The following is a 44,780-nucleotide window of genomic DNA, read 5'->3' as shown; positions in this document are numbered from 1 at the left end:
TTTCGGCTCCGAGTTAACAATTTTTCTTAATTTTACATCATCTTGCATTTGTCTCACATTTATTTGAAATTACTATACAATGATTAAGCAGCTATGCTCAAGCATAGTCAAGTTTTTTGTAGTCAATTAGATAATAGACTTGGGCTAAGTGAATCGCTCTCGCCATCCTCAAAAAGCGAGCTTTCTTTGTTGATAAAAATAGATTAAGTCCCAGCAGCCTCTCCACAAAAAAGAGCGATCGTCTTCCCCTAGAAAAACAATCGCCCATTCACCTATAATTTCAATTAACATCAAGTCTCCCCCTTAAGAAACTATGCTGTACCCACAATTCCAGAGCGCCCCCTAGCGTCTTTTTCAGGAGGATGCCAGGGGGAGCGAAAGGCTCTGACGTTAGTTTTTCAAGTTGTGTGTACAGCGTAGCCCTTAAGAAAGGCGTGCCGGGGAATAAGCGGCCCTAATCGTCAAACAGTAGACGGGTACTACATCAGATTTTAAGTTGACACGACTCCTACTCGGCGACTTCAGCTTCCGCTTCCGCTTCAGGTGCATCTGGCACATCTTGCTTGATTGTCAAATAGCGAATCACTTCTTCGCTCAGACGCATCGCGCGCTCTAGGGTAAAAATTGCAGCGCCCGGAGCTGTATAGTTCATTTGAACGTATACTCCATCCCGGTGCTTGCCGATTTCGTAAGCCAAACGGCGCTTGCCGCGGTGCTGAGTTTCGATGTTTTCAGCACCTTGATCGCGCAAAATAGTTTGATATTTAGCGATCGCCTGGTCTGTCATTTCTTCACCCAAATCAGGGCGCAGAATGTACATAGTTTCGTAAATAAACGGTTTCATGGCAATAATCCCCTTATGGACAACAAGGCTTCTCACGAAGCAAGGACTTATCATCATATCCCAACAATGAACAATCTCAAAACTAAAAAACCAAATTCCCCAAACAACACTCCCTCGCCGTGGAGAACCCTGTGGACGTACAGCATCATGAGCGCGATCGCACTTTTAATGCTGTTTCCCTTGCTGTGGCTGCTCAGTACCTCCCTCAAATCCCCCAACGAAAACATCTTTCAATTTCCCCCGCAACTGTGGCCACAACAGCCAACCCTCGAAAACTTCATCAAAGTTTGGCAAACCAACCCCTTCGGCCGCTACCTGTTCAACAGCACCCTAATTGCCGGCCTCACAGTTAGCATCAACGTCCTCTTTTGTGCCCTCGCCGCTTACCCCTTAGCCCGACTCAAATTTCGCGGCCGCGAAGCCATCTTAATCACGATCGTTTCCACAATCATGATTCCCTTCCAAATAGTCATGATTCCCCTATACATATTGACAGTACAACTCGGACTCAAAAATAGTTATTTAGGCGTAATCTTTCCCGGACTAGCCTCAGCCTTCGGCATATTTTTATTGCGACAAGCATTCCTAGCAGTTCCCAAAGAACTAGAAGAAGCCGCCCGCATCGACGGCTGCAGCGAATTAGGCATTTGGTGGCACGTCATGATTCCGGCAATTAAGCCAGCTTTAGTTACCCTAGGAATTTTCGTATTTATCGGTTCTTGGAGCGACTTTCTGTGGCCACTGCTAGTTTTAGACAGGCCGGAATATTACACTTTACCTTTAGGGGTAGCTAATTTAGCCGGGACATTTTCTTTAGATTGGCGTTTAGTTGCGGCGGGTTCTATTATTTCTATTGTTCCAGTTTTAGGACTATTTTTGCTCTTGCAAAAATACATTGTCCCAACAGAAACTGCTGCGGGAGTCAAAGGATAGAATCAAGATAAAAAATCCGCGTTAATCCGCGTTCATCTGCGGTTAAAAATTAAAATCTTTTGAACTCACAAGTCACCAAATTTATGTGTGATGTAGGAACGGCAAGAAATCCGCTGGATTGTTGACTGCGCTGGGGTTGTAGATACTACAGCGTATTCCAGGTTTGTGAAGTGTAGGGACACGGCACTGCGGTCTTCCTACGAGGAGCTAACTAGAGGCGGGTGTACTTCATAAATATGGAATCTGCTGTATCATCGCTTTTGCAAATGCGATCGATGCCCAAGACTGGCAAAAATTGCGATCGCACCTAACCGGCGAAAGAGATATCGACTCTTCGGAATTTTGAGGAATCAAAAAACCTGTCTTAATTGTCAGCGACAATTCTGAAGTGCATGACTATTTGCGCGGCAAATCTCAATGCAATCTCATTCACAACTAAAATGCCAACTGATTTTTAATAACTAAAAATTTCCTCCTACCTGGGAGTGAAAACTGCACTAGGGTAAGCAATCCGCTTGTGATTGAACTGTTCCCAAACTCGCACAAAAATCTCCGCAATTAGAGACATATCCTCCCGCGTCAAATCCGAATCAATCAACTGATTATCCTGCCAGCGAGCCCTCAAAATCCGATTAACCATATTCAAAGCCTCTTCATGAGTAGCATCCTTGAGCGATCGCAAAGCAGCCTCGCAAGAATCCGCCAGCATCAAAATCCCGGTTTCCCGCGACTGCGGAATCGGCCCATCGTAGCGAAAATCTTCCTCCCTCACTTGGCGACTTGCGATTGTTAACTTTGAATTATCCGCATCTGGCAAAGCAATCTTTAAATCTTCTATTTCTTGTGCAGCAATTTGCTGCGCTTGGTGGTAGAAGTAAGCAATTAACATTGTACCTTGGTGCTCAGGAATAAACGCCTGAATCGCCTTTGGCAATCGATGCTTCCGCGCCATCACCAAACCCTCGGTAACGTGCTTTTTAATAATCTCCGCGCTTGCCCAAGGGTCATTAATTTCATCGTGTTTGTTGCCCCCACCCATTTGATTTTCACAGAATCCGAGCGGGTCGTGCATTTTTCCAATATCGTGGTATAATGTTCCAGCTCTGACCAGCTCAACATTGCAGCCGAGTTCCCGGGCCGCAGCCTCCGCCAAACTCGCCACAAACAGCGTGTGCTGAAAAGTCCCCGGAACCTCGGCAGCCAATTTCTTCAACAGCGGGCGGTTGGGATTGGCAAGTTCCGCCAGCCGGATCGGCGTAATCAAGTCAAAAACGTGTTCCAAATAAGGGCTGACGCCGATCGCCACAACGCTCCAAGCCAAACCGGCCAAACTTTGCGCGCCCACCGTACCGAGCACGACGTACCAAATCGCACCGGCAGCCGCGCTGGCAATCAAAGTCCCCACCAGATAAACCGTACCCTGAGTCAACCCAACAGCCAAGCCCAAAAGAGCCAATTCCTCGCGCGATCGCAGCCGCCCGGCCATAAAAGCGCCCAGCAATCCCCCCGCCCCGCTAGCCACCAAATGAATCAAGTCCACATTTAAGCCAACGGGCAGCAGCGCCGACAGCAACCCCACCACAGTCACTCCCACTGCCGAACCGTAGAAGCCGCCCGCTAAAATCCCGATCGCCGGCAAACTCGTCCAAGGCAGGCCCAAACTCACTAGCACCGGCGCGCTCAAAGTCAGCAGCAGCAATAGCAAATGATCTCTGCGGCGCAAGCGGTAGTGCCTTTCCACCAGCAGTACGATCGCAATTGCCCCCGCGACTAAACAAACAAAACCCGTCAGCCCCAGCCAATTCACCCCCCGCCGACTTAAACCAAAATAGTCCAGCAACACGAAATCTTGCTGCGAGATCTCTTGTCCTTGGGCAACAATTATCTCGCCCTGATCTACTGCGATCATCACCGGTTTCACCTTTTGCGCCGCTAATTCAGCTAGCTGTTTGGTTTCCTCGCGATCTCTCACCAGATTTGGCTGCAAAATCGCTGTTAAACCCTCCACCGCCAAAGCTTGGGACTCTAACGGCACTTCATCAGCCACTTGCAGCTTCACGGCTTCTTGCAAAATCTCTTTGGGCAACCCCTGCGGGATACCTTGAGCCACCATTCTTTTTGCCGCCCGACTCATACCGGTTTGGGTTTTCTGCCAAGCTTCATCGGACAAATCAAACAGCGAAGTATCGTAAATCTGTGGCAGACCCAAAACCGACGGTTTTCCCAGCGCCTCCACAGCATTGAGATAGCGCTGGCGAGCAGAGGAAATACTGTCTGTCAGGCTTTGAAAATCTGCTGCCCGGACCGATCGGCTGTAAGCTTGCAGTTGAGCGATAGCATCTTGCTGAGACTTGTTATCTGTTGCCCCAGCAATTGCCGGGGAATCCAAACTCAATCGCTCGGAAGTTGCCCTTTTGTCACCCGCTTGCGCCAAAATCGAGCGCCACTCCCACTCGGGACAGCCCCGCAAGTAAACCTGGACCGCAAGTGAGAGCGCCGAGGTACTCGCAAACGGAAACGGGCCTACCGCCTCCCGTAGCTCGCTTCCCTGCTGCAAAAATTGTTGCAATTCTTGATAAATTTGTCGATCGACCGCCGAATCCAGCATTAATATCGCTACAGCCCCTGTCCGCGCTGCTTTCCGCTGTTCTTCAGTAGTTTTGTAATCGGGGACGCTAGCAGTAGCAGGAGCCTTAATCGTCTGAGGAGCTTTCGTCCCCACATCCAGTTTCGGCTGGTTGTAGAAGCGGTGGCCCAGAGTGCTGCTTAGGGAAACTACCGCTACCAGCGCCAACATAGGGGAACGAGCTTGATTTTTGAGACTTGATTTGGAGGTTTTACTTGTAAATCTAGTAGTAAAAGTCTCGGGAAGAATCCATTTCGGGCGCGACAAACGGCTCAGGAGAGGCCCGCCAGCGCGATCTGTATCTGCTTTGCTACAGCCATTTTGCACTTTAGCAATGTGTTGGCGCAGTGAGCGCGCAGCCCCTAGCTGCTCAATCTGCCGCATCAATGAGGAGAGCGTATTCATTTGTGTCGAAGATATATCACTGTTATCCAGCAGCTTTGTCAGAATTTCTGACTAGGCATCTTGATTGATTTTATCTGAACTACCGTGGCTGAATATTCAGCCCTCCAGGCCACTTTGTCTGACTATCGCCAGCAGTTGGCTTTCCTGACGGTGGCCCACAACGCAAGCAGCTTCTTTGCTTCCCTTATCCATCTTGAACAGAACTCGCGCGCGAGGGCTAAAAACCCCGTTTCTCCGTAGATTCTTCGTTTCCCAACCCCCTATTCTCGTTTAAACCTGGCTTGTTGGGGCAGGGGCGTCGGATTTAATTTTTCACATTTAATTTCTCACTTTTTAATCTTTAATTGTTGCTCTCCTTCCCCTTTCGCTTTTGAGTTGTTAATGGCTAATTGCTAATTTCTGGTGTCCCCTTACCGTTAAAAGCTCCAAACTTTATATTTTACGAGGTCTAATGACATAAGGTGCAGCCACCGATCGGGCTAGCGCTGCGGAATCCAGTGCGGCATCTGGGCTGTAAACTCCTGCCCAAACAGCAAACAGGTTATTTGCTAACTCTACAATTTTTGCCTCGCTGCCCGTTCCCCAGAGCGAGGGTTCTCGGCCCTCGGCTAGCTGCTGCGAATTAACCTCAGCCGAAGATACCTGTCGCCATTCTACAGGAATCCCAGCAACGCCGTTATAGGCTCCAGACAAAGCTCCTGTCAAAGCGCAGGTTATTTGTCCGGCTATACCACAGCGGGCAGCCCGCACCACTGACAAGCGCAAGTCTTCTGGGGTGTTCAAAAAGCAGTAGAAAGCTAAGGCAATGGGAATGAAATTTCCTGGGTTGACAATTGACTGGGTTTGTAATTTTTTTTCACCTTCGCCCTGTCTTTCTCGCAAAGCTGTGGCGCTTTTGCACAGATGAGTGGCGGCTGTTTCTAAATCGGCTCCCTTTTCTAGTAGTATTTGCACTTGCAGCAGCAGCTCTGTTATGGCATTATCGGTTTTCAGGTAGGCAAGTGTTTGCTCGATCGCTGTCGCGGGGTCAAGTCTTTCTTTGAGAGAGCGGGCGATCGTATATGCTACTGCTAAAATTGCTGTTTCCCATTCTGGCTGGTTTTCGTGGTGCCAAACCTCTATCGCCAGCATGATTTTTTCTCGCAGCTTGGCTTTATTTTCGTGAAAAAACATCGCGGATGGCAGCGCAGCAACAGCAGCTTCACCAGGGTTAAGCAGGGTTTGAAACTCACTGTTGCGGGGATGGTAGATTTCCGACTTGGCAAATGCTTCCCAAGTATCGCGCCAATCTTTTAAATCTAAACCCCTACACCGAATTAAACTTTGAACACACGCTACCGCAAGTCTCCCGGATGCGGATGAGTCTCTGCGAGTTGGGATTTTACTGTTGACAGAATTCAACGCCAATGTTGCGCCACTTACGGTCAATTGTTGGTGTTTCGTCAGTTGTAAAATCGGCTGCAAGTCTTCTGTTTGGGGGGGAATACCCACGAGTTGCCTCTGGTATTGCAGGCCTATAGAGTCTCCTAAAACTGCCCCTAGGATGGTTCCTTGAAACTTGCTCAACAGGGAATGCCGCATTTGAATTTAACTCAAGTTGTTAGTAATTGGTAATTGGTAATTGGTAATTTAGAATTCTTCCTGGTTTCCTTCTTTGCGTAACTTTTGTGATTAATTTGAATTCAACCCAAACATATAAGGGCTGGTTTTCCATCTAAAACCTGCCCTTATCCGATCGCTACAATCGGTAAATTTCTAATTTTTAATCAGGTAACTAACTAGAGCTTGCAGCCCCAGCCGATAACTTTCTGAGCCAAAACCGCTGATTTGCCCGATCGCCACCGCTGCGATAAACGAGTGATGCCGAAAAGCTTCCCGCCGATAAATATTGCTCAGATGAACTTCTACCGCAGGGATATTCACTGCGGCGATCGCGTCTCTAATTGCCACACTCGTATGAGTATAAGCTCCAGCATTAATCAATAAGCCTTGGTGCTGCCCTAACATCGAGTGAATTGCATCCACCAACACCCCTTCATGATTCGACTGCTGAATTGAGACTTGCACCTGGAGGGCTTGCGCTTCTCGTTCTAGCAACTTGTTGATATCATTTAAAGTCGCAGAACCATAAACTCCAGGTTCTCGCTGACCCAATAGATTCAGATTAGGGCCGTGAAGTACCAGGATATTTAACAATTTTAAAATTTCCAGCGCAACAAAAATTATGAGAGTTTTGACATGGGATTTAGAACCACCCTGCCACCTCAAACGTCAAACCTTAAACCTTAAGCTTCTAATTCAGTCCCGACTACCTGCGATTCCTTGGTTGGTTGACAGGAATACGAATCGGTTCAAGTTCCGGTTCAGGATCGGGACTCAGCAGTCCTTCTATCAGCTTGCGAACCCATTCTTTAATTTCTTCCAGCACCTTTTCAATGTCTTCCATTGAACGGATAGCTCCTTTTTTTATAGTCTAGATTGCTAAACCGACGGCTAAATATCTGAAAATAAGCAGGCACGACTTTGAAACCAAAGGTCAAACTTGCTTTCTCGCTTGCTGGTTATTTTGAGCAATGGAGAGATTCAGTATATTGGCCAATCAGTCCTATCTTATTATCATAACGAATCTTTACAGATAATCAAGAGGCAAAAGGAAAATTGCCGAATTATATCAGAGTATAGAGTCTTAAATAAAGCTTAAGCTTACGATTGACTGTTGACAATTGACCAATCGTAGGATTTTTTCTACGCTTTTGCCAGCAATAATTTACGCCGGAGCCGATCGAGCGCCGTACAGCTACTCAGATTCCGAATCCAATCGCGGCCTCTGGCATCGCCAAAACGGTATTCAAAACTTTCTGCGTCCCCGTGGGGCCCCGCTAAACCGACATAAACCAGTCCGACAGGCTTAGCATCTGTGCCGCCTCCGGGCCCGGCGATGCCTGTAATGCTCAATCCCCAATCGGTATTGAGGCTGGCGCGAACTCCCGCAGCCATTTGTTTTGCCACTTGGTGGCTGACTGCGCCAAATTCGGCTAAATCTTGGGGATTAACACCTAATAATCCTTCCTTAACCCGATTGTCGTAAGAAATTATCCCACCTAAAAAGTAGCTCGAACTGCCGGGAACACCAGTCAGCATCGCCCCCAATCCTCCTCCGGTGCAGGATTCAGCAACGCTAAGAGTTTGTCCCGCATCCAGCAACAGTTGGCCGACAGTGGAAGCGAGGGTATCGCTATCAGCACCGTAACAGTCTAAGCCGGCAATTTGCCGCAATTGTTGTTCGATCGGCTCAATCACGTTTTTCGCAGCCACGGAGGACTCCGCGCGGGCCGAAATCCGCAGTTTGACTTCGCCGTGATTGGCGTAGGGAGCCACAGTAGGATTAGTTAAATTCAGAAAACTATCTACTTTTTCCGCCAATGCCGACTCAGCAATCCCCCAAAATTTTAATGTGCGGCTGTAAATAGTGGCGCTACACCAGCCGCCATTTTTCAGGTAAGGAACGGCGGTTTCTCGCCACATCAAGTGCATTTCCGCCGGTACGCCGGGAAATGTCATTACTGTCACGTCAGAAACCGGCTGCCAAATAATGCCCGGTGCAGAACCGCTGCGGTTTGGCAGAATGTCCGCACTTTCTGGAATTAAAGCTTGTTTGCGATTGCTGGGGCTCATGGTGCGTCCCCGCTGGGCATATTTGTATTCGATATCTGCGATAATTTCCGGCTTTTCGATGAGAGGAACCCCAAAAAAATCGGCGATCGTTTCGACTGTGAGGTCGTCTGGTGTGGGGCCCAGGCCTCCGGTGAAGAGCAAAAGCTGCGATCGACTGACGGCAATTTCTAACACTTGTTTGATGCGTTCTGGATTGTCCCCCACCACTGTTTGATAGTAGTGAGGGATTCCCAGACTCGCTAATTCTTTGGCTAAAAACTGGGCATTGCTATTAAGAATATCGCCTAACAGCAATTCAGTGCCAACACAAATAATTTCAGCAACCATTCAATTTTAGATTTTAGATTTTGGATTTTAGATTGGGGAATTGGGCATTGGTAATTGGGAATTGGCCAAACAGGGCATTGGCCAAACAGGGCACTGGACTCTGGGCATGGGGCATGGGGCATTGGGCATTGGCCAAACAGGGCATTGGGCATGGGGCATTAGTTATTAGAACAAATAACAAACAACTAACCATTGACTAATGACTAATGACTAAGGACTAATGACTAAGGACTAATGACTATCGAGCGTGTCTCCAAACTTTCCAGCTAGCATATCCCAGCAAACTGGTTGCACCCATAGCGTAAATTACGCCACTGGGAACGGAAAAAGCTAGGGCTAAACTTCCAACCCACAGTGTCAGCGAGTAAATAAATAAAACCGCAAATCGATGGGATAGTCCGGCTTGTAGAAGTCGGTGGTGAAGGTGGCGCTTGTCAGCAATAAACGGTGACTTGCCGTTGCGAAGTCGATCGAGAATCACCGCCGACATATCTAAAATCGGTACAGCTAAAATTAAATATGGCAGCAACACAGAAGTAACAGCCGTAGTTTTAACTAACCCAATTACTCCCACTCCAGCGAGAGTAAACCCGATAAAATAAGCCCCGCCATCTCCCATAAAGATTTGAGCCGGATTGAAGTTGTAGCGCAGAAATCCCAAGGCCCCGCCAGCTAAAGCCGCTGCAATCAGGGCCGCCGCCGGTTGGTGCATCGCCAGACTGACAATCAGCATTACAACTGCTGCAATCCCTGAAACTCCGGCAGCTAAACCGTCCAAACCGTCAATCCAGTTGATGGCATTCGCCATGCCGACGAGCCAAATCACGGTAATTGGCAAGCTCAGCCAGCCAATATTAGTCAGTCCCAAGGAGGGAACTGTCAGAAACTCAATTTGTACGCCTGCCATCCAAACGATGCTGGATACGCCAACTTGCATGAGCAAGCGTTTTAAGGCCGAGAGTGAAAATAGGTCGTCTGCTAAACCGATGAGGAAGAATCCGATGCCGCCGAGGGTGACTCCCCAAATTTCGTATTCGTCTTTGGGATTGAGAACTTGTCCGTTAGCATCGATGAAGCCTCCTGAGAGCCAGACAAATAAGAGGGCAATGATAGTGCCGAGAAAGATGGAAACTCCTCCCAAGCGGACCATAGGGCGCTTGTGGACTTTTCGCTCGCCTGGCCGATCGACTCGCCCGCTTTTGAGACCAATTTTTTTGACTATTGGTGTACTCCAGAGGACGACGATCGCAGAAACCAGAAAAGCGAGTATGTGGTACAGATACTGGTACGGCATCTGAAATCAATTTTAAATAGTGCGGGGCAATTAGGCTGTCAGGCAGAGTCTACTACATTTCAGATGGCTTATAACAAGGAAACATCTTGAAGAGCGACTGGGGGTTTGGGAGTCGGAGATTTGCCGCAATGGCAGTTGCCCTGGGGCGAATTGTCAGGTTTTTCATTCATAACTCTCGAATTAACGATTTGAAATATCGACTTTTTCGCGAGCAAAAAAGTCGATATTTGGCGAGCGGGCCCAGTTGAGCGGTATCTTTCGCAACCGACAAATACCGTTAGTCAAACCAGCCCCGCCCGACAAATATCTTTACTAAAAACCGTATTGGCGATCGATATTTTTGGTGAAAACCGCTTGTCAATATCGCTACCGGCAACTCTCAATCTTTTCCTGCTCTTTTACCCTTTTACCCGTACACTTCCAACTACCAATTTCCCATTGCCGATCAGGAAAATTAAGCTAATGCCGGCACTTTCAAGTACAAGTGGGGATATAAGGGGAAGCGATCGCACAGTGCTGCTACTCGACGCAGGCAGTCGGCTGCGACGCTTTCATCATCTGGATTTAGCAGGCGATCGGCAATAATATTGCCAATCTCGGTAAATTCTGCTGTTCCCATTCCCCTGGTGGTCATCGCCGGCGAACCGAGTCTCAAACCGCTGGTTACAAAGGGCGATGCCGGATCGAAAGGCACGGTATTTTTATTAGCAGTAATATTCACACCGCTGACTAATTGGTCCGCTCGCTTGCCTGTCATATTTGCCGATCGCAAATCAACTAGCATTAAGTGATTGTCCGTGCCACCGGAAACGAGTTTTAAACCCCGCTGCTGCAACTGTGCCGCTAAAGCCCTTGCATTTTCAATTACTTGACCGGAATAAGTTTTAAATTCAGGCTTTAATGCTTCGCCGAAAGCTACTGCTTTGCCCGCAATGACGTGTTCTAAGGGCCCACCTTGAGTACCGGGGAAAACTGCTTTGTCAAACTTTTTACCTAATTCCGGGTCATTGGTCATAATCAAGCCACCACGGGGGCCGCGCAGGGTTTTGTGAGTGGTGGTGGTGACTGCGTGACAGTGGGGAAGGGGGTTGGGGTGATGCCCTGTGGCGACTAACCCGGCGATGTGGGCGATGTCGGCGAGCAGGTAGGCTCCGATTTCGTCGGCGATCGCTCTAAACTTCTCAAAGTCGATAATTCGCGAATATGCTGAATAGCCACAAATTAGCAATTTCGGTCGGTTTTCTTTGGCAAGTGCCAAAATTTCGTCGTAGTCGAGCTGTTCTGTTTCTTGGCTGACGCCGTAGTGAAAAGCTTTGAACCATTTGCCGGATACGTTGACCGGTGAACCGTGGGTCAAGTGGCCGCCGTGGGACAAATCCATGCCCATAATTCCGTCTCCGGGTTCCAGCAAGCTCAAAAACACTGCAAAGTTGGCTTGAGCGCCGGAGTGGGGCTGGACGTTGGCGTGAGCGGCTCCAAATAGCTGTTTGGCGCGATCGATCGCAATTTGCTCGATGCCGTCAATAAATTCGCAACCGCCGTAGTACCGTTTCGCTGGCAGTCCTTCGGCGTATTTATTGGTCAGCACTGAGCCTTGAGCGGCCATTACCGCTGCGGAGGTAAAGTTTTCGCTGGCGATGAGTTCTAGGTGGTCTCGCTGCCGCTGGAGCTCTTGCCCGATTAAATCGGCAATCAGCGGATCGGTTTTGGAAAGGAATTCTAAGTTAGTGTCCGTCACAATAATCAACCTCTTGACAGTTTTGGGATTGGGAATTGGGGATCTTATACCGTACTACGGATTTCGCACCATTGACATAAATATTACGTTGTGTTCAGGTTAAGCGGTTTGTCCCCAACTCCTGACATACAATGAAATTACTGGTGTGAAACCTGCCGGAGGTATCAAATGTTAGTCATTTTAATGGAAAATCAGATGCTTGCCCCTCAGTGTGTTTGCCAAAGTTGTTTGCTGGCAGATCGCACTGGGCAACCGCGCTGGAGTGGTGGAGAGCTTCGCTGTGGACATCCAGTTGCTAAACCTACGGAAAATTTGCCCGATCGGTACGAGTGTCAAATGGGCTTCGTCATTGCCAATATTAAATAAGAAAGCCTGCCCTTGGTAGTTGAGGCTGCTCCCCGCTGAGTAAAAAGCCAATTCCGGGCGAGTCGGAACACAAACCCTGCTGCTGCGTTATCCTGAGTTTAATGGAATTCATAGTTAATCGATCGACTCAGGAGAGTTCATTATGACTTGGCGCGGATCTACAACTGTTCCAGACCGGATTTTTGCTTCTTTGCCTTATTTGCTCCCGTTGGTTGACGGGCTTGCCTTTGGCAGGTTTCTGTTTACACAGTTTCCTGTCCTGCAACTGTTGTTGATACCGCTAGCTCCATTGATGCAAATTTATAGTTTGCCCTTTGCTAGCTTGATTATCTTCTTTGCTCTGTATTTAGGAGTAGTTAGAAACGAAAACATCAGTCACTTCATTCGTTTTAATGCGATGCAGGCGATTCTTTTAGACATTGTTTTGATGCTGTGTGGTCTGGTTTTGCCGATTTTTTCTAACGGCGTTCAAGTCGCATTTATTGCGGAAACTCTGTATAACATGGTGTTTTTGGGCGCTTTTGCTGCATTTGTCTATGCAGTCGTGCAGTCGCTTTTGGGACGCTATGCAGAGATTCCTCCGCTTTCGGATGCTGTTTATATGCAGGTTCGTTAGTTAGTTGACAGTTGACCGTTGACAGTTGACCGGTGACCGTTGTTGGTGATAATTACCAATTACCCATTACTAATAACTACTGTATTTTCAAGACTGCCGATGCCTTCAATTTCGATGCGGACTCGATCGCCTATTTGTAGTGGCCCTACTCCTTGCGGCGTTCCCGTCAGTATCACATCACCGGGAATTAGGGTCATAATTTGACTGATGTAGGAGACGAGAAAGTCTGGGGAAAATACCATGCGATCGATCGGGGATGACTGTACCGGTCGCTCGCTCTCATTGACAAAAGTCTGCAGTTGTGCAGCAGGACTCAGTTCGCGGACAATCCAAGGCCCCAAGGGACAAAAAGTATCGAACCCTTTGGCCCTCGCCCACTGGTTGTCCCGCTTTTGCAAATCTCTGGCTGTTACGTCGTTGGCGATGGTATAGCCCCAAATTTTGCTGTGTGCTTGTTCGGGAGTGCAGTTGGTACAATGTTCGCCAATTACCAGGGCTAATTCTCCCTCGTAGTCTACCCTTTCCGACTGCTGCGGATAACGAATCTCTGCACCTGCTGGGATGACGGCACTCGGAGGCTTGAAAAACAGCAGGGGTTCTTCCGGTACTGGGGTTCCCATCTCGGCGGCGTGATCGACATAATTTTTGCCTACGGCTACAATTTTTGAGGGAGCGCACGGGGCGAGAATTTGGTAAGTATCTGGTGAAAGTTCCAAATCGGTTGGTTGTCCTTTTAACCAGGGCGGTGCATCAAATACTTGAACGCTGTGGCCCAGTTGCAGTAAACCGTAATGGATGTGTCCTTGTGTTGTTTTGACTCGAACGTAGCGCTGGGCCATACTATTTTAGATTTTAGGTTTTAGATTCTAGATTCTAGATTAAGAGGATATAGGCATAATTGCGGAAAATTAATTTGTTTATGCCCGTTTAAGATTTTCGCTGTGCAATTTTGCAACCACTTTCTGTACAAATGCTGTGCAGCGGTTTATCCCAGCAGTCAACTGGTAGTTGGGCGACCAAGGCAAATTCAAAGATAATGCCGATCGTAACTTTTGATTCCCACTCAGCTAAACTAAGCATTCGATCGTAATAGCCACCCCCGTAGCCCAAGCGATAGCCGCGAACATCGCAGCCTACTGCGGGTACGAGCATTAAATCTACTTCTGAGTGGTCTATTTTAGAAGCATCCGGCAGGGGTTCGAGTATGCCATAAGCTCCAGTATGTAAAGCATCTCCGGGCTGCCAGATGTGCCAGGATAGCTCTTTGCCGACACAGCGGGGAAATCCCCATTTGCGGGGAGTTACAAATAGGGGACTTAAATCGGGTTCTTGGCGACAACTGAAGTAGGCGAGGATTGTTTTTGCTTGGGTGAATAGGGGCGAGTTTTGCAGGTGATTGCAGATGCTCGCGCTCTTTTGTCTCCATTCTTGTGCTGATAGGGATTTGCGGGTGTGGAGGAGCGATTTTCTTAATTCGGTTTTAGTTAATGAAGGTTCAGCAGTATTCATATTTGCGATCGGATCTCTCCTTTGACTTCCAGTCTGACAGGGGTTAAAAACCCATGTCTCACAGCGAAAGTCCTCTAAAAGAGGACTAAAATTAATTGCATTTTCATCACACTCTGCAGTCGGTTTTAACCGACTTTAGCTTTGAGGCAGGGGTTGAAACCCTGCCGGACTGCCGGACTGTCGGAAAGTATCAACCAACTGGATTTGAGAGCACATATTGTCTCACCACAGGACAAACACTGAATAGCGTTTCATTCTCCTGTTCTTCTCTTTCAACTAACGATCGCCTCCCCAAAGATTGCAGCCCGTTGAATAACTCAGAGGGCGATAAATCGGCATCTTGTAGCAATTGCTCTATTGAAACTGAATTGGCTTCGCGGCTGAGTCGGGAGATTAGCTTTTTCTCTAATTCTGACAAACGATTTATCTGCGGGTACAATGTTGCTGCCAATTCTTCCCCTAAGAATAGCCTATCATATTTTAAAAATTCTGCAACCCTACCTCGGAATATTTCTTGAATGGTGGTGGCGACTATTTTTAACCACAATGGATTGCCTCGGTAGGTGTTAATTAGGTTTTCCCATGTTTCAGGATTGAGTAAACTTTTTTGTCGGAAAATTTCCGCTGCTGCTGTACCTATGCCTTTGAGTTGTAAGCTGCGAACTGGTGAATTTTCACCTTTTAAGGCGGTAATTTCTCTGGGGGGTTCCCAACTGTTGAGGATTAAACAACTGTTGTGGGTTGTTTCTCCGATTTGTCTGAAGAGGATGCTGTAATTTTCGCATTCGGGGCGGTAATTTCCTGCTAATTGTCCGCTGCTGAGAATGGTTTGCACGTCGTCGAGGATGATGAGACAGCGGTTTTTTCGCAGATATTCCATTAACAGGGAAAGGCGATCGGGAATGCTGGTAGGGAGTTCGATTTCTGGTTTATTTAAGAGAAATTCTAGGAGATTTTTTAGGGTAGTTTCTAAGGGTGGGGAGTAGCGGAGACTTCGCCAGATGACGTATTCAAAGTTATGCTGAATTTTTTGGATGAGGTGGAGGGAAAGGGCGGTTTTGCCAATGCCGCTTATTCCTAATATGGCTGCAAGGTTGCACTTGTCTTGGACGATGGATTTTTCGAGGGTGGCGAGTTCGGATGTGCGATCGGACAATGATGAAATGTGAGGTGCGTCTGCTAAGTCTAGTCGGGGTTGGGGTTGGGATATGTCTGAGGTGGGGCTTGAGGGCGATCGGGTTTTTGGAATTTCTGAAGCTTGCAAACTATTATCACAGACATTTACATTACCAATCTGTAAAGAATTTTTTCCATAATTTGAAAAGTAGGCAAATTGCGACCTCTCCAATGCCGACCTAAAATTTAATTTATTGACATTTTCACCTAATACATCTGAGAGTAGTTGCCATAATTCCGATGCGACATTTCTGACATGACCTTCTGTGCAGTGAGATTCTTCTGCAATTTTAGAGTATCTTTGACCTTTCCATACACCCAGCAGGATAGCTTTTTGCAGATCCTCCAAATGTTCTCCCGTCTTGGCGAAAACCATGTCATCGGCAAATCTCAAGACTTCTTGAACGTTCATTAGTCAGGTAGGCGTGAAAGTTTTGCCTATTTTATCATATTTTTTATGACATTTTCTGACAAAGATGACACAATCTGACGTTTTCTGACAGAGCGATCGTCTCAATTGCTGATAAAATTTGACATTTTATGACTCCGATAAATTCCTAATTAGAAGATAATTATAAAAAACAAATAACTTCCTGTGGATTAAACTAGCGGGTAGCAGAATGCTATGAACATTAATTTTAGACGCTATCGGGAACAGAAAGGTATCAGTCAAGAATCAGTTGCCAGCGGGCTCGGCATTTCTGTAGAACAGGTTAAAAATTATGAGCAGTTCCCTGCACAAGTTCCGATGGGAATGGCAGTAAAATGGCTGCAAATATTAGGTGTTGACATTGCAACTGCCATGTCAGAGGAAATACCTCCACTCCCAGGAATTGAACCAGGCAGTCCCTACGCTGAACTTTATCGCCGGCTAAATTTACTTAATCAGTATATCGATGAAAATTCTTTTTTACCTTGGCTAGAATTGCCAACGGAACTACGTATACCTAACGATCTGCAAGAACAAATTAACCAGTATTATCAAAAACCAAATGTTGTCTTGACAGGAGCATTTGACTCTGGTAAATCCTATCTTGCTAATACTCTTTTAGGCCAAAAAGTATTGCCAACAGGCTATCAGCCTGCAACAAGAGTCATTACCATTGTTTGTCATGTGGAAAGTCGCCCCGAATGGTTTGATGGAAACGTGGGAATTATTGATGAGAAATTTTGGCAAGATGAAAACGGCAAGCTAAATTTTGACTTCCTATATTTAGAGGATCGGGAGCGTTGTCAGAAGCATTTTTTGCAATTCGGCTCCTTTGACCTGCTAGAAAAATATGGCGTACACCAATATGATGACTCTGATGACAGCAATGAGGGCGGACATACAGCTATAGTTTATGTAGATGCTCCTTTGTTAAGAGCGTGTAACCTGATTGACCTTCCCGGTTACTCTGATAAACAAGATGAAGTATCAAAGGATGTTGAGAAAGCTAATAGTGCCACCAAGATTGCTAATGTCTTGCTTTATGCTTCTCCTGCCAAGGGTCACATCAATGGTCAAGATATGGTGCGACTTCGGAATTTGCTGCGTTTGTTGCCGGCCCCAGAGAATGAATGCAACGACTTTCCGACGCTAGGAAATTTCTTTATTGTGGCGACACACGCCGATCCGAGTATCCCTGACGATGAGCTTCCCAAAATTCTCAATAAAGCTTCAGCCAGACTGTATAAAGAACTTGATGAAACTGCTATAGAGTTTCGTCGGAAGCTAACAAAGCGGGATATTACCAAGGAAGATGTGCAAAAGCGTTTCTTCACTTTCTGGTCAGAAAAGCCGGAGCGCTGTCAGCGTCTCTTTGATGATTTAACTCAACTCCTCTGCGAGACTCTTCCTAAACCAGTCATCTCTCGTATCGACCGCGAAATCAATGCGGTCAAAAAAGACAAACAACAAGAATACGCTAACTCGATTGAGCAATATCAAACAACTGTTGCCAAAATAGAGGAGTATCGAAAGGAGCTTGACAAAGCCGAGAAAAATGAACCTGAACGTCAGCGAGAAATGCGGCAAAAACGCAGTCAAGTGAGCAAACAAATTAAGGAATTAGAGAAAGATACCCGCAAATCATTTCAGACCTATGCAGAAAAAAAGATCGATGTAGAGTTTATAGAACAAATGATTCGCCAGAGATACGACAAACAGAAAGAGGCTCAAGAATACGCTCCCGGTTATTTAGTCGATCTGCTGCAAAGTCATTTAGAAAATCGGATTAGTGTCAATTCTGAAAAACTCAAGGCTGAGATTGACACTTTTCTAGAAAAATACCCCGTGCCTAAACTTCCCAACAAAGATGGAATAGTAGTATCTATTCCCTTCGATACAAAAGGAGCTTTTCTTGGTGGGGTAGCAGGTTTAGGTACTTATGGTGCCTTAGCCGCTTGGGCAGCAGGCCTTGGCAATCTTGGCAGCTATATCTTAGTAGCGAAATTAGTCAGTCTTTTGTCAGCACTTGGTATTAGTATCGGTGGTGGCACGGCAACAGTAATTTCTTTCGTAGCTGCGATTGGTGGCCCAATAGTTCTAGGGATCGGTTTAGCTGCTGGACTGGCTTCTTTGGTGTGGAATTTTTTTGGGGAAGCTTGGCAGAAGCGGTTAGCAAAAGAAATTCACCAACAATTCAAAAAACAGGGTGTTGTTGATAAATTCTTAGGAGGAATCGACCAGTATTGGCAAGAGACAGCCACAGCCTTTGATAAAGGTGCCGACGCAGTTGAAGCAAAATGCAAACAGTATCTCAAGCATCTGCACGAAATTACTTCAACTGATACCCAGTCAAAAGAACGAATTGAACAGATTATCATAAATCTGGAGAAACTCAGGGTTTTTTTCGCCAACATTCCTTGGGATACCCAGGGAGAATGTTTGTAAAAAAAACCAGCGGTTCTCGTGGCAAACCACCGAAACCCAATAACACGACGTATTAAGTTTTAACTAGGCGATCGCCCTTTTTTTGATCACATCCCCAAGTGCGATCGCCCTTCCTGAACCGAGGTGCGATCGCACTTTCCATTTATCCCCTCGATCGCAGTTCATCAAATTCTGCTTCTGAATCTTCCTTGGTAAAAATTACATCCTCATAAATAGCATCAATACCTGTGCGAAAATCTACGCTAGCCAAGTGAATTTCGCTTCCTTGAGTATACGAATACAAAACCCACAAGCCTTCAGCATTACGGCGAAAACACTCTACCCGCTCACGTTTTTGGCTAATTAAAACATACTCTTGAAGGGTTTCTAATTCTTGATAGTCAGCAAACTTATCGCCCCGATCGAATCCTTCAGTACCATTTGACAACACCTCGACAATTAAACAAGGATATCTCTTAAAAGATTGAGATGATTTGTCCCGTTCATCGCACGTTACCATCACGTCGGGATAGTAGTAAATATTCTTAGATTCAATCCTAGCTTTCATGTCCGACATATAGACACGACACCCACTACCCCGAACATGATTTCTTAAAAGTGCAAATAAGTTGCCGGCAACTGTGACATGAGCATCGCTTGCACCAGCCATTGCATAGGTTTCGCCCTGTATATACTCGTGTTTGAGGGGACTGAGTTCTTCTAACTTGAGATACTCTTCGGGCGAGATATAATTGTGGGTGCGATCGGCAATCATGGGCTTTCTGTGAATTTCAGTTTTCGATGATTTCAGTCGAGGTATTTGTATTATAGCAGTTTTCACTCGGATGAAATACAGGACACAGCAGTATGGACACGGCACTGCTGCCGACTATTGTCAGTGAATTATCACCCAAATTTGTATAATTTCTTAGTACCAGAAGGGGGACGGGTTCCTATAGGATAGGTGGCAACCTCTGACTCTTATAAATGAGGTTTCTAACCCGCATTTAGTATTATTCATAAAAAAACCCCGGTTTCTTCAAGAAACCGGATTTTTCACACTTACGCGGCGTGTTGTCGATACCAATCAATCGTATTTTTCAACCCATCCTTAAACTGCACCTCCGCAACAAAACCAAACTTTTCCTTAGCCCTTGCCGTATCCAAACAGCGGCGCGGCTGACCGTTCGGTTTGTCTGTTTCCCAAACAATTTCTCCCTCAAAACCCATCAATTCGCAAATCGTTTCCACTAAATCGCGAATTTTAACTTCGCTATTCGTTCCCAAATTAACCGGGTCAGATTCACTGTAATCTTGCGTTGCCATCACAATTCCCCGCGCGGCATCTGTGGAATACAAAAACTCGCGGCTAGGGCTGCCGTCGCCCCAAACTGGCAGTGTTTTGTCTCCCCTTTCTTGGGCTTCGTAGACTTTGCGAATTAATGCGGGGATGACGTGGGAACTTTTCGGGTCAAAGTTATCTTCCGGGCCGTACAGATTGACTGGTAGCAAGTAGATACCGTTGAATCCGTACTGCTGGCGGTAGGATTGCAGTTGCACTAATAAGGCTTTTTTGGCAATTCCGTAAGGTGCATTAGTTACCTCTGGATAGCCGTTCCACAGGTCGTCTTCTTTGAAAGGAACTGGGGTTAAATTGGGATAAGCGCAAATCGTGCCGACGCAGACAAATTTTTCGACTCCTGCTTCGTAGGCGGCGTGGATTAGTTGCGCGCCCATCATCAAATTATCGTAAAATAATTCAGCGGGTTTGACTAGGTTTAAGCCGATGCCGCCGACGTGGGCGGCGAGGTGTATGATGATATCTTGTTTGTCGGCGGCGCGCTTGCAGTTTTCCATGACGCGGAGGTCGCAGTCGCGCGATCGAGTTACCGAAATTTTATCAGCATCGGCCCCTGCTTTCACTAGCTGGTCGATTACCTGACGGCCCAAGAAACCGGCGCCGCCCGTGACTAGAATGCGTTTGTTGCTTAAATCCAAGCTTGTCATAATTTTAGCCTCGGGATTTTGAATAAAGGTCGATCGACAATTTCAATTCTAAAATTGTTGCTTTAGCAAAAAAAGCTTTCAGCTACAAGATGAGGTTGCCCACAAATTTGTTTTAGCTGCACCCGATAGGGACAATTTGCGCCCTTCACACCCGAAAGTTAGATATAGGGGTCGCGATTCCTCAACTATCATTTTAATGTTTTTTTTAGCTCGCACAGCCGAAAATTTTGCGAGCAATTAAGCTGGTTCTTTGAATGCCGATCGCGCTACGCTAATACCTGTAACAATCCTCCGATCAGTTGTGAAGTGTGTGCAGGGGCTATCCCCCGGTGCGCGCCTTTCGCCAAAGGGGTAGACACCGGGCCCTACCCCGACAAATTGTTCGCACTGACGGCTTGGTTTAGCGACTTAATCAAATCCGTTGCCCGAACCTCGACCTTGCTCCTCTAAAGCTTTCATGTCAGCATCTACCATTAAATGTACTAACTCCTGAAAAGTTACAGAAGGTTCCCAATTTAATTGCTGGCGCGCCTTAGTCGAATCACCTATCAACAGTTCGACTTCTGCAGGCCGCAAGTAGCGTTCGTCAAACTCCACATATTTTTGCCAATCTAAATTGACGTAAGTAAAAGCCAAATCGAGAAATTCCTTAATAGAATGAGTCTCGTTGGTAGCAATGACATAATCGTCAGGTTTGTCTTGTTGCAGCATCAGCCACATCGCCCGCACGTAGTCTTTAGCATAGCCCCAGTCCCGCTTAGAATCGAGATTGCCCAAGTAAATCTTTTTCTGCTTGCCGGCGACTATTCTGGCCACGGCGCGAGTAATTTTGCGAGTTACAAAAGTTTCGCCACGGCGGGGAGATTCGTGATTGAACAAAATGCCGTTGCAGGCAAAAAGTCCGTAAGATTCGCGATAATTTATTGTTTGCCAGTGCCCGTAAACTTTGGCGCAGGCGTAAGGACTTCTGGGATAAAAAGGAGTTGTTTCCTTCTGCGGAACTTCCTGTACCAAACCAAACATTTCCGAAGAACCTGCTTGATAAAACCGCACTTCTATGCCGGTGCGGTGCTGATAGTCCCGAATTGCTTCTAGCAGCCGCAATACTCCCATCCCTACTGTGTCAACCGTATATTCCGGCGAGTCAAAACTGACTCGAACGTGAGATTGAGCGCCTAAGTTATAAATTTCTACCGGCTGAACTTCTTCCAATATCCGGCGGAGAGTAGTGCCGTCCGTCAAGTCGCCGTAGTGTAGAAACAGGCGCGCACCCTCGCTGTGAGGATCGACATAGATGTGGTCAATTCGATCGGTATTGAAACTAGAACTGCGCCGGATAATGCCGTGAACTTCATATCCTTTTTCTAACAGTAATTCGCTCAAGTAGGAGCCGTCTTGACCTGTAATACCTGTTATTAGCGCTCGCTTACGTTGCGTCATCTGATTTTCCTTTGACAGGCTGTGTTAATTCACAATAAATTTTTTGGCAGAGGCTGTTGCTCCCTGCCGTATTCTCAAACTGCTTTATAAAACTTACTCAAACTTCACTTTAGTTACCTAAAGCCAGTTGAAGTTTACTTCCTACGCTGTTGGGTAGTGGGCTATCCCAAGATAAGTAGGCTATCCCCCTTAAGCCAAAGGTTATAGAGTTAAGTTTAACACCTAAACCTAAAGTAGTCTATCTAGAAGAACTGATATTTCTAGATGAATAAGAGGTAGGTTTATTTAAGTATTTGCCCCTTTAGTTAAGCTCACAATTCTTCGATCGGCATCCAGGAACTGTTTAGTTTTGACAAAGAGTTTGTCGCTGGCTGTCAGTAGTCAGCATCAGTGGTCAGTAACAAATAAAACTAACTACCGATTGCTGACTGCGGACAAAAATTAGTATGCGCCGTTATTTTTGGGAAAAATCACAACTCCAATTGTTTTGAAAACAATCCACATATCCATCCAAAGGTTTTTGTCATTTGCGTAATAGAGGTCGATTTGGACTCGGCGGGGATAGGGAATGTCGTTGCGACCAGACACTTGCCACAAGCCTGTAATTCCAGGTCTTATGGTGAGAATTTTGTTGATGTGACTGCCGTATCTCGGCAGTTCTTCTTCAACTAAAGGTCTCGGTCCGACGACACTCATATCTCCTTTTAAAACATTCCAAAACTGGGGAAACTCGTCTAAACTGGTCATTCGTAAAAATCTTCCAATCCAGGTAATTCGAGGGTCTTGTTTCAGCTTGAAATTGTCCTCAAACTCTTGACGCAAATGCGGAGAATTTTCCATGATTTCTAGCAATATATCGTCCGCATTTTCCACCATCGTTCTGAATTTCAGGCAATAAAACCTTTTACGGTTTTTGCCTACTCGTTCCTGTACGTAAAAAATAGGACCGGGCGAGCTTAAGGCGATTAAGAAAGCCAAAAGCAGGTAAACCGGAGCAAACAGGATCAGAACCGATAAGGAAAACAGGATGTCAAATAACCGCTTGAAAAGTTCTCCGTCGAGGCTCTGTAGAGAACGACTTATGCGTCTATCTCCTTGCAGGACAGACCCAAAACCGCGTCTTGCGATCGCTCGAATTACCTTGCCGGAGATTAGTTGGCTGTCGGCAGTCATCTTACTCCTTCACTTCACACCACACACAGTCCTGATCATAAAGCCTCAAGACGCTTTGTTCTCTGAATTATGTTTCCAATACTCAATTTTCTGCCTTCAGAAGGCTTCAAAAGGCAGAAGGAAGAAGGAAGAGGGCTTCTGGCGGCAGAAGGAAGAAGGCACAAAGCACTTATGCAGAGGTCTTCTGAAGGCACTTATAGCCTTTCGAGCGAAAGATGAGGTACTATCCGGCATAGGGCATAGGGCATAGGTCATAGGTCATAGGGCATAGGGCATAGGGCATACCTCACTTTTTTGAGAACCGCTATATACAAAGGCAGAAGGAAGATTGTCCCGCTATCGGGATCTGGTACTCTCAAGCCCCAGACTGCGTAAAATCACGGGATTGAAATTCCTGATAGCAGCGTCCCACAAAAGCTAGATAGCGCTGCCCAAAGACTTCGGGGGCAAACTGTTCAGCACGCAACCTGCTGATTTCGGGCTGAAATTTGCCTTGCAACTGCTCAAATTCCTCGACAGCTTCGACTAATGCTGCTGCGGTTTGGAAGGAAAAAAATAAACCAGTCCCTGTCTCTGGGTGTTGGCGAATGTCGAGCACTGTCTCCAAAGCGCCCCCTGCTGCATAGGAAATTACCGGTGTTCCGCAAGCTTGAGCCTCTACCAAAGCTATGCCAAAATCTTCGCAAGCTGCATAGACAAAGGCTTTCGCCTCTGCCATATACTTTTCAACTATGGAGGCGGGTTGCCAGCCGAGCACTTGCACGTTGGGTTTGGCGATTTGCCGAATCATTTCTAATTCTGGCCCGGTGCCGATGACAATTAGAGTACGGCCGAGTTGATTGAATGCTTGGACGATCGCACTTACGTTTTTGTAACTTACCAACCGACAAACGGTGACGTAAAAGTCTTGTTTTTGCCGCATCAAGGAAAATCGCTCGATATTTACCGGCGGATAAATCACCTCGGCCCGCCGCCGATAGCATCGCCAAATTCGGCGCGCAGTGTGTTGAGAGTTGGCGATGAAATAATCAACGCGGTTGGCGGAAATTACGTCCCACTGCCGCAGTCGATGCAACAAATATCGCGTCAGCAGACCCTGGATGCCCCGTCCGGCTTTGCTGCTACGCAAATAGTCAAAAGTTAAGTCCCAAGCGTAGCGCATGGGCGTGTGGCAGTAGCAGACGTGCATTTGCTGGGGACTGCTGAGGATGCCTTTGGCAACGGCATGGGAAGAGGAGAGGATGATGTCGTATTCTCGCAGATCTAGTTGTTCGATCGCGATCGGCAGAAATGGCAGATATTTTTGCACGCCGCTGCGGGCCTTGGGAAAGTGCTGCAAAAATGTTGTGCCAATCTGTCGCCCGAAAAGATAGCTTTCGGGATTGGCTGATTCAAAGTCGATGAGGGCATAGACATCTGCCTCGTTTACGTATTTGAGAATTTCCTGTACTACGAGTTCTGAACCGCCAGTAGCTAAGGGCGTCAACCATTCGTGAACTAGGGCGTATTTGAGTTTTTTCACTTGTATTTGTAGCCGATCAAACGATTTGTTAGCGCCAGTGCTGTCAATATTAATCTTACTGAGGGATAACTTACGCAATATCCAGCCATCAACCAGGTTTCTAGGTAGGTATCTTTAAACTGAGATGTTGCACCATTCTCAATTATTTGTTTAGGAACAGGCAAGATGCCTGTTCCACAAGAAAATGCACTCTTTGTGGAACAGGCCGGAAAGCCTGTTCTTGAGAATGGTGCAAGATGTGAGTCAAACCAAGGATTTTGGGAATAAACGGGGTTTTTGTCAAATCAGCCACAGCAAAACAGGACTCTCCGGCAGTGATTTCCCCGATTGTTGACAAGAAATACTATTAGGCGGAATACTAAAGGTGATTTGCGGGCGCCTAAATCTTCGGAACGGGCGATCGGCTCAATGTGGTGTAAGGAAAAAATGTCCAAATTTTTGTGGAAGGGACTTTTAGTTAGTCCCGCTGTATTGGCAGCAAGTTTAGTCGTATCTTCGACGGCGCTAGCAGCAGAGAAACCGGTAGAAATTGCCACCATAGCTCAAGCTGATCAATTGCAATTAGCAGGTGCTGCAACCGAGGTGGCAAAGGCTGAGACAGCAAAGGCTGAGACAGGCGAACCAGCGTCGCTAGCTAGCAACTTGACTGTTGAGACTATTGAGAAAGAAAGTGCGAACCTCTACGAGGGCTTTCCTTCGGATCGCTTCGCTAACGCTAACGAGCCGATTGCCCCAGTTGCCGAACAGGCAAAACCACAGGAAAACGCAGTTGCAGGGGATTTAAGCGAAACCCAACCCGCAGTCGCCCCCGCAAATTTAAGTGCCGAACAACCTGTCGCGGAGCAAATTCCCGCAGTCGCGCCCGCAAACTTAAGCGAAACCCAACCCGCCGCTACACCCACTAATTTAAGCGCCCAAGAGCAGATTTCCCAATCGCCAAATCCAAGTCCCCAACCTCCAGCACAGTCAAATGTTTTAGAACAAATCAATGAATACAGCAAAGAAGACAGTAGCAGCCAAGATGCGGCCGGCCAGGTAACGTCTGTTTCGCAACTTTCCGACGTTCGGCCCACAGATTGGGCGTTCCAAGCTTTGCAGTCTCTAGTAGAGCGCTACGGGTGCATAGCTGGTTATCCTGACGGCACTTTTCGCGGCAACCGGGCGATGACTCGCTACGAGTTTGCAGCAGGTTTAAATGCGTGTTTAGATAAAGTTAGCGAGCTGATTCAAGGCGGTTCGAGAAATCTGGCGACGCGAGAAGATTTGGCTTCTGTGCAAAGGTTGCAAGAAGAATTTGCGGCGGAATTGGCAACTTTGCGAGGCCGCGTCGATGCTTTGGAAGCGCGCGCCTCTGAATTAGAAGCAAATCAGTTTTCAACTACGACTAAACTCAACGGCGAAGTCATATTTGGTTTGACAGGTATCGCCAGGGGAGATGATGCTGAAGGTAACGATGCCGATAAAGCGACGGCTTTTGGCAGCAGGGTTCGGATCAATTTCGACACGAGTTTCTCTGGAGAAGATTTGCTGAGAACTCGATTGCAAGTTTTAAATTTGGGTTCTTTTTCTGCTAATAATACCAAAACCGCTGAAGGGGAATTGCGGTTTAATGCCGGGCCTTTTGCCGAGGCTAGCAATACTGTAGGTTTAGATGCGCTGCTTTACCAATTCCCTCTAGGAAAAAGCACGACTGTAATTCTCGAAGCTAATGCCGGCGCTGCTGACGATTTTACCAACACTGTCAACCCTTACTTTGACGGAGACGGCAGCTACGGCGCTCTTTCTAACTTCGGTACTCGCAACCCGATTTACTATTTGACTGGTGGTTCTGGCATCGCTCTGCGGCATCAGTTTGGGGAAAAACTCGAGCTGAGTTTGGGATATTTGGCCGGCAACGCCGCGAACCCGACGCGGGGAAATGGTTTATTCAATGGTTCTTACGGCGGTTTGGCTCAGTTGACTTTCAAACCCAACGAGAACATGGCTTTAGGTTTAACTTACGTTAATTCCTACAACTTTGTTACTGGTACCGGCAGCAATGCTTCTAATTTCCCGGTGCGTCTGGCTTCCTTCGGGTTCGACAGCGATAGCAATCTGCCAGTTTCTAGCAATTCCTACGGCGCACAAGCTTCGTGGCAGTTGAACCGGAGATTTGCAATTGGCGGTTGGGCGGGTTACACCAACCAGCGCATTTTATCCAACTTGGCTAGTCCTACGGGTTCTGTGCAGCGGGGCGATCAAAAAATCTGGAACTGGGCCGTTACTTTGGCTTTTCCCGATTTGTTGAAAGAAGGAAATGTGGCGGGGATTATCGTAGGTATGGAGCCGCGGGTAACGAGTTCTACTAATCGGACTTTGCCGGAAGATAAGGATACTTCGCTGCACGTTGAAGGTTTCTATCAGTTTAAGTTGAGCGACAATATTTCTATCACTCCTGGTCTGATTTGGCTGACTGCTCCTGACCACAATAAGAATAATTCTGATTTGGTGATTGGGGTTGTCAGAACGACGTTTACTTTCTAGGAGCAGCCCACACCGATTTTAGATTTTAGATTTTAGATTTTAGATTGGCGGTTTTAATCTAAAATCTAAAATCGCCAATTTTAAACAATTGTCCGAGCTTGGGTTTAAGGTTTAAACAGAAACGACCAGCTTTTGCAAAAGCTGGTCTGCACAAATAGTTAAATCCGTTGTGTTCCCACAGTGTTTTTCTCACAGTGAGGAAACCCAAGTTGCACGTTTCTTTGCAAAGGGTTCTAAAAGAAATATCATCTCTCTTAAGTGGTATTATAACAACAAAATTTAATTTTATGTAATAAAACTTTACATTACAGACGAATTTTAATTTTTAGGCGGCGATCGCACTCCCAGTCACTTTGTATAACCAAAGCTGGCTTCAAAAATCCGGTTTCTGCGTAGGTTTATCGGTTCCAAACCTGTTATTTTGCCTAAAAACGCCGATCTACCCTTTTACTCACTTTATATAAATTATGCCGGAGCTTGCTGCGGTCTACCCCAGACAATCCGCTCCTGCTTGTATACAACCATACCCGGTTTTGCGCCTTTGGGCTTGTATACATATTTCGGTTCTGTATACACCACGGGGACTTGTTCGCTGTGGCGGGCGCGACTGTAGTAAGCAGTCATGTCGGCGGCAAATTGCAAATCGGTTTCTTCAGCCACAGTACCGGGTGTGAGACGCAGCAAGGCGTGGCTTCCGGGAATCTCTAGGGTGTGGAACCACAAGTCGTAGTCGTTGGCGGTGCGAAAAGTGAGTTGGTCGTTTTGGCGGTTGTTGCGCCCGATTAATAATTCAAAGCCGCTGGGGCTTTGGTAGCGGTGAAATTCGATCGCAGCATTTTTGTCGGTACTGCGGTAATCTGGTACGTCTAGATATTTTTGTTGGATCAGTTCTTCGCGGATTTCGGCGAGGGTTTGCAAATCTTGGGTGTTGCGGTAGGTTTCCAATACTGAAAGTGCGACTTCAACTTGTTCTAAATAGTCGATTTCTTCCTGTACGGCGGCTAACAAAGGTTCTACTGCAATGCGGGCTCTTTTAAGTTTTTGGTGTTTTTTGTAGATTGCTTGAGCGTTTTGAACCGCATTTTTTTCCGGGTTTAGGGGAATAGCAACGGGTTCCTCGGTTTCAAAGTCAGGGAGGGAAATTGATTTCATTCCCGGTTCCCAATGCTGCAAATTTGCCATCAACAAGTCGGCTTGGGATTTGTGGGTGTCGGCGTCTGCTGATTGCTGCAAGCGTTCTTTAAATGTGTTGGCTTTGAGGCGCAGTTTTGCCAGGACGTTGTTGAGTTTTTGGGTAAGCTGATGCCGCAGTTGGGCGAATACTTCTTGATTGATTTCACCTGTGTAGTAGCTGTTAAGTAATTCTTGAACGGAAGAGATGGAAGAATCAGAGGGCGGGCACGGCGGCACCGCCCCTACATGGTGATTTTCTGGTGCGGGCCAATCGATGACGGTGTAGCCTTCGGGGGTAAAACTCGGGTGAAATTTGGAGTTTTCTAGGCATTGCAGCCAGTATAGCCAGCGCTGGAATAGTTGCTGCCAGTCGTCGGGATTGAGGCTGTCGGTGGATTGTTCCGGGTCTAAAGAAGCCGATCGAATCATTGACAAAACTAAGGCTTTACTCATCCCTCGGTAATTCTTCAACAGATTGCCCTTTAATTGTCCAGGAACCAGGCTAATTCGTGATTGCCAGCGGTTTTGAGATTCGCTCAGACTCGGCACTGCATCGGTCAAAGACGGGGGCATTTCGTAGGGTTGCCCGGTTTGGATGGGACGGACGGTGGACTGTTTGGCGCTGACTTGGTGGGCGCAGGTGACAACGAGGTTGTCTTGGGCGGTGAGGATGACGTTGCTGTACTTGCCCATGATTTCGGCGTACAAGTGCCAGAGGGCGGGTTCTCCGGGGCGTTTGGCGAATTGCAAGTCGATGACTCTTTCCCAGGATGAAACAGGGGCGATGGAAACTAAGGCTAAACCGCTGAGTTGGTGCCGCAGTTGTTCGCTGAAGGTGAAGGTATCGGGAATGCGGGGCGGGGGGTCGCCGACGCAGATGCGGGCGGCGACAGGATGCCAGGAAAGGTCAATCCAGCCACGTCCTTTCATGGTGCGGAGGGCTAGGGACACGGTGAATCGATCGCGCTGGTAGACTTGTTCTAAGCGCGCTGGCAGCCATTGGGCTCGCAGTTCGCTGCAAGCTGCGGTTAAAGTTGTAAAGTCTACGGGTTGCACGGTGGCCTCTTTGCGATCGAACTATCTATTTCTATGCTGACAGATATCGGTCACATTTTACTAATTATATCAAATTATTGTTTACTCTTGGTTCGCGTCCTTTGCTAGGAAAGCGCTTCAATAATTTCGTTAAAAAATAACAAATAACTAATAGACATCTCCTAAAAAGCAGGTTTTGAAAAGGCATGGTGCCTGTTCCCCAAGAATTAGGGGAGATGTCTAATAACAACTAACTAATAACTTCCTTAATTAATTGCAAATGTTTGTACAAAGGTGCGATCGTATTGGCGGCGATCGCACCGCTAGCAGCCACAGCGGGCAAACCAATTCCCGGAAACGTCGAATCTCCGCAGCAAAACAGCCCCGCTAAAGGCGTTGTCGGCCCGGGAAACAAGCCGCTACCCGCCCGAATACCGGGCCCGTAGGAACCGCGATGGCGGCGCAAAAACCGTTCGTGGGTGAGGGGTGTCCCAACTAAGGTGACTTCGGGGCGCGATCGAATATCGGGGATAATTCTCTCTAAGGCAAACCACATCACCTCGGCGCGCGCTTGCTTTTGCTGCTTGTATTCTTCGCTGGTGCGATCGAGCTTTTGCCACAAATCGTAAGGCTCGTTTCCGGGGGTATAGGCGTGAATGACGTGCTTTCCCGGAGGCGCGAGGTCGGGGTCGAGGAGGGAGGGAATCGAGACGAGAACGACGTTCTGAGGGGCGGAAACGCCCATTTCCCAGTCTTTGACGAAGATGTAGTGACAAGCCAAGTCCGATCGCACTCCGGGAGCATCAATTCCCAGATGCAGGTGCATGAAGCTGTCGCACTCGGGCGTCGCCTGCCGCTGTTGCCGAAACCTTTGCGGGACTGAGGTTTCAGGCAACAGTTTCAGCGTATCCCAAACGGAAGCGTTGGAGACGACGGCTTTGTGCGATCGAATAATTCTGCCCGATCGCAGCCGCACGCCCGCCGCCCGGTTGTTTTCCACCAAAACTTCTGCAACGTGGGAATTTAGCAGCAACTGCCCTCCGTGGCGCTCTAAACCGCTTACCAGGGCATTTACCAAAGCTGCACTACCGCCGATCGGATAGTCTAAAACTGCATTGGGGCGATACCAGTCGGCGAACATGAAAGCGACTTCGGCTGCGATCGTTCCGTCGGCGGGAAGTCCAGACAGCAGGAAACACAACAAATTCAGCCAATTTCGGATAAACGGATCTTTGACATTTTTGTCCATTATTTTGCTGAAAGGGCCTGCAAGTGCGATCGCGTCGCCAGCACTTTGCAGGAAAGCAGGCGCAAATTGGCCGAGGGTAAAAACACTGCCCAAATCGAAGCGCAAAGCGAGGGAGGGTAAGGCTGTGGCAGCTTTGGCGTAGGGTTCCATGATGCGCTGGAGTTGCCGCCATTCGGCGACTGCTTCCGCGCCGCGCAGTCGTGCGAGCACTTCGCCAAATTGACTCGCACCAACGGATGTGTCGAAGTCGCCTTCTGGCAAACAGCAACCCCAGGTATCGTAGGTGATGCAGGGGAGTTTTTCGCCGATTGCATCCAAAACTTGCCGCAGGGGATTCGCAGACGGGCTGTAGGATAATCCTGAGTACAGGGAGGGCCCGGAGTCGAAGCTAAATCCGTCGCGTTCAAAACCGTGTGCGGCGCCGCCCGCGATCGAATGGCTTTCGCAGACAATCACGTCAAAGCCATAGCGGGCGAGCATTGCAGCGCAAGTCAAGCCGCCAATTCCGCTGCCGACGACGATGATTTCTGTGTCTGTGGGGGCGATCGCAACCATGTTTTTCTCCGCTACTTCAGCTAATATTATCAATGTCTTGCAGCTTTAGGACTTACACATTTAACAGATGCGATCGTCCCTAGCCCTCCAAAACACAAGGCGAGTAGGGGGTGGGACAAGAAGCACTCAAAGCCCCCCTTAATCAGGGCGAAGAAACTGTAAAAGTCAACCCCTAATCCCCGATTTTTTGGGGTATTTAGGGGTTTCTCAACTCAGCTACCACCCTTAAAATACAAATCTGTATATTATTAAATGGAAAATCTATCTATTCTAGAACAAGCTGCCACATCTAATTCTCAACCATCTCCCGATGCTGTAGTCGCCGCCCTCCTAGAAGCTGAGAAAAACGCGAAAAAAAATAAAATTCGCTATTCTTTCGAGCAATTAATCGGCAACTGGCAACTCTGCTTTATCACCGGCACCAAAAAGACTCGACAAAAAGCGGGGATTGTGTTGGGTGCGGGACGTTATATTCCTGAGTGGGTTGCAAAAATTCAAATTGCTTATTCGGCAGAACCTGTTGCTGAAGGGGAAGAGAATAGCGAAACCGGCAGGGTGGAGAATTCGGTGCAAGTTGGGGCGATCAGACTAACTCTTTCCGGGCCGACTAAGTTTTTGGTTAATAAAAATATTTTAGCTTTTGATTTTACCAGAATTACCGTGAAATTGTTGGGTAAAACTGTGTATCAAGGATTTATTCGCGGTGGAGAAGCGCGGGAGGCGGAATTTTTTAGTTTGAGTGTGGGGAAGCAGGCATTTTTTGCATATTTTCTGGTAGAAGATGGGATAATTGCGGCTAGGGGAAGGGGCGGCGGATTGGCTTTGTGGGGGAGAGTTTAGAGCAATTGAGGATGCGATCGAGTAATTGTTTTTGATCGCAGCCCCGTATTGGCGAATTCCCAGGGGATAGTTGACCCCAAATACAGTCGAGATTTACTGCCTATGAACCGAGAAGGCTATGTGGCACTCAACTAAGATAGTAGGTTGCAGCTAAGCAAGAAAAGCATTGAATAAATAACCGATACTGATTATGCCAAGAGTCACTAGGCTGATGAAAACAGCTAAAAGTTGAGGGCGAAGAACTTTTTTCAGAATGACCATCTCAGGTAATGAAAGAGCGGTAACAGCCATTGTGAAGGCTAACACAGTTCCGAGGGGCATTCCTTTGTTAACCAGTGCTTCAGTAATTGGCATCACACCAGCAATATTCGCATAGAGTGGCACACCTAAAATAACAGCAATAGGAACGGCTAAGGGGTTGTCAGGTCCTGCTATCTGGGTGACTAAAGTAGTCGGAACATAACCATGAATTCCTGCACCGATCGCAATTCCTAGAACCACATAAAGCCAAACAGATTGCACAATTTGACTAGATTGAAACCATCCCTGTTCAAATCGCTGGTTCCAAGTGAGTTGATTAGATTCAAATTCCTCTGTTTGAGCCTCTAGCGAGCGGGATTTTTGGATTTTCCAAACAAAGGGTTCCACCCATTTTTCTAATTTTAGTAATCCGATCGTATATCCAGCCACGATCGCTAATCCAACGCCGAAGCCGATATAAAGAAGCGTAACCTTCAACCCAAATAATCCCCAGATCAACACCACCGCCACCTCATTGACCATTGGTGCTGAGATCAGATAGGAAAATGTGACTCCTAAAGGAACACCGGCTTCCAAAAATCCGATAAAAAGAGGAACCGCCGAACAGGAGCAAAACGGTGTAATGATCCCCACAAGAGCCGCCAGGATATTCCCCCCGAAGGTGCGCTTGCCTTCTAACCAATGCCGGACTTTTTCTGGTTCTAAAAAGCTTTGAAATGTACCAACAATAAAACTGATTACAATCAGCAATGTTAAAACTTTAGGTACATCGTAAAGGAAAAAATGTAAACTGGCTCCGAGGTGAGATTTTATAGATAAACCCAAGAGGCGAGTCACAATCTGAGTAGCTAACCAGTCGAACGGATAAAACGGATCGAACATGGTTTTTCTCCAATTATTAGAGTTGTAAGAGTCTCTGAATTTCTGCGCTCGTGATCACTTTTCCTTTGCTGACGACTTTGCCGTTGATGGTCAATGCTGGAGTAGACATCACACCGCGTTTAGCGATTTCGATCGGGTCGGTGATGTGCAGGATTTCAGCTTCTAAATTCAAAGCGGCGCTCGCCTCCTTGGCATTAGCTTCCAACTGCTGACATTTTTTACAACCAGATCCTAATATTTCCATATCCACCGCATTCATAACATGGCTCCTTTTTTACTTATGTAATTCTGTTCAGTTATAGGCTCAGGTAGAGCTAAATTTTACAGTCAAGATGCTCTTTGAGCGCGCGCTGCTTCTGGTGATTTTTCAAGAACGAGGCATTGATAAGCTGGGTCGGGATGCTCTAATTTGATTTGACATTGCTTGACCCAAGGCACTAGCTCATCATGCAGCGATCGCAATTGTCGAATATTGACCTCAATTGCCTGAACTTTCTTGTTTAGTCTGTCATAGACGGCTTTACAGGTGAGTAATTGCCCATCTTTCAACGCTAGAATTTCCTTAATTTCCTCAAGACTTAGCCCTAAATACTTGGCACTAGAAATAAAGGCAAGTCGTTCCATATCCTGCCGGCTAAAAAGGCGATCGTCCGCTTCAGTCCGCTGGGGGAGATGGGATCAATCCAATACGCTTATAAAAATATAGAATAGAGTTTGTGGATTGAGTCCTAAACGACGAGAGACTTCGCATTGGAACATTGGTATTATCTCCATTGCAACCTCTTAAACTAATCATATACCCTATACCTTGGTATAGGGTATAGGGTGAGAAGTTAAGATTTGTTGAAGCTACTGGATTTCAGGGGGCGACAAGCGCCCCCAAACCAAGATTAATCAAGGGTTGTAGAACTCAGACGGGGTGAAGAATATCCCAGCTTATTGACAATAGACTTTTTTCGCCCAAAAACAAACTTTAATTCAGCCTCCAGATTATGGTAAAAAAAACAGTCTTATTATTTCAACAATACCCAGATTAAAATGCTGCCTCAATTCTCCCCAGCCACCTGCAAAAATATTTGAATAAATAGCAACGAATTACATTAAAATTATTAGTGTGCCTCTAGCAAAACCAAAAGCAAGTAAACATAGAAAGGTTAGCAGCAACACTACCTTTACCAATTCAGCAGAATAGTCGTCATCGCCATATACAACGCTTTTTGAAACTGACGCCTGTTAAGTGTGCTTCTGGTTTGGTTTCCCATGATTAAATAAATTATTACTCAACGCATACGCAAGGGAAAACGATTGATTATTGCTTTAGATAGAACCATTGGACAAGCGAATAATATTTTGATGGTCAGTGCGCTTTATCAAAAACGCGCTTTCCCTATGTTTGGGATTTTACTCTCGAAATAACGCCCCTTGGTATCTGCTGACTAATTTCGGAGATTTAGAAACGGCTGTGATTATAAACAAGGCTCGGGAATTGAAGCGATGTTTAAGGAGTGTAAAACTGGTGGTTATAACGAAAAAAGATTCTCAAGCTTCACAGGATAAATTAGTACGTTTAGTCTTGTTGATTGCCATCCGGATGACCACTGCTGGGTTCCAAGGCTAAAAAACAAGTATTTTGGGGAAATCTCCTTATATTTTTCTGCAAAAGGAAGCAGGGAGAACTAAACGAAGACATAGCACTTTTAGGGTCGGTTTGTACGGTCACAATTGGATAGTCGCCTTTCATGAGTGTGAGGAATGGGTAGAAGAATTGGTCACTTCTGTTCGCAATAAGCGCAGATTTTATCAACGGAGATTAAAAGCTCTAACCCTTTTCCAGCAAGCTTTATGGCCCCCTTGTCGCACCCTGAACTACGGGATGCAATATTATCAGTATTAAAAGTAGAGAAATCATCTGTACTGGGGCAGTTCGATCCCAGGGATATTGTAAGAAAAATTAAGTTTACACAAATACTTCTAAAAATATGCCAAGACTGACTTCAGTAACTATTTCTAAGGTGGGGATGTATGGCAGTATCGCATCAACCAATTTGGACCCTATCACCAGAAGATGTATATAAATCCTTTGAAATCAGCGAGAACGGGTTGTCTGATGACGAAGCTTTCGATCGACTCGTAAAATTTGGCACGAATGAGTTGCCAGAACCCGCACATCGCCCTCTGTGGCTAAGATTTACCGATCAGTTAAGGCACTTTATGGCCCTGTTGCTATGGGTGGCAGGGATTTTGGCATTCATTTCGGGAACCCCTCAATTAGGTTGGGCAATCTGGGCGGTGATCGGGATTAATGCTGTATTCAGTTTTTGGCAAGAGTTTCAAGCAGAGCAGGCATTAGCGGCCTTAAAGAATGTATTGCCGATGCAGGTAAAAGTGTATCGGAATGGGGAACTAAAGCAGATTCCGGCAAAGGAACTGGTGCGTGGAGATGTGATGCAGTTGGAAGAGGGCGATCGCGTCTCTGCGGATGCTCGGTTAGTTACTGCCGAAAGCATGTATCTGGATATTTCTGTAATGACTGGCGAATCGCTTCCTGTTGCCCGTAACGCTCATCCGGTGCGGGTGCGCGAAGCTGCATCAATCCGGGCTGGCAAAACGATACCAGCGGGCGAACATCCCTTACAAGAAAAGGTCAATCTGGCGGAAATCCCAAATTTGGTGCTGGCAGGCTCGACGGTTTCGTCAGGAAGGGGCGTGGCTGTGGTGTATGCCACGGGAGCACAAACCGAGTTTGGTCACGTAGCCCATCTCACTGCTGTCGTGAAACGGGAACCTAGCACGTTGGAAGTGCAGGTTGCTGATATTGTGCGGATCATCACTGCGATCGCCCTTGGTATGGGAGTTCTGGTATTTCTGCTGACATACCTGCTGGTGGGGATGGAGCTCAAAGAGAGCTTTATTTTTGGGATCGGGATCATTGTGGCGCTGGTGCCAGAGGGGTTACTGCCGACGGTTACTTTGTCATTGGCGATCGGAGTGCGGCGAATGGTGCGCCGTAATGCTTTGGTGCGTCGTCTTTCGGCTGTGGAAACCCTGAGCGCTACAACGGTGATCTGCACCGACAAAACCGGAACGTTGACTAAAAACGAAATGACGGTGCATTATCTCTGGCTTCCCTGGGAATCTTCGGAGAACAGCCCAAATCCTGCCAGCCAAGAGTCCGCTGTCTTACCACCTCTTAACGGGAAGCAGAAATCTCATCCATCGATGACGGCGACTCTGATTGAAGTGACGGGCGCTGGATACGATCCTACGGCTGGTGAGGTTCAGATTCCCGCGAATTTTGAAGAATCCTGGAAAGTCAATTTGCTGCTTACGGGGGCGGCACTTTGCTCGAATGCACGGTTGATTCACCTGACAGCGCCTAGCCGTTGGCAAGAAATTGGCGATCCAACGGAAGCGGCTCTGCTGGTGGCTGCTGCCAAAGCCGGATTGAATCTGGAAACTTTGCAAAAACAGCTTCCCCGCTTGCGGGAGGTGCCTTTTGATTCTCGTCGCCGGATGATGACGGTGGTGTTGGACTGGCGATCGTCCACGCTATGGAATAGCGATTTGCCGAACCTGGCTTTTACCAAGGGGGCACCGCTGGAAGTGTTGCGACACTGCACATCTATCTTGCGGAATGGCACTCTCTCAGAACTCACTCAATCCGACTCGAATGAAATAGTTGCGGCTAACGATGATTTAGCCCAGCAGGGCTTTCGGGTTTTGGGGGTGGCGGCTCGCCGTGGGGGGAGTGAAATGTTGGATTTGCGATCGCAAGATTTAGAGCAAAACTTGATTTTTATTGGTCTGGTGGCGATGTTTGACCCGCCCCGTCCAGAGGTAAGAGAGGCTCTTGCTCAGTGCCATCAGGCAGGAATTAAGGTGACGATGGTGACGGGTGACTATGGACTGACTGCTGAGGCGATCGCCCGCAAAATTGGATTAGTTACCGATTCTGTACGGGTGGTAACGGGTGAAGGCATGGGGCATCTGTCGGATGCTCAATTGCAACAAATTCTGAAATATCGATCGGGGCTAGTGTTTGCTCGGATGTCTCCTGAGCATAAGCTGCGACTGGTGGAAGCCTATAAAACGATCGGGGATGTAGTTGCGGTGACGGGGGATGGAGTCAATGATGCACCAGCATTAAGGGCTGCCCATATTGGCATCGCGATGGGGATGAATGGCACCGATGTGGCACGAGAAGCCGCCGATATTGTCCTTACCGATGACAACTTTGCGACGATCGTGGTCGCGATCGAGGAGGGGCGAGCCGTGCATCAAAACATCCGCAAATTTATGACCTACATCCTGGCATCAAACCTGCCGGAATTAGTACCATTTCTGTTCATGGTGACGTTGAAGATTCCTCCTGCACTCGTGATCATGCAGATTCTTGCCATTGATTTAGGAACTGATATAGTGCCTGCATTGGCATTGGGTGCAGAACGGGCAGAAGCCGGAACCATGCAGCAGCCCCCCCGGAAAAAATCGCAACCGCTTCTCGATCGGTCTCTGCTTTTGCGCGCCTATGGCTTCTTGGGATTGCTGGAAGCTGCCCTAGCGATGGCAGCATTTTTTCTGGTGTGGTGGAGTTATGGTTATGACTTGGCAGAATTACAAGCCGCAACCCCAAGCATTCTGTCTCATTCAGCAGATGCCGCTACGATCGCCATTTATACTCAAGCCATCACTATGACTCTGGCATCGGTTGTGGCTTGTCAAACGGGCAATGTCTTTGCTTGTCGATCAGAACGTGGATCAATTCTGCGGCTGGGATTCTTTTCTAATCCACAAATCTGGCTCGGAATTGCCATTGAATGGATTTTAGTGGTGATCGTGATCAATAACGAATTGTTGAGTCGCATCTTTTCGACAGCACCTTTAGCACCCTGGCAATGGCTGCTATTGCTGGTGTGTCCACCGATCATTTTAGGAGCAGAAGAACTACGAAAAGTCGTGTTTCCTGGGAAATTGATTCCGAAGCAGAGCCAGAAAGGTAATTAGGTTGAATTTTGTGAACACTTGCTACTCCTAATTGCTGACGATCGCATTTACGGATACACATACATCTGGAAATGCGATCGGATTAACTGTTCCGCCTGTTAGTAACTACCGCGCATCGCCAATTAAAATAAACGGCGACCAATAAAACGGATGGCGAGTAATTTGACTCAACTTAGCTTGTCGCAAAGCTTCATTTTTACTCATCCCTTTATTGATATTTTGATAAAATTCAACCATCAAATCTTTAGTAGCTGAATCATCAACATTCCACAAACTTGCCATCACCGCTTGTGCGCCCGCACGCTCAAATACATAGGCAACTCCCGATATTTCTTCACCGTTAGAATTTGCTTGCATAGCAGTTTGACAAGCGCTTAAGGTGAGGAGTCTGGTGTTTTGCAATCCTAATAACGCGGCATCGCGAATATTGAATTGGCTGTCAGCAAATAGCAGTGTATTTTCCTCCATGCCCAATTGTTGACAGCCTCCCCGTTGGAAACAGCCGTGAGTTGCTAGGTGTAAAAAAGGAAAGCGGGGTGCTTGAGTTTTGAATTGGTCGAGGGTGGCGACATTGCCGATATAGGCGGAACTTCCGGGGAATAATTGAGCGATATTTCTAACTTCTTCTTCTGTACCAGCTAAATTTTGCGGCGCGCGGGGGATGGGATTTCCTAAGGCTAAGACACTGCCTTGTAAAGTTGAATGGGGAATTGACCTTGTGGAAATGCGGGTGAGATAGTTGACAGGATATTTCTGGATCAGGAATTCATCAGTTTGTTCGTCATACAGCGTTTCAAAGGGGATATAGCGCAGTTTGCCCGTGACGATGATGCTCAATTGTTTGGCGGCAGTAGCTTTAATTTGGTCTTCGATCGGACGAATCAGGATGTCGTAAAGTTTGCTGCCAGTTGCAGTGAAGTTAGTGTCGCCAGTATTTTGCAGTTGTTCGCGGTATTGAGTGAGGAGTTTGTCGAATTCTGCGGGGTCGAGCGGAATTTTTTTAACACTTAAACTGTCCTTTGTCAAGACGAATAGTGCGACGGTATTGGGGACATTTTTGACATTTGTCAGCAAGACGGGTTGAATGACAACCGTATCTGGTGCGATACTTGCTTTCAATTGGGCGATGTCTTTAGGTGTGGTTTCAAAGAGTTCGGCGACTTCTGGGAAGTCTTTGCGGATTTCTTCAGCTTTGCTGTAGACTTCAGCTTCTAATTCCCGCATTTGTCGGGCGAGATTGTCTGAGGGTTTGTCTTCGATTTGGCGGCGGAGGTATTGGAGTTGTTGGTTTTTTTGATTCCACTCGTCAATGGCTTTTTGTGCTTGGGGGTTCGCTACTTTGGCGTCAATTAAGCGGGTGTAGTCGGCGAGGTCTGCTGTGGTGGCGATGTTGACCCATTGGAAAGCGCGATCGGCTTGGTTTTGGTCGATGAGGAGGGATGTCAGGGCGATCGGAGTTAAGTTATTAGCTTGTAAAAACTTTTGGCGATTTTCTCGCTGTAAACCACTCCGCATTTCTAAAGTAATCTTGATGGAGTCCTCCAAGTTTTTGATGGCATCAGTAGGTTTATTTATATCTCGGTAGGCTAAACCCATATTAGTTAAAGTAACAGCTTCGCCAGGGCGATCGCCAACTTGCCTCCTAATTTCCAAAGCTTGGTTATAGGATTTTAATGCCTCGTTTGGTTGTTTCATGTTTTGGTAGGCTAAACCCATATTATTCAAAGTAGTAGCTTCCCCAGAGCGATCGCGCCCTTCCCGCATAATTGGCAAAGCTTCGTTAAGGTATTCCAATGCCTCTTCTGGTTTTCCAATGTTGTTATAGGCTAAACCCATATTAGTTAAAGTAGCAGCTTGCCCTGGGCGATCGCTCACTTCTTGCCTAATTTTTAAAGCTTGCTTAAGATATTCCAATGCCTCTTTTGATTTTTCAAGTTTGTCGTAGGCTAAACCCATATTATTCAAAGTAGTAGCTTCCCCAGAGCGATCGCCCCCTTCCTGCCAAATTGCTAAAGCTTGCTTAAAGTTGTCCAATGCCTTTTCTGGTTTTCCAATTCTGTAGTGGACCCAACCTATACCATTCAAAGCAACAGCTTCTACAAATCGATCGTGTACTTCCTGTGAAATTGGCAAAGCTTGGTTATAGTATTTCAATGCCTCTTCTGGTTTGCCAATGCTGTCATAGACCCAACCAATCTGAGTCAAAGTAAAAGCTTCCGCAGAGCCAGCCTGCACTTCCTGCCAAATTGGCAAAGCTTGGTTATAGTATTTCAATGCTTCTTGTGGTTGTCCTGTGTTCTGGTAATATGAACCAATATTAGTCAAAGTTCTAGCTTCCCCAGGGCGATCGCGCACTTCCTGCCAAATTGGCAAAGCTTGCTTAAGGTATTCCCATGCCTCTGTTAATTTTCCAAGTTTGTCGTAGGCTAAACCAATATTAGTCAAAGTCAAAACTTCCCCATAGCGATCCCGCACTTCTCGCGAAACTGGCAAAGCTTGGTTAAAGTATTTTAATGCTTCTTTTGGTTGTCCAATGTTGTTGTAGACCATACCAATCCTATTGAGGACTGATACTTCCGTTGTTAGATCGTTCAATTGTCGTACAAGGCTTAAAATCTTCTGCCATGTTTCTATTGCCAGTTGCGATTTTCCTTGCTGTTGCTGTTCCCTTGCTTGCCGTATCAGTTTCTCTACTTCTTGACTCTGTGCATTTGGACTTTGCGCCCTACTAGGTTGTAGCATCGGTGGTACAGTCAGAGGAGTTAAACACACACATACAACCAAAATATTCCTAATAATTCGTTTCATTTTTTTTAGAATTCACCAAATTCCATTAAATAGGAGAGGCATCAGAAGTCTCATTACATATAATCCTGAAAATCTTCTAATGGTTCATCAAAGTCATCAGATATGGTAATTACCTCGCGGTCGCTCCCAAACAACGGGGGACGGCGCTGTTTTAAACCCCCAACACTATCAATAAGGAGTTACTAAAATAGTCACCGTCTTTTTCTGCGGCTCGAATTTCATTTCATCAACTACAAATTGCCGATCTTTTGCAACTGCCAAAATTGCCCGCAATTGCCCCCGATTCACAACAGGCGACCTCAATTTTACCTCAGCTTGACCTTTGACAGCATCTATCAGACGAAAATCGCCGATCGGAATACCGTTCCATTTCGCTTGAGTATTTGTATCTACTGGGGTGTCGCCCCGAATAAACTGCAGCCCATTAGTTCGATAAACCACCGCATTATTGGGAAATACTATTTTATCAATTTGACTCAAGGGGAGCGATCGCTTTTCCCTCGATCCCTGTATCCATAATTTTTGCCCTTTCTCATCAATCTCTACAACTCTACCATCTCTTTTTTCGCCTCCTTTCATCACAATTTCCGCTTGCGTCGGCAACGCCACGGGTATGGGCTGGCTGGCGTTAGCCTGTGCTTGTACGGATGGCAAATTGCGTTTCTGGATTTCCTGACTGGTGGCATTAACTCGTCCAGCCATACTCGCCGTTACTGTAAAAAGTGCTACAACTAGAAAAGAAAGTGTTCTGCGTTTCATACTTCCTTAAACTCCTTTCAAGGGTAAGCGTTAACCCGCTACCATTATAAACCCATACTTCAGTCCCTTGAGGGTAAATCCGTGCTGCCAACTCCAGAATCTACCCCCGAATCGAATATTTTAGGCAACTTGGCCAGTGTTTTTGGCTTGCTTGGTGCTGCCCTGTTTTTCACGGGCTGGATTTATCGCTGGTCTTATTTTTCCTTCTTTCAGCTAGAGGTAACGACTCTCGATTTACCCGTCGAATCGTTTTTTATGGTGCCGCTTCAGGTGTTTTTTGCTGGCGGAACAAGCATATTCAAAAGTGCGATCGCCCTTCTGCTGACAGCCCTGGCGATTTACCTCAGTTTGTGGCTGGTGAATAGTATAAACAAGACAGTTGCTGCTAAAATCAATGGCATAATTACACGGTCGCTTTCCTATCCTTACGGCAGAAGATTCAGGTGGATTTACCGCATCCTGAAATCTTGGCAACAATTTAATGTCAATAGATATAACTCGATAAAATTATTGCGATCGCTCGTTGACGAAATTATCATCGTCGGTTGGGTATTGCTAGTGTTGTTTTGGTCAGCATACCACCAAGGTATTGCCGATGCCCGACGCGATGCCGGGGAAAATTCGTCTTTACCCGCCGTTGCCTTAATCGCCAAACAAGACAACATTGCTTTAGGCAGAAAACTCGACGGTCCAACACTCCGACTAGACCCTAAAGGATTTAAGGCGATCGGCGATGCAGGTCTATTGGCTGATTTGAGCAAAAGAGATTATACTGATATCAATAATCCCAAAGAACCTAGAGTTTGGCGGTTCCTTTTGGAGAGAGGAAACTGGATTTATCTGTTTCCGGCTTTAACAAAAGAACAGCAAAAAGACCCTAAAGTTCGCCCGCCAGTGATGGCTATTCAACAAAGTCAATCCGGCGATCAATTGTTAATTGTAAGTCCCCAACCTTCTCAACCTTCTAAATAAAGTCGGGGCTGGTTGATTGGATGCCAAAATAGTCTCGATGCTAATCGTTAGACAGTTAAATTAACTTATAGCGTGCGTCAGACATTGATTATTTCGATTTCAACAGGTTTTTCAACTCCGGGGAACCTTACGCATTTCCTAAGCAACTCCATAGCCAGTATATGGACGCTTGTAAGGTGGATGCAACCCTAAAATAATATCCTCTTTGGGTACTCCCATCTCGACTAATTCTTGCCCAAGATCGGCTTCTGTCATATTGCGTTGAATCCAGATTTTACCATCCTTGATATCTAAGTGAATGAAACAGTTATAAATCCGCTTGTATCCCTCCCAACCAACGTCTAAAATTTGGTAATGATCTTGTTCTGTATCGAACACAAGCTGACATTCAACATCCAATTCTGAATTTTGCTCTGGTGTGGCATGAGTGGTTAGCAACTGGCGGATAAATTGGCGGTACTGCTCTATTCTTTCCATTCGATGATTACCTCCTGCATCGGTTCGTAGACGATTAACTTCACTTGATACTGTCGGACAGCTTCCTGAGTGAATCGTTCTTGAAAAAAGGATTCAAATATATCGAGAGGAATTGCCAGATATAGAGTTCTGTCTGGTTCGGTCATTTGCAATCCTAAGCGGTAGTTCAAAAACTGTCCTAACGCTGAATGAAAGTCTGTCACCGCTGATGGATTCAAAAAACTTTTGATTTCAACAGCAATCTTTTGTCCAGCCTTTTCAGCGGCAAAGACTTTCTCTGCTGCTAAATCGATCTCAAACTTCACCTGATCTATCTTGAGGATCAGCGGATCTGCCGTAATTACCCACTTCTCCTTCAAGAGAGCTTGTTTAACAGCATCATGGAATCGGTCTTTGGCAGCCATCGCTTTTTTACAGTATCTAGGTATTATGATAGCAGCGAGCACTCTTCAGTCCCACTCTGCTGGGACGAGAGTTTGTGTAGTTTGACTTCTTACTCGCATTCCAGGGGCGCTTCGCCACACGAGTAAGAGGTCAAAAGCGATTTCAATTGCTGAGGGACTACAATTGTCACCGTCCAGAAGTGTTTATTGGTTAGGTACGATCGCACACAACCTCAAACACTCCCCCTGGAATAAACCGACACAAAGCCCTCCGCCGATCGTCCGCATCTTGGCGATTGACAAAACGCGCAATTGTATAGTGTTCAGCATTGGGTAAAATTCGGACGATCGCCCAAGAATTGTGATCGCCCCCCTTTGACTTTTCAGGTGTTTTCCCTCGCGAATTTGGGTTGAGTTCGATCGCGGGGCGATCGGCGATCGTCGGAGAATTTGCTTTTCTGAGAGTGTTGAGGTAGCGGGCGATCGTACTTCCTTTCAGATTCGCCCCGACGCGCAGAATCATAAACACCGCAAAGCTTTCGATCTCTGGCCCAGTCATGCGCGCGCGATCGGCATCAAAATCCTCATCAGAGTAGCTGCGGATACCCGACAGCAGTTGCGTGATGCCAAAATCATTCAAAGCTTGTTGATAGCCGCGGTTATATTCGCTGCCGTCGCTCACAGGCTTTACCATAGAAATAGTCTCCTTTTATTTGGACTGTCTCCTTGTATTTGGGGAACCATCAGCCAGCGCGGGCCGTAGGAAGTTCAGCGCTGGCTTTTGACTCTCTAAGAATATAGCGCATAATGCAGCACATTGCAACAGTTTGCTGCATATTAGACAAAATTGTATAAAATACTCGACAATGACGATCGGCTTAAATAAGAAACAATTACCCTCTAATGGCTAAACGCATATCAACTTCCATAGCAGAAGGAATTTATGACCTACTTCAAGAGTGGGCAAATGAGGAACGCCGTTCAATCAGCGGCTTGTCAGCATTCATTTTGGAACAAGCTGTCAGAGAACGTCAAAAACAAATGCAAAAACAGTCCCCACCATCCGATGAGAAACAAGATAAAAGTTGAGTGGACGCATCCAAGCCAAAGAAAGCGGGTTTTTTGCGGTTTTTGCCGGCCGTAACGCGTCTTTCCGTAAAAAAAACCCGGTTTCTGACCACCCCTGCGTCCAGAACTATATGAAATTTATCGGCATAGACTTAGGTTGGAGTTCAGCAGCAAGCGGTTTGTGCTGTTTGAATTGGCAAAATAACCAATTAGGGCTTGCTGAATAAGTTAGGGAAAATCACGATCGCAATTGATGGGTGATTCAAGTTCGGCGAAGCATAAGTTT

Annotated in this window: 34 protein-coding genes and 1 pseudogene; 9 read left to right on the top strand and 26 right to left on the bottom strand. The window is 46.7% G+C overall.

Going from position 1 to position 44,780, the window contains the following annotated elements:
* Nucleotides 1-508: 508 nt before the first annotated feature.
* Nucleotides 509-844 carry a 30S ribosomal protein S6 gene (gene rpsF / locus QUA07_RS25190; protein WP_015176119.1) on the bottom strand — a complete coding sequence of 112 codons (336 nt, stop codon included), beginning with the start codon at nt 842-844 and terminating at the stop codon, nt 509-511.
* 66 nt (nt 845-910) lie between these two features.
* Here rpsF and QUA07_RS25185 point away from each other — a divergent pair, with 66 nt between their 5' ends.
* On the top strand, nt 911-1,777 hold the full coding sequence (locus tag QUA07_RS25185; RefSeq protein ID WP_333330640.1) for a carbohydrate ABC transporter permease: 867 nt from the start codon (nt 911-913) through the stop codon (nt 1,775-1,777).
* A 475-nt stretch (nt 1,778-2,252) separates the two neighbouring features.
* Here the strand turns inward: QUA07_RS25185 and QUA07_RS25180 are convergent, their stop codons facing one another.
* From QUA07_RS25180 to glyA, 7 genes are all read right to left on the bottom strand, one after another.
* Complete coding sequence (locus tag QUA07_RS25180) at nt 2,253-4,808, bottom strand: HDIG domain-containing metalloprotein (protein WP_333330637.1); 2,556 nt, start codon at nt 4,806-4,808, stop codon at nt 2,253-2,255.
* 432 nt (nt 4,809-5,240) lie between these two features.
* Nucleotides 5,241-6,389, bottom strand: coding sequence for an ADP-ribosylglycohydrolase family protein (locus QUA07_RS25175; RefSeq protein ID WP_333330633.1), 1,149 nt, complete (start codon nt 6,387-6,389; stop codon nt 5,241-5,243).
* A 174-nt stretch (nt 6,390-6,563) separates the two neighbouring features.
* Nucleotides 6,564-7,004: a type II 3-dehydroquinate dehydratase gene (gene aroQ, locus QUA07_RS25170; RefSeq protein WP_138920973.1), complete on the bottom strand. Its 441-nt coding sequence runs from the start codon at nt 7,002-7,004 to the stop codon at nt 6,564-6,566.
* A gap of 112 nt (nt 7,005-7,116) precedes the next feature.
* The gene (locus QUA07_RS25165; protein ID WP_333081027.1) at nt 7,117-7,254 is read right to left on the bottom strand and encodes a hypothetical protein; all 138 of its coding nucleotides are present in this window, start codon (nt 7,252-7,254) and stop codon (nt 7,117-7,119) included.
* 299 nt (nt 7,255-7,553) lie between these two features.
* Nucleotides 7,554-8,810 (bottom strand): competence/damage-inducible protein A, encoded by a 1,257-nt coding sequence (locus QUA07_RS25160; protein WP_333330630.1) that lies wholly within the window; start codon nt 8,808-8,810, stop codon nt 7,554-7,556.
* Between the two features lie 238 nt (nt 8,811-9,048).
* The gene (locus tag QUA07_RS25155) at nt 9,049-10,104 is read right to left on the bottom strand and encodes an MraY family glycosyltransferase (protein WP_333081030.1); all 1,056 of its coding nucleotides are present in this window, start codon (nt 10,102-10,104) and stop codon (nt 9,049-9,051) included.
* A 454-nt stretch (nt 10,105-10,558) separates the two neighbouring features.
* Nucleotides 10,559-11,842 (bottom strand): serine hydroxymethyltransferase, encoded by a 1,284-nt coding sequence (glyA, locus tag QUA07_RS25150; protein ID WP_333081031.1) that lies wholly within the window; start codon nt 11,840-11,842, stop codon nt 10,559-10,561.
* Between the two features lie 168 nt (nt 11,843-12,010).
* On the opposite strand from glyA, the gene QUA07_RS25145 reads away from it, so the two are divergent.
* Both QUA07_RS25145 and QUA07_RS25140 read left to right on the top strand, forming a co-directional pair.
* Entirely contained in the window at nt 12,011-12,208 is a 198-nt protein-coding gene (locus QUA07_RS25145) for a hypothetical protein (RefSeq protein WP_006631916.1), read from the top strand.
* A 142-nt stretch (nt 12,209-12,350) separates the two neighbouring features.
* On the top strand, nt 12,351-12,824 hold the full coding sequence (locus QUA07_RS25140) for a Tic20 family protein (protein ID WP_333077581.1): 474 nt from the start codon (nt 12,351-12,353) through the stop codon (nt 12,822-12,824).
* 59 nt (nt 12,825-12,883) lie between these two features.
* On the opposite strand, the gene QUA07_RS25135 is transcribed toward QUA07_RS25140, so the two are convergent.
* The 3 genes from QUA07_RS25135 to QUA07_RS25125 all read right to left on the bottom strand — a co-directional run bounded on the left by QUA07_RS25135 (nt 12,884) and on the right by QUA07_RS25125 (nt 15,921).
* Nucleotides 12,884-13,663, bottom strand: a complete 780-nt coding sequence (locus QUA07_RS25135; RefSeq protein WP_333330626.1) for a fumarylacetoacetate hydrolase family protein — start codon at nt 13,661-13,663, stop codon at nt 12,884-12,886.
* Between the two features lie 88 nt (nt 13,664-13,751).
* Nucleotides 13,752-14,333: a 5-formyltetrahydrofolate cyclo-ligase gene (locus tag QUA07_RS25130; RefSeq protein WP_333330623.1), complete on the bottom strand. Its 582-nt coding sequence runs from the start codon at nt 14,331-14,333 to the stop codon at nt 13,752-13,754.
* Nucleotides 14,334-14,523: 190 nt separating this feature from the next.
* Entirely contained in the window at nt 14,524-15,921 is a 1,398-nt protein-coding gene (locus QUA07_RS25125) for an NB-ARC domain-containing protein (RefSeq protein WP_333330621.1), read from the bottom strand.
* Between the two features lie 213 nt (nt 15,922-16,134).
* On the opposite strand from QUA07_RS25125, the gene QUA07_RS25120 reads away from it, so the two are divergent.
* Nucleotides 16,135-18,384 carry a dynamin family protein gene (locus QUA07_RS25120; RefSeq protein ID WP_333330617.1) on the top strand — a complete coding sequence of 750 codons (2,250 nt, stop codon included), beginning with the start codon at nt 16,135-16,137 and terminating at the stop codon, nt 18,382-18,384.
* 142 nt (nt 18,385-18,526) lie between these two features.
* Here QUA07_RS25120 and QUA07_RS25115 read toward each other — a convergent pair whose 3' ends face one another.
* The 5 genes from QUA07_RS25115 to QUA07_RS25095 all read right to left on the bottom strand — a co-directional run bounded on the left by QUA07_RS25115 (nt 18,527) and on the right by QUA07_RS25095 (nt 24,505).
* Nucleotides 18,527-19,138 carry a Uma2 family endonuclease gene (locus QUA07_RS25115; protein WP_333330613.1) on the bottom strand — a complete coding sequence of 204 codons (612 nt, stop codon included), beginning with the start codon at nt 19,136-19,138 and terminating at the stop codon, nt 18,527-18,529.
* Nucleotides 19,139-19,425: 287 nt separating this feature from the next.
* On the bottom strand, nt 19,426-20,370 hold the full coding sequence (locus QUA07_RS25110; protein ID WP_333330611.1) for a GDP-L-fucose synthase: 945 nt from the start codon (nt 20,368-20,370) through the stop codon (nt 19,426-19,428).
* 408 nt (nt 20,371-20,778) lie between these two features.
* Complete coding sequence (gmd, locus tag QUA07_RS25105; RefSeq protein WP_333054667.1) at nt 20,779-21,810, bottom strand: GDP-mannose 4,6-dehydratase; 1,032 nt, start codon at nt 21,808-21,810, stop codon at nt 20,779-20,781.
* 441 nt (nt 21,811-22,251) lie between these two features.
* Complete coding sequence (locus QUA07_RS25100; RefSeq protein WP_333076234.1) at nt 22,252-22,983, bottom strand: sugar transferase; 732 nt, start codon at nt 22,981-22,983, stop codon at nt 22,252-22,254.
* Nucleotides 22,984-23,338: 355 nt separating this feature from the next.
* On the bottom strand, nt 23,339-24,505 hold the full coding sequence (locus tag QUA07_RS25095; protein ID WP_333330606.1) for a glycosyltransferase: 1,167 nt from the start codon (nt 24,503-24,505) through the stop codon (nt 23,339-23,341).
* 426 nt (nt 24,506-24,931) lie between these two features.
* On the opposite strand from QUA07_RS25095, the gene QUA07_RS25090 reads away from it, so the two are divergent.
* A complete protein-coding gene (locus QUA07_RS25090; RefSeq protein ID WP_445305913.1) occupies nt 24,932-27,028 on the top strand; it encodes an iron uptake porin in 2,097 nt (698 codons plus the stop codon).
* 465 nt (nt 27,029-27,493) lie between these two features.
* On the opposite strand, the gene QUA07_RS25085 is transcribed toward QUA07_RS25090, so the two are convergent.
* Entirely contained in the window at nt 27,494-29,257 is a 1,764-nt protein-coding gene (locus QUA07_RS25085; protein ID WP_333330600.1) for an NFACT RNA binding domain-containing protein, read from the bottom strand.
* A gap of 229 nt (nt 29,258-29,486) precedes the next feature.
* Entirely contained in the window at nt 29,487-31,040 is a 1,554-nt protein-coding gene (locus tag QUA07_RS25080) for an NAD(P)/FAD-dependent oxidoreductase (RefSeq protein WP_333330599.1), read from the bottom strand.
* Between the two features lie 252 nt (nt 31,041-31,292).
* Here QUA07_RS25080 and QUA07_RS25075 point away from each other — a divergent pair, with 252 nt between their 5' ends.
* Nucleotides 31,293-31,880, top strand: a complete 588-nt coding sequence (locus QUA07_RS25075; protein WP_333330598.1) for a hypothetical protein — start codon at nt 31,293-31,295, stop codon at nt 31,878-31,880.
* Nucleotides 31,881-32,030: 150 nt separating this feature from the next.
* Here QUA07_RS25075 and QUA07_RS25070 read toward each other — a convergent pair whose 3' ends face one another.
* The 3 genes and pseudogenes from QUA07_RS25070 to QUA07_RS25060 form a co-directional block, all read right to left on the bottom strand.
* Nucleotides 32,031-33,023, bottom strand: coding sequence for a permease (locus QUA07_RS25070; RefSeq protein ID WP_333330595.1), 993 nt, complete (start codon nt 33,021-33,023; stop codon nt 32,031-32,033).
* Nucleotides 33,024-33,039: 16 nt separating this feature from the next.
* The gene (locus QUA07_RS25065) at nt 33,040-33,282 is read right to left on the bottom strand and encodes a thioredoxin family protein (protein WP_333330591.1); all 243 of its coding nucleotides are present in this window, start codon (nt 33,280-33,282) and stop codon (nt 33,040-33,042) included.
* A 68-nt stretch (nt 33,283-33,350) separates the two neighbouring features.
* A pseudogene (locus tag QUA07_RS25060) lies at nt 33,351-33,680 on the bottom strand (MerR family DNA-binding protein); the annotation flags it as partial.
* 1,365 nt (nt 33,681-35,045) lie between these two features.
* Between QUA07_RS25060 and QUA07_RS25055 the strand changes: the two are divergent.
* Nucleotides 35,046-38,027, top strand: coding sequence for a cation-transporting P-type ATPase (locus QUA07_RS25055; protein WP_333330588.1), 2,982 nt, complete (start codon nt 35,046-35,048; stop codon nt 38,025-38,027).
* A 105-nt stretch (nt 38,028-38,132) separates the two neighbouring features.
* Here QUA07_RS25055 and QUA07_RS25050 read toward each other — a convergent pair whose 3' ends face one another.
* Entirely contained in the window at nt 38,133-40,835 is a 2,703-nt protein-coding gene (locus QUA07_RS25050) for a tetratricopeptide repeat protein (RefSeq protein WP_333330586.1), read from the bottom strand.
* A 168-nt stretch (nt 40,836-41,003) separates the two neighbouring features.
* Nucleotides 41,004-41,594, bottom strand: a complete 591-nt coding sequence (locus tag QUA07_RS25045; RefSeq protein ID WP_333330584.1) for a hypothetical protein — start codon at nt 41,592-41,594, stop codon at nt 41,004-41,006.
* Nucleotides 41,595-41,675: 81 nt separating this feature from the next.
* On the opposite strand from QUA07_RS25045, the gene QUA07_RS25040 reads away from it, so the two are divergent.
* A complete protein-coding gene (locus QUA07_RS25040) occupies nt 41,676-42,566 on the top strand; it encodes a hypothetical protein (protein WP_333330581.1) in 891 nt (296 codons plus the stop codon).
* A gap of 138 nt (nt 42,567-42,704) precedes the next feature.
* Here the strand turns inward: QUA07_RS25040 and QUA07_RS25035 are convergent, their stop codons facing one another.
* From QUA07_RS25035 to QUA07_RS25025, 3 genes are all read right to left on the bottom strand, one after another.
* Nucleotides 42,705-43,043 (bottom strand): XisI protein, encoded by a 339-nt coding sequence (locus tag QUA07_RS25035; RefSeq protein ID WP_333085469.1) that lies wholly within the window; start codon nt 43,041-43,043, stop codon nt 42,705-42,707.
* Nucleotides 43,031-43,447, bottom strand: coding sequence for a XisH family protein (locus QUA07_RS25030; protein ID WP_333330578.1), 417 nt, complete (start codon nt 43,445-43,447; stop codon nt 43,031-43,033). The genes QUA07_RS25035 and QUA07_RS25030 overlap by 13 nt, the downstream gene beginning before the upstream one ends.
* A 190-nt stretch (nt 43,448-43,637) precedes the next feature.
* Nucleotides 43,638-44,120, bottom strand: coding sequence for a hypothetical protein (locus QUA07_RS25025; protein ID WP_333330575.1), 483 nt, complete (start codon nt 44,118-44,120; stop codon nt 43,638-43,640).
* Between the two features lie 209 nt (nt 44,121-44,329).
* On the opposite strand from QUA07_RS25025, the gene QUA07_RS25020 reads away from it, so the two are divergent.
* The gene (locus QUA07_RS25020) at nt 44,330-44,515 is read left to right on the top strand and encodes a ribbon-helix-helix domain-containing protein (protein ID WP_333330572.1); all 186 of its coding nucleotides are present in this window, start codon (nt 44,330-44,332) and stop codon (nt 44,513-44,515) included.
* Nucleotides 44,516-44,780 lie beyond the last annotated feature (265 nt).

Origin of the sequence: Microcoleus sp. T3_A4 (genome assembly GCF_036700465.1) — a bacterium.
GTDB lineage: Bacteria > Cyanobacteriota > Cyanobacteriia > Cyanobacteriales > Microcoleaceae > Microcoleus.
This window is presented reverse-complemented; position numbering and strand designations above follow the sequence as displayed.

Excerpts from the sequence above, each read along its gene's own strand:
- rpsF (WP_015176119.1), bottom strand. The coding sequence starts at position 844 with ATGAAACCGTTTATTTACGAAACTATGTACATTCTGCGCCCTGATTTG.
- QUA07_RS25185 (WP_333330640.1), top strand. The coding sequence starts at position 911 with ATGAACAATCTCAAAACTAAAAAACCAAATTCCCCAAACAACACTCCC.
- QUA07_RS25180 (WP_333330637.1), bottom strand. The coding sequence starts at position 4,808 with ATGAATACGCTCTCCTCATTGATGCGGCAGATTGAGCAGCTAGGGGCT.
- QUA07_RS25175 (WP_333330633.1), bottom strand. The coding sequence starts at position 6,389 with ATGCGGCATTCCCTGTTGAGCAAGTTTCAAGGAACCATCCTAGGGGCA.
- QUA07_RS25165 (WP_333081027.1), bottom strand. The coding sequence starts at position 7,254 with ATGGAAGACATTGAAAAGGTGCTGGAAGAAATTAAAGAATGGGTTCGC.
- QUA07_RS25160 (WP_333330630.1), bottom strand. The coding sequence starts at position 8,810 with ATGGTTGCTGAAATTATTTGTGTTGGCACTGAATTGCTGTTAGGCGAT.
- QUA07_RS25155 (WP_333081030.1), bottom strand. The coding sequence starts at position 10,104 with ATGCCGTACCAGTATCTGTACCACATACTCGCTTTTCTGGTTTCTGCG.
- QUA07_RS25145 (WP_006631916.1), top strand. The coding sequence starts at position 12,011 with ATGTTAGTCATTTTAATGGAAAATCAGATGCTTGCCCCTCAGTGTGTT.
- QUA07_RS25140 (WP_333077581.1), top strand. The coding sequence starts at position 12,351 with ATGACTTGGCGCGGATCTACAACTGTTCCAGACCGGATTTTTGCTTCT.
- QUA07_RS25135 (WP_333330626.1), bottom strand. The coding sequence starts at position 13,663 with ATGGCCCAGCGCTACGTTCGAGTCAAAACAACACAAGGACACATCCAT.
- QUA07_RS25130 (WP_333330623.1), bottom strand. The coding sequence starts at position 14,333 with ATGAATACTGCTGAACCTTCATTAACTAAAACCGAATTAAGAAAATCG.
- QUA07_RS25125 (WP_333330621.1), bottom strand. The coding sequence starts at position 15,921 with ATGAACGTTCAAGAAGTCTTGAGATTTGCCGATGACATGGTTTTCGCC.
- QUA07_RS25120 (WP_333330617.1), top strand. The coding sequence starts at position 16,135 with ATGAACATTAATTTTAGACGCTATCGGGAACAGAAAGGTATCAGTCAA.
- QUA07_RS25115 (WP_333330613.1), bottom strand. The coding sequence starts at position 19,138 with ATGATTGCCGATCGCACCCACAATTATATCTCGCCCGAAGAGTATCTC.
- QUA07_RS25110 (WP_333330611.1), bottom strand. The coding sequence starts at position 20,370 with ATGACAAGCTTGGATTTAAGCAACAAACGCATTCTAGTCACGGGCGGC.
- gmd (WP_333054667.1), bottom strand. The coding sequence starts at position 21,810 with ATGACGCAACGTAAGCGAGCGCTAATAACAGGTATTACAGGTCAAGAC.
- QUA07_RS25100 (WP_333076234.1), bottom strand. The coding sequence starts at position 22,983 with ATGACTGCCGACAGCCAACTAATCTCCGGCAAGGTAATTCGAGCGATC.
- QUA07_RS25090 (WP_445305913.1), top strand. The coding sequence starts at position 24,932 with ATGTCCAAATTTTTGTGGAAGGGACTTTTAGTTAGTCCCGCTGTATTG.
- QUA07_RS25080 (WP_333330599.1), bottom strand. The coding sequence starts at position 31,040 with ATGGTTGCGATCGCCCCCACAGACACAGAAATCATCGTCGTCGGCAGC.
- QUA07_RS25075 (WP_333330598.1), top strand. The coding sequence starts at position 31,293 with ATGGAAAATCTATCTATTCTAGAACAAGCTGCCACATCTAATTCTCAA.
- QUA07_RS25070 (WP_333330595.1), bottom strand. The coding sequence starts at position 33,023 with ATGTTCGATCCGTTTTATCCGTTCGACTGGTTAGCTACTCAGATTGTG.
- QUA07_RS25065 (WP_333330591.1), bottom strand. The coding sequence starts at position 33,282 with ATGAATGCGGTGGATATGGAAATATTAGGATCTGGTTGTAAAAAATGT.
- QUA07_RS25055 (WP_333330588.1), top strand. The coding sequence starts at position 35,046 with ATGGCAGTATCGCATCAACCAATTTGGACCCTATCACCAGAAGATGTA.
- QUA07_RS25050 (WP_333330586.1), bottom strand. The coding sequence starts at position 40,835 with ATGAAACGAATTATTAGGAATATTTTGGTTGTATGTGTGTGTTTAACT.
- QUA07_RS25045 (WP_333330584.1), bottom strand. The coding sequence starts at position 41,594 with ATGAAACGCAGAACACTTTCTTTTCTAGTTGTAGCACTTTTTACAGTA.
- QUA07_RS25035 (WP_333085469.1), bottom strand. The coding sequence starts at position 43,043 with ATGGAAAGAATAGAGCAGTACCGCCAATTTATCCGCCAGTTGCTAACC.
- QUA07_RS25030 (WP_333330578.1), bottom strand. The coding sequence starts at position 43,447 with ATGGCTGCCAAAGACCGATTCCATGATGCTGTTAAACAAGCTCTCTTG.
- QUA07_RS25025 (WP_333330575.1), bottom strand. The coding sequence starts at position 44,120 with ATGGTAAAGCCTGTGAGCGACGGCAGCGAATATAACCGCGGCTATCAA.
- QUA07_RS25020 (WP_333330572.1), top strand. The coding sequence starts at position 44,330 with ATGGCTAAACGCATATCAACTTCCATAGCAGAAGGAATTTATGACCTA.